A 56,746-nucleotide genomic window follows, 5' to 3' on the forward strand; every position below is an offset into this window, starting at 1 on the left:
CGCAGTGAGAGCGGCTTCGCGAGAAGCACGCAGGGTGGTACCGCGGTCCGTGAACGCACGGGTCGTCCCTGCAGCAGCATCCGCCCACGACCACTGCGAGCGCACATGACCTATCCTCAGCCATTCCGGTTCCTGAGCAGCGGCGAAGCCGACAGTCGAAGGGTCGGACCCGCCGCCGACTCCGTCGTCCCCAGCCCGCGGTTCCCCGAGATCGAGACCGAGGTGCTCGACTTCTGGGAGTCGGACGACACCTTCCGGGCATCGATCGCGCAGCGCGAGGGTGCCGACGAGTGGGTCTTCTACGACGGGCCCCCGTTCGCGAACGGCCTGCCGCACTACGGGCACCTGCTCACCGGCTACGCGAAGGACGTCTTCCCGCGCTTCCAGACGATGCTCGGCAAGAAGGTCGACCGCGTCTTCGGCTGGGACACGCACGGCCTGCCCGCCGAGCTCGAGGCGATGAAGCAGCTCGGCATCACGGAGAAGAGCGAGATCGAGCAGATGGGCATCGACGTCTTCAACGCGAAGGCGCGCGACTCGGTGCTCACCTACACGCGCGAGTGGCAGGACTACGTGACCCGCCAGGCCCGCTGGGTCGACTTCGAGCGCGGGTACAAGACGCTCGACCTCGGCTACATGGAGAGCGTGCTCTGGGCGTTCAAGACGCTGTACGACAAGGGCCTCGCGTATGAGGGCTACCGGGTGCTGCCCTACTGCTGGCGCGATGAGACTCCGCTGTCGGCGCACGAGCTGCGCATGGACGACGACGTGTACAAGGACCGTCAGGACCCGTCGGTCACCGTGACCTTCCCCCTGGTCGGCGCCAAGGCCGAGACGCTCGGCCTGACCGCCGTGCGCGCGCTGGCCTGGACGACCACGCCGTGGACGCTGCCCACCAACCTCGCCCTCGTCGTCGGCCCCGAGATCGAGTACGTGGTGCTGCCAGGCGGGCCGAACGGCGCCGCCGACATCGTGCCGGGGGACGACCCGGCCGAGAGCGACGCGCACCGCTACCTGCTCGCCCGCGATCTGCTGGGCGGCTACGCCAAGGACCTCGGCTACGAGTCCGCCGACGACGCGTTCGCCGCGGTGCAGCAGACCGTGCTCGGCGCCGAGCTCGAGGACGTCGCGTACGACCGGCTGTTCGACTACTACGCGGATGCCGAGACCTGGGGCACCGAGAACGCCTGGCGCATCCTCGTCGACGACTACGTCACCACCACCGATGGGACGGGCATCGTGCATCAGGCACCCGCCTACGGTGAGGACGACCAGCGCGTGACCAACGCCGCGGGCATCCCGACGATCATCTCGCTCGACGACGGCGGACGCTTCCTCCCATCGGTCACCGACGTGGCCGGTCAGCTGTGGATGGACGCCAACACGCCGCTGATCCGTCTGCTGCGCGCCGGCGGGCGGATGCTGCGCGAGCAGAGCTACGTGCACTCCTACCCGCACTGCTGGCGCTGCCGGAACCCCCTCATCTACAAGGCCGTCTCGAGCTGGTTCATCCGGGTCACCGACATCAAGGACGACCTGCTCGCGAACAACGAGCAGATCACCTGGGTGCCCGAGAACGTCAAGCACGGCCAGTTCGGCAAGTGGCTCGAGGGCGCGCGCGACTGGTCGATCAGCCGCAACCGCTACTGGGGCTCGCCGATCCCGATCTGGAAGAGCGACGACCCCGAGTACCCCCGGGTCGACGCGTACGGATCGCTCGAGGAGCTCGAGCGCGACTTCGGCACGCTGCCGCGCAACCCCGAGGGGGAGGTCGACCTGCACCGGCCGTACATCGACGACCTCACGCGCCCGAACCCGGACGACCCGACCGGCAAGAGCACGATGCGTCGCATCGAGGACGTGTTCGACGTGTGGTTCGACTCGGGATCCATGCCCTACGCGCAGGTGCACTACCCGTTCGAGAACCAGGAGTGGTTCGACTCGCACGCGCCGGCGGACTTCATCGTGGAGTACATCGGACAGACCCGCGGCTGGTTCTACGTGATGCACGTGCTCTCGACCGCCCTGTTCGACCGGCCGGCGTTCACGGGCGTCAGCTGCCACGGCATCGTCCTCGGCAGCGACGGCTACAAGATGTCGAAGTCGCTGCGCAACTATCCCGATGTCAGCGAGGTGCTCGACCGCGACGGGTCGGATGCCATGCGCTGGTTCCTCATGTCGAGCTCGGTGCTGCGCGGCGGCAACCTCGCCGTCACCGAGGAGGGCATCCGCTCGGGCGTCCGCGAGTTCCTGCTGCCGCTGTGGAACTCGTGGTACTTCTTCGCGACCTATGCGAACGCTTCCGGTGACGCGGGCTACGAGGCGACGTGGCGCACCGACAGCACCGACGTGCTCGACCGCTACATCCTGGCGCGCCTGGGCGACCTCGTGCGCGAGGTGCGCATCGACCTCGAGGGGCTCGACTCGACCACCGCATCCGCCCGGCTGCGCGACTTCGCCGAGGTGCTCACCAACTGGTACATCCGTCGCTCGCGCGACCGGTTCTGGGAGGGCGTCACCGACGACCCGAAGAGCCGCGAGGCCTTCGACACGCTGTACACGGTGCTCGAGACGCTGTCCCGTGTCGCGGCACCGCTCGTGCCGCTGATCAGCGAGCGGGTCTGGCAGGGACTCACCGGCGGGCGCAGCGTGCACCTGACCGACTGGCCCGACGCCGACGCGTTCCCCGCAGCCAACGACGTGCGCGACGCGATGGATGCCGTCCGCGAGCTCTCCAGCGTCGGCAACGCCCTGCGAAAGAAGGAGAAGCTGCGCGTGCGTCTGCCGCTCGCCCGCCTCACCGTCGTGTCACCGCTGGCCGGCGACCTCGCGCAGTTCGAGGGCATCCTCCGCGAAGAGCTCAACGTCAAGACGGTCGAGCTCGTGCAGCTGGCCCAGAACACGGCATCCGACTACGGCATCAGCCACCGTCTCAGCGTCAACGCCCGCGCCGCGGGACCGCGCCTGGGCAAGGAGGTGCAGAAGGTCATCCGCGCCGCGAAGGAGGGCCTCTGGAGCGAGAAGGGCGGCGTGGTGACCGCTGACGGCATCGCCCTCGAGCCGCACGAGTACGACCTGGTGCTCGAAACTTCAGGGCGCCCGGAAGGCGAGGCCCTCGCCCTTGTGCCCGGCGGCGGGTTCATGCTGCTCGACACCGTGACCACGCCGGAACTCGAGGCCGAGGGGATGGCGCGGGATGCGATCCGCGTCGTGCAGGAGGCTCGCAAGAACGCCGGTCTCGACGTGAGCGATCGCATCGTGCTGGCTCTGAACGTCTCCGCGGCGGACGCGGAGGCTCTTCGCCGGCACGCCGACCTGATCGCGGGCGAGACGCTCGCGGTGGGATTCGCGGTGCAGCCCACAGACGAGATCGAGCAGGTGGTCGAGAGCCTGGGCAGTCCCGGTGACGGCGTGTTCCGCACCAGCGCCAAGGCGCTGGGATCGCAGAAGGCGACGATCATCGTCACGATCGATTCGAACGTCCCCCAGGAGGCAGCGCGGTGAGCGACATCCAGCGGGCCGACATCGTCTACGAGAAGCTGCTCGAGCGGGCAGGGGAGCGGTGGGTGCAGCCGCGCAAGGAGCGGGTCGCCCGCATCCTGACCCTGCTCGACGACCCGCAGCGCACCTACCGCGTGGTGCACATCACCGGCACGAACGGCAAGACATCGACCGCACGCATGATCGAGAGCCTGCTGCGTTCGCACGGACTGCGCACGGGCCTGTTCACCAGCCCGCACCTGAAGCGCTTCACCGAGCGGATCATGATCGACGGCGAGCCGATCGCCGACGGGGCGATCGCGGATGCCTGGGATGAGATCGAGCCCTTCGTGGGCATCGTCGACGCCGAGCTGGAGTCCGCAGGCGACGCGCCGCTGACGTTCTTCGAGCTGCTGACCGTGCTCGCGTTCGTCGCCGCGTCGGACGCGCCCGTCGACGTGCTCGTGCTCGAAGTGGGCATGGGCGGGTCGTGGGACTCCACCAACACCGCCGACGGCGACGTCGCGGTCTTCGCGCCGATCGACATGGATCACGCCGACCGCCTCGGCGACACCATCGAGGCCATCGCCGAGGTGAAGGCCGGCATCATCAAGGACGGCGCCGCCGTCGTGTCGGCCGAGCAGCGACCCGAGGTCGCCGCGGTGCTTCGCCGCGTGGCCTCCGAGAAGGACGCGACGATCGCGTTCGAGGGCGAGGACTTCGGGCTCAGCGACCAGAAGCTCGCGGTGGGCGGCCAGCTGATCGGCATCCGCGGGCTCGCCGGCGAGTACGTCGACGAGTACCTGCCCCTGTACGGCGCGCACCAGGGTCACAACGCCGCTCTCGCCGTCGCCGCGGTCGAATCGCTGATCGGCGGTGCGTCGCAGCGCATCGTCGGCGACATCCTCGCCGACGGACTGCAGAACGCGACGTCGCCGGGACGTCTGCAGCTGGTGGGCATCGCACCGACCGTGGTCGTGGACGCCGCGCACAATCCGCACGGCGCCGCGGCCCTCGCGCGCTCGCTCGACGACAGCTTCGACTTCGACGAGTGGGGTCTCGTGCTCGGCGTCTTCGCCGACAAGGACGCGGCCGGCATCGTCGATCAGCTGCTCCCGCAGGTCGCCGAGGTGTTCGCGACGGCCCCCGATTCGGATCGGGCTGCGGACGCGGATGCCATCGCCGACCTCGTGGAGGAGCGCGGCCGCCGCGCGAGTGTGCATCCCACCCTCGCCGACGCCGTCGACGCAGCCCGGGAGTGGGCGGCCTCGGCCGACCGTCGCGCCGTCGTCATCGCCGGGTCGATCGTGCTGGCCGGCGAGGCCCTGCTGCTCTCAGAGGAGGAGGACTGGAAGTCGGGGTGGCGCGCATGAGCGCCCGTGTGGCAAGGCATCCCCGTGCTCCGCGCACGCTGGTTCAGAAGCTCGGGTCGATCGTGCTCGGCTTCGAGGCGATCGGCGCCCTGCTCGCCGGACTCGTGATCTTCGGGCTCAAGGCTCTGCCCGCGGGCATTCCGCCGTGGTGGGGGATCGTCGCCGGCGCGGCGGTCGCGATCGCGCTCGTCGCTGTCGCCGGCGCGATCGCGAAGCCGTGGGCGGTCCCCGCCGGATGGGCGCTGCAGGTCGTCATCGCCCTGGGCGCGCTGCTGGTGCCCGCGATCGCGTTCGTCGTGCTGATTTTCGGCGGCATGTGGGCGTATGCGACGATCGGTGGGGCCCGCATCGACCGACAGCGGCCGGCGGGCCCGCCGGCAGAACCTCACACAGAGAGCGAATGACATGGCCACTGAAGAAACCCTCGTCCTCGTCAAGCCCGACGGCGTCGCCCGCGGCCTGACCGGCAGCATCCTCGCCCGCATCGAGGCGAAGGGCTACGCGCTCGTCGACCTGCGCCTGGTCGAGCCCGACCGTGACCGGCTCGCGGCGCACTATGCCGAGCACGAGGGCAAGCCGTTCTACGAGCCCCTGCTCGAGTTCATGATGTCGGGCCCGTCGGTCGCGATCCGGCTCGCCGGCAACCGCGTCATCGAGGGGTTCCGCTCGCTCGCGGGAACCACCGATCCGACGACGGCGGCGCCCGGCACCATCCGCGGTGACTTCGGCCGCGACTGGGGCCTCAAGGTGCAGCAGAACCTCGTGCACGGCTCGGACAGCCCCGAGTCCGCCGCGCGTGAGCTCGGCATCTGGTTCGACTGAACACGGACCGAAGACGAGAAGAGGGACGCCCGATCAGGCGTCCCTCTTCTCGTGGGGTGGTCAGAAGATCATGCCGATGACCTCGCCGAGCAGATCGAGGCCGGCCAGCTGCGCCATCGCGATCACGGTGGCGTAGGCCAGGATCGTCGCCAGCGGCACCCACACCATGAGGCGTCCGGCACGCTCCCGAGCGGCCGTGGAGCGGCCGAGCGTGCCGTTGCGCACGAGGTGCAGTGTCGTCGCGAAGAAGGTCGGTATCGTCACCGCCCACGTGGCCATGCACCACGGGCACAGGGTGTGCAGGCTGTAGATGCTCTGGCCGATCAGCCAGCACACGAAGATGAATGCGCCGAGCACGCCGACACCGAACAGACCCCAGAACCAGCGCGGGAAGCGCACTCCCGAGAGCACGGCGACGCCCATCACGAGCACGGCCATCCACGCGGTCACGCCGATCAGGGGGTTGGGGAACCCGAACACGGCACCCTGCCAGGATCCGAGGTTCTTGTCGCACTGCAGCATGACGCTCACGTAGCAGCTCGTCGTCTCGCCCGGATTCTCGAGCACGTAGAACTTCTCGATCGTCAGCTGGAAGGCCGCCCACCAGCCGAGGACCGCGGCGATGATGAGCCAGATTCCGTAGCCGACATGGCGGGTGCGCGCGGTGGTCATGGCGCGATTATCCCAGTGGCGGCTATGCGGCTCGGGTGAATCGCGGCGCGCGAGTCGAACGCTGTTCGGCCGTCGGGCCGCGGTAGTGCGATAATGACTGAAGACGACGTCGCGCTCACGCGTGATGGAATCGACAAGACTTCGGGGTGATGTGCCCCAGGCGGTCGTGCCCGAGAGCCGACCTCCAGCCGATCGAGTTCGCGGCCGCTGTTTCGCCGCACGAGTTTTCGCGGCGCACGCAGTGCCCGCGCAGGGAGCTAGCCAGAGATGGCCGATGAGAACGATGACACCACCACCCCCAGCCTCGACGAGACGCCGGCGCAGCCGGTAGGCGAGGACACCGCGACCGCCGCGACGGATCAGCCCGCCGCCGCGCAGCCGGATGCCGTGGAGCCGGATACCGCAACGGATCAGTCCGCCGCAGCGCAGCCGGCCGCAGAGCCTGCGGCCGCTTCGCCCACGACGAGCGAGGAGCCCCAGCCCGTCACCGCGGTGAGCCTGGGGCTGCTGCCCGAGGTGTTCGTGTCGAAGGTGTCGACGCAGCTGCACTTCTACGCTCCCGAGATCGTCCCGCTGCCGGCACACGGTGGACGCGACGACGAGGGCGATGACCGCGACGACCGCGACAGCGCGTTCCGCCGAGGACGTGGCCGTCGACGCGGCGAGGGCGACGAGAGCCGGGACGAGCCGCGTCAGCGCCAGCGCCACGTCGAGTACATCACCGAGCCGAAGGCGATCAAAGGCTCGACGCGCCTCGAGGCCAAGAAGCAGCGTCGCCGCGACGGCCGTGACGCCGGCCGTCGTCGCCCTGTGGTGACCGAGGCCGAGTTCCTCGCCCGCCGCGAGTCCGTCGATCGCATGATGGTCGTGCGCTCGAAGAACGGTCGCACGCAGATCGGCGTGCTCGAAGACGAGGTGCTGGTCGAGCACTACGTGGCCCGCAACCAGGACGCGTCGCTGATCGGGAACGTCTACCTCGGCCGCGTGCAGAACGTGCTGCCCAGCATGGAGGCGGCCTTCGTCGACATCGGCCGCGGACGCAACGCGGTGCTGTACTCCGGTGAGGTCGACTGGGACGGCGTCGAGACCGGCAACCAGCCGCGTCGCATCGAGCTGGCGCTCAAGGCGGGCGACCGCGTGCTGGTGCAGGTCACCAAGGATCCGATCGGACACAAGGGCGCCCGACTCACCAGCCAGATCTCGCTTCCCGGCCGCTACCTCGTGTACGTTCCGGGCGGGTCGATGAACGGCATCTCGCGGAAGCTTCCCGACAACGAGCGCGCTCGTCTCAAGCGCATCCTCAAGGAGGTGCTGCCCGAATCGTCCGGCGTGATCGTGCGCACGGCGGCCGAGGGCGCCACCGAGGAGCAGCTGACCCGTGACGTGCAGCGGCTCACCGCGCAGTGGGAGCACATCCAGAAGCAGGTGCAGACGCAGCAGGCCCCGGCGCTGCTGCATGCCGAGCCCGACCTGCTGGTCAAGATCGTGCGCGATGTCTTCAACGAGGACTTCACCCGCATGACCATCCAGGGCGACGACGCCCGGCAGACGATCCGCGCGTACCTCGAGAGCGTCGCCCCCGACCTGCTCGAGCGCGTCGAGACCTACACCGACGAGGTCGACCCGTTCGACGCGTACCGCATCACCGAGCAGATCGAGAAGGCGCTCGACCGCAAGGTGTGGCTGCCCTCCGGCGGCTCGCTGGTGATCGACCGCACCGAGGCGATGACGGTCGTCGACGTGAACACCGGCAAGTTCGTCGGCTCCGGCGGAAACCTCGAGGAGACCGTCACCAAGAACAACCTCGAGGCCGCCGAGGAGATCGTGCGCCAGCTGCGCCTGCGCGACATCGGCGGCATCATCGTCGTCGACTTCATCGACATGGTGCTCGAGTCCAATCGCGACCTCGTGCTGCGCCGCCTGGTGGAGTGCCTGAGCCGCGACCGCACGAAGCACCAGGTCGCCGAGGTGACCTCGCTGGGTCTCGTGCAGATGACCCGCAAGAAGCTCGGCCTCGGCCTGCTGGAGACCTTCAGCGAGGCGTGCGATGTCTGTGCGGGGCGCGGCGTGATCGTGCACCACGATCCCGTCGTCAAGCACCGCAGCAGCAACGGCGGCGGGTCGAACGGCGGCGGGCAGAACCGTCGTTCGCGCGGCGGTTCCTCGCAGCAGTCCGCACCGGCAGCCGACAAGCAGCAGTCCGGCAGCGGCGGCACGCACAGCATCACCGAGGTCGCCAAGTCGGCACTCGCCGCGATCGCCGCCTCGACCATCGTCGTGAACGGCGAGGCCGCACCGGATCAGCCCGCAGCAGAGCAGCAGGCGTCGTCCGAGGCCGCTGCGCAGAGCGAGCGTCCGAAGAAGCGCAAGAAGCGCGGAGGCGAGCGCAAGGGCGCTCCGAAGACGCAGACCGAGCAGCTGCTCGACTCGGTGCTCGACGCCCTTCCCGAACCGAAGGCCCCCGGTCAGGGCCGCAACCGGCGTCGGGTCACGACCGCCATGCTGACTCCGAACTCGTCCTCGGACGCGTCAGCGCCGGTCTCGGGCTCGGACTCGCAGCCCTGACCGGATGAGCCGCCTGGTGAGCTCCTTACCGCCCACGTGCACCGCACCGGCGGCGAGGAGTCTCGGCAGCGCGTCCTCCGGGACGTCGTAGTGATCCAGATCGAAGGCGCGGGGCGGGATGCCGTGCTCCGCCGCGAACGCGTGCAGTTCGGCCAGATCCGCGTCGCTGACGAGGTGCGCCCACAGTCTGCCGTGCGCGGGCCAGATGGCGTCGTCGACGAGAACGGTCATGTCGAGATCCTAGAGGGGACACGCGATCGGGGCCGCTTTGCGGCATCGGCGCTGATCCGGTAAAGTTGTCCTTTGGTGCGAGACCCCTGGCGGCTTTGCCGATCGCAGGAGAAGTCTTGCGTCCGCATCCGTCGCCCCGGCGATGAACGCAAGCAACAGTCTTCCCGTGAGATTCCCGGAGCGATCCGCTCCCCAACGAAACAGGTATGAAGTGGTTTACGCAGTAGTGCGCGCCGGTGGCCGGCAGGAGAAGGTCGAGGTCGGCACGATCGTTCAGCTCGACCGTGTTCAGGCTGCCCAGGGCGAGAACATCGAGCTTCCCGCCGTGCTTCTCGTCGACGGTGCCTCTGTGACCACCGACGCCGACAAGCTGGCGAAGGTCAAGGTCACGGCTGAGGTCATCGGCAACCTCCGCGGCCCGAAGATCGTCATCCAGAAGTTCAAGAACAAGACCGGCTACAAGAAGCGCCAGGGCCACCGTCAGGAGCTCACGCGCGTCAAGATCACCGGCATCAAGTAAGCACGGAAGAGGCTCAGGACATGGCACACAAGAAGGGCGCGAGCTCGACCCGCAACGGTCGTGACTCCAACGCACAGCGACTCGGCGTGAAGCGCTTCGGCGGTCAGACCGTCAGCGCCGGCGAGATCCTCGTCCGTCAGCGCGGCACCCACTTCCACCCCGGCGCGGGCGTCGGCCGTGGCGGCGACGACACGCTGTTCGCTCTCGAGGCGGGCGCCGTCGAGTTCGGCACCAAGGGCGGCCGCAAGGTCGTCAACATCGTCGCAGCCGCTCAGTAAGAGCAGCAGACTTCCTGGACGGGGCGGGCTTCGGCTCGCCCCGTCCTCGTATCCCCGCCCGTCGCCGGGCTCGGGGCCCAGTTCAAGGAGCAGTCACACATGGTCACGTTCGTCGACACCGTCACGCTGCACCTCCGCGCCGGCAGGGGCGGCAACGGCTGCGTCTCGGTGCATCGTGAGAAGTTCAAGCCGCTCGGCGGTCCGGATGGCGGCAAGGGCGGCGACGGAGGAGACATCATCCTCGTCGCCGACCCGCAGGTGACGACACTGCTGTCGTACCACCATTCGCCGCACCGCACCGGTGGCAACGGCGGCTTCGGCATGGGCGATCACCGCTCCGGGTACGACGGCGAGTCGCTCGAGCTTCCGGTGCCCGTCGGCACCGTGGTGAAGAGCGTCGACGGCGACGTGCTGCACGACATGATCGTCCCCGGAGAGAAGTACGTGGTCGCCGAGGGCGGCCGCGGCGGGCTCGGCAACGCGGCACTCGCCTCGCCCAAGCGCAAGGCCCCCGGCTTCGCGCTGCTCGGCACGCCCGGGCAGGAGTGCTCGGTCGTGCTCGAGCTGAAGACCGTCGCCGATGTCGCCCTCGTGGGCTACCCGTCCGCGGGCAAGTCGAGCCTGATCGCCGCACTGTCTGCCGCGCGTCCGAAGATCGCCGACTACCCGTTCACGACACTGCACCCCAACCTCGGAGTGGTGCAGGCCGGTGACAGCAGGTACACCGTCGCCGACGTTCCCGGCCTGATCGAGGGCGCCAGCGAGGGCAGGGGGCTCGGCCTCGAGTTCCTCCGCCACGTCGAGCGCTGCAGCGCCCTGCTGCACGTGCTCGACTGCGCCACCCTCGAGCCGGGTCGCGATCCGCTGTCCGACCTCGACGTCATCCTCGCCGAGCTCGGCGCGTACGAGGTGCCCGAGGGGCAGATCCCTCTGCTGGACCGACCGCAGATCGTGGCCTTGAACAAGGTCGACGTGCCCGAAGCTCGCGAGCTCGCCGAGATGGTGCGCCCCGATATCGAGGCGCGTGGCTTCCGGGTCTTCGAGATCTCGACCGTCGCACGCGAGGGGCTGCGCGCGCTGAGCTTCGCGCTGGCCGAACTCGTCGACCAGCACCGCGCCGAGGTCGCGGTCGAGGTTCCCCGTGAACGCGTCGTCATCCGGCCGAAGGGCGCGAAGGAGGAGTTCTCCATCCGCGTCGAGGGCGGCACCTACGGCAACATCTACCGCGTGCTCGGTGAGAAGCCGGTGCGCTGGGTGCAGCAGACCGACTTCCAGAACGAAGAGGCCGTGGGCTACCTCGGCGACCGTCTCGAGCGTCTCGGCGTCGAGACCGCGCTGTTCAAGGCGGGCGCCGTGGCCGGCGCGACGGTCATGATCGGCACCGGAGAGAACAGCGTCGTCTTCGACTGGGAGCCCTCGATCGCCTCGACGGCGGAGCTGATGGGCTCGCCGCGCGGCACCGACATCCGCATCGGCGGCTCGAACCGCCGCACCACGGCCGAGCGTCGTGAGCAGTACCACGAGATGATGGATGCGCGCGCCGCAGCCCGAGCCGAGCTCGAGGAGAAGCGCCTCGCCTCACGCGAGGACGAGGAATGACCGCGAGCAGCCGCGCCGAGCTGGCGACAGCGAACCGGATCGTCGTCAAGGTCGGATCCTCATCGATCAGCGGCGAGTCGTCGTGGCGCATCCCGATGATCGTGCAGGCGCTGTCATCGGCGCACCGGCGCGGGGCGGAGATCATCCTCGTCTCATCGGGGGCGATCGCCACGGGCATCCCGTTCCTGGCCCTCGACTCGAGGCCCACCGATCTCGCGACCCAGCAGGCTGCCGCCGCAGTGGGGCAGAACGTCCTCGTCTTCCGGTACCAGGAGGCCCTGCGACCGTTCGGCATCGTGGCCGGTCAGGTGCTGCTGACGACCGGTGACCTCGAGAACCCGACGTCGCGCAGCAACGCGCGACGAGCGATGGACCGGCTGCTGTCGCTGCGCATCCTGCCGATCGTCAACGAGAACGACACGGTCGCCACGCAGGAGATCCGCTTCGGCGACAACGACCGGCTCGCGGCGCTCGTCGCGCAGCTCGTCGGCGCTGATGCGCTCGTGCTGCTCAGCGACGTCGAGTCGCTGTACACGAAGCCGCCGACGGACCCCACGGCGGTGCCGATCGAGGAGATCCCGGCCGACGCCGATCTCAGCGGTCTCGAGTTCGGCGCCTCGGTCGTCAACAGCGTGGGCACCGGGGGAGCGGCGACGAAGGTCTCGGCTGCGCGGATGGCCGCGGCATCCGGCATCGGCGTGCTGGTGACCAGCGCCGACCTGGTCGGCAAGGCCCTCGAGGGTGAGCCGATCGGCACGTGGTTCGCCCCCTCCTTCGGTCGCTGACCCGCCGGCGTCATGGCGGCCCTGGCCGCGCCGGCGCGTCGATACACTGACCGGATGAGCACAACTCCCGTCTTCGATGCCCAGGCGGACACCGCGCAGGCTCGCCTCGTGCGCGCCAAGGAGGCCTCACGGTCGATCGCACGGCTGACCAGCGCCGACAAGGCGCGTCTGCTCGAGACGATCGCCGAGGCGATCGAGTCGAGCACCGCTCGGATCGTCGAGGCCAACGCGCTCGACATCGAGCGGGGGCGGGCGGATGCCATCGGCGAGTCGCTCATCGACAGGCTGCGCCTGGATGAGCGGCGTGTGGCCGCACTGGCATCCGCCGTCCGCGACGTCGCCACCCTGCCCGACCCGATCGGGCAGGTGATCGGCGGGCACCGGATGCCGAACGGCGTCGCCCTCGAGCAGGTGCGGGTTCCGTTCGGGGTCGTCGGAGCGATCTACGAAGCGCGCCCCAACGTGACCGTCGACATCGCCGCCCTCGCCCTGCGCGCGGGCAATTCGGTGGTGCTGCGCGGCGGCAGCGCCGCCCGGGAATCGAACACGGTGCTGGTCGCCGTGATGCGGCAGGCGCTGGCGGATCTCGGGCACGACCCCGAAGCGATCCAGAGCGTCGACGACTTCGGTCGCGACGGCGCGAAGGCGATGATGCACGCGCGCGGTCTGATCGACGTGCTCGTGCCGCGAGGCAGCGCCGCGCTGATCGAGACCGTCGTCACCGAATCCACCGTGCCGGTCATCGAGACCGGGGCCGGGGTGGTGCACATCGTGATCGACGAGTCGGCGCCGATGGACTGGGCGCGCGACATCGTGCTGAACGCGAAGGTGCAGCGCCCGAGCGTGTGCAACGCGGTCGAGACCGTGCTGGTGCACCGCCAGGCCGCTCCCCAGCTCATCCCGGTGATCGCGAGCGCGCTGCTCAGCGAGGGCGTCGCCATCCACGGCGACGACATGGTCGCCGGTCTCGTCGCGGGCACGATCCCGGCCACCGAGGAGGACTGGGCGGCCGAGTACCTCGGTCTGGAGATCGCGATCAAGGTCGTCGACGATCTCGACGAGGCGCTGGCGCACATCCGCCGATACAGCACCGGACACACCGAGTCGATCATCACCACCGACACCCGCAACGCGGAACGGTTCCTCGCCGAAGTGGATTCCGCGGTCGTGATGGTCAACGCCTCCACCCGCTTCACCGACGGCGCCGAGTTCGGGTTCGGCGCCGAGGTCGGGATCTCGACGCAGAAGCTGCACGCGCGCGGCCCGATGGGCCTCGGCGAGCTGACGAGCACGAAGTGGCTCGCGCGCGGGTCCGGCCAGATCCGCGGCTGAGGACTAGAATGGACAGGCGTTTGCTTGCCATGTCAGGAACGGAGTCAGGATGAACCTCATCGCCCAGATCGCGATGGCCGCAGCCGAGACGGAGCACCACGGCAACGTGGCCGCCGAGACCTTCATCTTCGGTGTCATCGCCGCGATCGTCTTCGCCGCGATGGGCCTGGTGACGCTGTCGTTCCGCAACGTCGCGAACCGCCACGCGGCCAAGGCCGAGGCGTACGCCCTGAAGCACGGCAAGGACGGCCACGGCCACTAGGACCGCATGCACGATTCCAGCGCTCGGGCACCGCGCATCGGCGTGATGGGTGGCACGTTCGACCCCATTCACCACGGTCACCTGGTCGCGGCGAGTGAGGTGGCGCACTCCTTCGGCCTCGACGAGGTCGTGTTCGTGCCCACCGGCCAGCCCTGGCAGAAGCAGCACGTCTCGCCGAGCGAGCACCGCTATCTGATGACGGTCATCGCGACGGCCTCGAACCCCGGCTTCACGGTCAGCCGCGTCGACATCGATCGTGACGGGCCGACGTACACCATCGACACGCTGCGCGATCTGAAGGCGCAGCGTCCGAACGCCGAGCTGTTCTTCATCACCGGCGCGGACGCCGTGGCGCAGATTCTCAGCTGGAGAGACCATGATGAACTGTGGGACCTCGCCCACTTCGTCGCCGTCTCCCGTCCGGGGCACGTGCTGAGCACGGACGGACTGCCCACCGACGACGTGAGTCAGCTCGAAGTGCCGGCGCTGTCGATCTCGTCGACGAACTGCCGCGAGCGCATCGCCGACGGCCAGCCCGTCTGGTACCTGGTCCCGGACGGCGTGGTCCAGTACATCGCGAAGCATCATCTGTATCGGAGCAAGGCATGAGCACTGAAGAGGACGGGCACACCCTCACGCGCAAGCAGCTGCGTGAGCTCCGCCTGACCGGCTCGACACCGGTCGTCAGCAGCGAGGACGCAGCCGCCGCGCAGGCGGCGCAGGCTGAGACGCCGAGCGACCGGTCCGCCGAGACGGACTCGGTCGAGTCGCACGCCGCCGAGCGCGCCGCAGCTGAGCCGGGTGCAGCAGTGCAGGCATCTTCGGCCGCCTCGTCGGCGCCGCTGACCCGCCGCGCCGCGCGTGCCAAGGAGCGCGGCCGCACGGATTCCGGCCCCGTCGACTCCATCGCACCGCAGTCCGCTGCCGAAGAGCCGGTCGCCGCTCAGCCCGTCGCCGAGCCGGTCGTGGCCGAGCCGGTCGTCGAAGCAACCGTCGTCGAAGAACCGGTGGTCGACGAGACCGTGGTGCAGGAACCGGTCGTGGCCGAGCTGATCGTCGACGTACCCGTCGCCGAGGCGGCCGCTGCGGCGGGATCCGTCCGCGACGGAAGCGTCCCGGTCTTCGCGCCGCAGCCGGCGCAGTCGACCACCTCCGACGCCGGCCTGCCGAGCGCGTCACCCGCCCGCGATGTCGAAGAAGACCAGGCGGACGCGGATACGGATGGCGATGCGGATGTCGAGCCCGAGCGCCCGATGGTCGGAGCCGCGTTCGGCATCGGCGTCAAGCGGTCCCCGTCCGGGCCGGCCACGCCCACGGCATTCGACGATCTGATCGATACCGGATCGGGCGGTTCGCACAAGACCGCGAGCACGCTGATCTTCACGCCGTCGCCCGGCGCCGGGTCGCTCTCGGGGCCCGTAGCATCGACCGGCGAGCTGCTGATCACCGGCACCTACGCCCTGCCGGACGGCATGGGCTCGCAGGGTCACGCGCTCGGCACCACCGACGGCAAAGACATCGATGCCGTGCTCATCGACGGCGAGCTCGCGCCGGCGTCGTCGCCGACGCCCATCGCCGCGAGCTCGGCGATCAGCACCTCCAAGCCCGCCGGTGAAGTCATCCGTCCCCCCGTGCCCGACAAGGGCAGCAAGCTCACTCTCACCCTCGCGATCGTCGCCGGGGGTCTCGCGCTCGCGCTGGCCGCGTCGCTGATCATCGCTTTCACCACAGGAGTCCTCGGTTGATGCAATCCCCAGAAACCGCCGCAGAGATGCTGCAGATCGCCGCTCGTGCAGCTGACGCGAAGGGGGGCGAGGACCTCCTTGCCCTGAACGTCTCCGAGCCGCTGCCGCTCGTCGACATCTTCCTGCTCGTGACCGGAAACAGCGAGCGCAACGTCGCCGCCATCGCCGACGAGATCGAGGACCAGCTTCTCGAAGCCGGGCACCGTCGAGTGCGCCGCGAGGGCCGTGCCGAGTCGCGCTGGGTGCTGCTGGACTTCGGCGACCTGGTTGTGCACGTCTTCCACTCCGAGGAGCGGGTGTACTACGGTCTCGAGCGTCTCTGGAAGGACTGCCCGGTCGTTCCCATCGAGCTCCCCGCGCCCGCCGCGGGGGAGTGATCGCGGGCGTCGCCGCCCAGCGTCAGTCGACGCGCTCGTCGCCTGACCAGGCGTCGTCAGCGTCTGCGGCCCCGGATGCCAGGCGGTCGGCGTCGATGCTGTCGATCCCGTCGGGATCGGCGTCCGGATCCAGCTCGACCTCGCCGTCCACCTCGCGGGTCGGAACGGCTTCGTTCTCTTCGAGGTCGGGGTCTTCGGGAAGCATGTTCGGGGTGGGGTTCGACATGATCGCTCCTCTTCGTGACGACGTCGTGCGCGCCGTGTCCGGCGAATCTAGCGCGCCCCGGTCCGGTGTCGGATCCGGTTGACGGCGCACGTCTCAGGGGCTAGGCGAGGCGACACACCCGGCCCGGTGGGGCGATTTGGCACCCGCCCGCCGGTGCGTAGTATGCTGATCAGGTTGCCGAGTCAGGCAGCGAAGATGGGCCTGTGGCGCAGCTGGTAGCGCACCTGCATGGCATGCAGGGGGTCAGGGGTTCGAGTCCCCTCAGGTCCACCGATAAGAAGTCCCGCGAGTGATCGTGGGACTTTCTTCTTGTCCGCGGCGGATCAGCCTAAGCGGGCTGCGCAGGCGCTCGTGCCCTTCGCCGCAGCCTGCGTCCTCCGCCCCGTGCACGACAGGTCGCTGCGGAAAACGGCCATCAGGCTCAACGGATCATCTGGCCATTGACGCGGGACCTCAGGGGTGCCACTGTGTGACAAAGCATCGCCTGGGGGCGGGCTGCCGCCGCATTGGGACACTGGGGAGGGCGCAATGGAGACACCGGAACCGAGCAGTACACCATTCGACCCTGCATCTACCGCGGTGAATATCGCGCTCTCGAATTACTACATGGCCATCATCTTCGTGGTCGCGGCGATCCTCGTGATCGTCGTGGCGCTCGTGTTCGCGCACCTCTACCACCGCCGGGCCCTGAATGTGATCGCGGCCGCAGTGAGGAAAGGCCAGACCGTTGCAACGACGTCTGACGAGGCTGCCCGTGGGCTCGGTGATGACGCCCGCATCAAGGGGCCCACGTCGGGTGCCCCGAATGAGGAGCTGTTGTTCGGCCTTGTCGGAGTCGAAAGTGGAAAGACGATCGATTGGGGCGCCGTCGGGGCCACGCCGTCGTCGCAGGGCGGCGAAACGTTCACGACAACGTTCACGAAGGGGGGCGCTACACAGTCAAGGCCACGGTGGAGGGTCTGACGGAAGCACTGACGAAGGAAGTGATCATCGGCACCGCAACAGCCGACGGGGCCTCGACGCCGGTGACGATCCCGTTCGTGCTGAAGAACTGGGGCAGATTGGTCATCGTGCTGTTCGGCGTGGGTGTGATAGCTGCGCTCATGTCGACTCGGATCATCAGCGCAGAAGCCGGCATCGGAATTCTGGGAGCTCTGCTCGGTGTCGGCGCCACCGCCGTCGCAACCGCAGGAACGTCAGACGGAGGATCGACGGCCCCGCCACGCGCAGCGGGGGATGATGAGCCGACGGAGAAACCTGATGAACAGAGGTGACGCCGCCCTCCTCGGCACCGGGTTCGGCGCCGACGACGCGGTGGAGGCGCTCGGCACATCCTTGACGATGGACTTTCTGCGTTCAGCGGACGGGCGGTGGCGCAGCAGACCTGTCAGACCCGAATGGGTAGAGACGGCACCGTGGTCGGATTCCCGCATCACCATCGCCGTCGTCGACACCGGCGTCTGCGACGACTATCCTCCCCTCGTGGGCAAGGTTGTGGAACAGGTGGACCTGACCGGCGAGGGAGTTCGCGACGAGCACGGCCACGGAACCGCAGTGGCGGCCATACTCCTTGCGCACAGCTCACCGTTCACCGAAGTGCTCAGTGTCAAGGCCCTCGGCCGGGACAAGACCGCCACGGTCGGCAGGCTGTCTCTGGGCATGCGCAAAGCCGCAGAGATGCTCGGCGAGCGTGGACGGATCATAAACGTCTCGGCGGGGCGTCGCACCCCCGAATGCACCGGCGACTGTCCGCTGTGCACGACGGTCACACAGCTTCAGGACGATGGCTTCATCGTCGTCGCCGCTGCCGGAAATAGTGTCGGAGTCACGTACTGTCCCGCGCGGGTGTCGATCTCCGTCACCACAGCCGGGCCGGATGCCGCGGAGGGGACGGTCACCAGCAGCCTGCCTGACTGGGAGCTGATCACCACATAGCAGCCGGCGTCGTGCACTGAGACAGTAGCCCACCAACGCCCTCGACGGGGGTCAGACGAACACGCTGATCCCGTAGACCACGAACAGCAGCAGGTGCGCGGCGCCGTGCACGGGATTCACCCGCCGTGCGGAGAAGGTCGCCATGGTCAGCAGCAGAGTGAGACCCAGCAGCAGCAGGTTCATCGGGCTCTCGGCGAGCACCACCCTCTCGCCGGTGACGAGGCCGATCGTCAGCACGGCGGGGATGGTGAGACCGGCGGTCGAGACGAGAGCACCGTGACACAGGTTGCTCACCCGCTGCATCTCGCCGACCAGGGCCGCGCGCACGGTGGTGATCGTCTCGGGCAGGAAGACGATCATCGCGATCAGGATGCCCGAGAGCGCCACCGGAGCACCGAGGTGGTCGAGGCCGACATCGAGCAGCCTGGCCATGTCGTGCGAGAGCAGCACGATCGGCAGCACGAGCGCGAGCAGCAGCAGCGTGCGGGCGACGAGCTCGCGCCGGTGGCCGGTCAGCACGGTTCGCACCGAGGCGTGAGAGGGCCCTGCACCCGCATTCAAGCGAGCCCCCGGCTCCTGAAAGTCCGTCTTCTGCGGCCCCATCTGCCTCTGCAGGAAGAACGCGTAGAGCAGCACGACGAGCACGACCATGGCGATCGCCGCGGCTGGGGCGTACGATCCGCTCTCGCCGAGGAACGCGGGGAACGCGAACGCGACCGCCAGCAGCACGATCAGCATCGCGAGGTAAGCGGACACTCCGTCGCGGTTCGCGCGCAGACCGCGATGCCGCAGTCCGCCGACGATCAGGGCGACGCCGACGACGAGATTCATGATGATCATCGACACCGCCATCACCGAGTCGCGTGCAATGGTCTGATGCTCGCCGGGCCCGAGCATGACGGCTGCGATGAGGATCACCTCGATCGCCGCGATCGACAGGGTCAGCACGAGTGTTCCGTAGGGGTCGCCGAGCCGGTGCGCGAGGTGTTCGGCTTCGGTGACGACGCCGAAGGCGCACACGGCGATGATGGTGACGATCGCCGCCAGAACGAGCCACAGCACCGGCGTCGGCAGGTCGCTCTTCAGGAGAGCGGAGAATGCGGTCAGTGCGCCGACGGAGCCCCAGCCGAGCAGCAGCCGCACGACCGCGGTGCGCGTGAGAACGGTGCGACTGAGAGCGGAGCGGGTCACGGTGCGATCCGAATCTGCGGGGCCGTCCCCACCTGCGATCACTCCGTCGGGTCGTCCCGCCGGTCACGTCAGCACCAGAGTAGCAATCCGCCGACGCCGACGCCGACGCCGACGCCGACGTCACGACCTCGCACAGCCGACGGTCGGAGTGGCCGAGTACCGTCGACACCATGCGTGCTCGAGCGATCCGTGGTGCCCTCGCCGCTGCCCTGGCCGTGTGCCTGCTGGCCGCGTGCACTCCCGCCGCGCCCGCAGCATCGAGCCCCGCGAGCCCCGATGCTCCCACCGTCGTGCCGTCGCCCGAACCCCGCCCGTCGAGGGATCCGGCCGTCGACGCGGTCGCGGCGATGAGCATCACCGAGCAGGCCGCCAGCGTCGTGATGGGGCACATCTCCGGCACCGACCCCGCCGCCCTGCGCGCATACATGCAGTCGGCACCGCAGGGCGCGCCTCTGGGCGGATTCATCCTGATGGGCGGGAACATCGGCGCTGACGCATCTCAGGTCAGAGCGCTGAGCGATGCGCTCACCCTCGACCCCGGGCTGCCTCCGCTCATCGCGATCGACGAGGAGGGCGGTGTCGTGCGGCGCCTGCCGTGGGACACGCTGCCGGGCGGGCGGGGCCTGCACGGACTCGATGCGACACAGACCGAGCAGGTGTTCGCCCAGCGTGCCGCCGTCATCGCCGAGACGGGTGCCAACGTGAACTTCGGGATCGTCGCCGACGTGCCGGCCGACGCCTCGTCGTTCATCGCCTCTCGGGCGCTGGGCCCCGACCCCGACTCCGCGTCGACCCGGGTGACGGCCGCCGTCGACGGCGAGGAGGGCGTGGTGCTCTCGACGCTGAAGCACTTCCCGGGTCACGGTGCAGCGCCCGGCGACTCCCACCACAGCATCCCCACGACCGCGATGACCCTGCAGCAGTGGCAGTCGGGCGAGTCGCGCCCGTTCGTCGCGGGCATCGACGCCGGCGCGGAGCTGCTCATGTTCGGGCACCTGGCGTACACGGCCGTCGATCCGGCCCCCGCGTCGCTGTCGGCCCGCTGGCATGATCTCGCGAGGGATGAGCTGGGCTTCGACGGGGTGATGATCACCGACGACCTGGGCATGCTCAGCGGATCGGGCATCGCCGAGTACCAGGATCCCGTGGCGAACGCCGTGACGGCACTGCAGGCGGGCAACGACATGGTGCTCATGGTCGCCGGGTCGACGGCGCAGACCGCGCCCCAGATGGTCTCCGGGATCGTGGGCGCCGTCGACGACGGGAGACTCAGCCCCGACCGCCTGCGTGACGCCGCCGCGCACGTCATGCGACTGCGGATGCAGCTGGCAGACGACCGCTAGTCGCGACGGGCAGACGACCGCTGAGCGCGACCGGCAGACGACGGCTCGTCGCGGCCGTCTGAGGGCCGCTGATCGCGACCGAGCCACGCCGTCAGCAGAGCCTCGCGCAGCAGGTTGCCGCGCTCGGCGAACACACGCTGCCGACGCACGTACTCGGCCTTGCCCTCCGTCGTCTCGATCCGCACGGGCACGATGCCCCATGCCGACAGATCGTAGGGCGCGGCCTCCATGTCGAGGCGGCGGATGTCGGAGGCGAGCTCGAAGGCATCCAGCAGCAGCTCGCCGGGAACGAGCGGGCCCAGCTTGACCGCCCACTTGTACACGTCCATCCCCGCGTGCAGACAGCCGGGCTGCTCGAGATCGGGCTGACTCTCCCGGGTCAACGGCACACGGTTGCGCGGCACGGCATCGTCGGTGAAGAAGCGGAACGCGTCGAAGTGCGTGCAGCGCAGCTCGGCGGCCTCGACGACGGCGTCCGTCCCGGCGCCGCCGAGGCGCAGCGGCACGGCGTGCCGGTGCTCGTCCGTGCGGTAGACCATCGCCCACTCGTGCAGCCCGAAGCATCCGAACTGGCCGGGGCGGGCGGCGGTGAGCCGCAGCATCCGCTCCACGAGAGACGCCAGCTGAGGCTTCTCGCCGCGGAACGCCTCCGCATCCGGAGCGTATCCGCCTGGCTCGACGCCGGGGGAGTACCAGCGCCATTCGGCGCGCTCCCCGGCATCCTGGAGCGTCACACCGGCACCCGGATGCCACCGCCGCAGCTGCGCGGGCTTGTACGAGTAGTAGGTGAACAGGAAGTCCTCGACGGGATGCTTCTCGCCGCGCTGCTGCCGCGCGCGATGCGCCGCGGTCAGGGCGTCGGCCCGGTCGGCGTGCGTCTGCGCACGGGCCGCCCACTCGGTGCGCGTGAGCGAGCTGCTCATTCCGCCAGGATGCCGACCTCGGTGAGCCGCTCGCGCAGCCCCGCGCCGTCCTCAGCGCTCACCCACGGCACGCTGCCTTCGGCGTGCTCGCCCGAGGCACGCCCGCCGGCGAGCACAGCCTCGGCCGGCAGCAGGCGACGGATCGCGACAGCCGCGACGGAGGAGGGGTGCTCTTCGAGGAACTGCGAGTAGATGGCCTCGTCGTGCTGGCCGTCGTCGCCGATCAGCAGCCAGCGCACGTTCGGGAACTCCTCCGCCAGCCGGCGCAGGTTGCCCGTCTTGTGCGCCTGGCCGCTGCGGAACCAGCGGTCGTGCGTGGGCCCCCAGTCGGTGAGCAGCATCGCTCCGGCGGGGAAGAGGTGACGGCTGAGGAAGCGGGTGAGCGTGGGAGCGACGTTCCACGCGCCCGTGGACAGGTAGATCATCGGCGAGCCGGGGTTGTCCCGTCGCAGCTGCTCGAGCAGCACCGCCATCCCGGGCACGGGAGTGCGGGCGTGCTCGTCGACGACGAACGAGTTCCACGCGGCGATGAACGGCCGTGGCAGCGCGGTGACCATCACGGTGTCGTCGACATCGGAGACCACGCCGAAGTCGACGCTCTCATCGACGATGAACGCGGTGGCGTCGACCGGTTCCTCTCCCTCGACCGACATCGAGAAGGTCTGCCAGCCCGGCGGCAGCTCCGCTTCGATGACGGAGTCGATAACCCCGCCGCGGTCGGCGACGACCGTGTGCGTGCGCCCGCCGATCTCGACGACGACGGAGGCGAAGCTGACGGGGATGCTGACGAACGAACGCCACCCGCGCACGCCGCCCTCCCCGCGAGCGTTCTTCCGCGGCGTCGGGACGATCAGCGCCCGACCGACGACGCGCACCCAGCCGGTGCTGCCGTAGCCGGGGAACGGGACGACGGTCGCCGAACGTCCTCGTCGGCGAGCGCGGCGCTCGCGCCAGACGTGGAGGCGGTGTTCGAGGCGGGCGAACCAGTGGATCTTGGCCGGTGACGCAGGAGTCATCGGCTCCAGTCTTTCACGCTTCGCACGCGACGGTCACTGTCCGCTCTGCTGCCCGCCCTCATCGGTGTCGCTGATCCGGAGCATGTGGCGCTCCTCGCGGCGGGCGAGCAGCTTCTTGCCGACGAGCAGCACCAGGAGCAGCACGACGATCACGCCGACGAACACGTACCCGGCGTAGTGCACCCTCTCCGACAGCTCGGGGTAGCTGCCCGCCGCGGTCGCTGCGACACCCACGTACAGCGCGGCCCACAGCACACAGGCGGGCAGCGTCCAGGCGATGAACCGGCGATATGCGTATCCGCTCATGCCGACCGTCAGCGGAACGAGGGAGTGCAGCACGGGCAGGAACCGGGAGAGGAAGATCGCCACCCCACCACGTCGACGCAGGTACCGCTCCGATCGCCGCCACTGCTCCTCGCCGATCCGGCGCCCCAGCCACGACGCGCGGATGTACGGACCCGCCCACGTGCCGAGCCAGAATCCGATCGACTCGCCGATCAGCGCGCCGATCACCACGGTCACGCCCAGGGCGATGCCCTCCACCCAGCCGTCGACGCCGATCGCCGCGACGAGTACGACCGTGTCGCCCGGCACGACCAGGCCGATCAGGATGCTCGTCTCGAGCATGATCGCCAGACCGGCCAGCACCGTGCGCAGCACAGGATCGACGGCCTGAACGGCCTCGATGACCCAGAGCACGATGTCGTTCACCCCACGAGCGTAAAGCCTGCGGCGGAGCCATACGCTGTGAAGGTGCCCGCACCGCTTCCCCTCACCGCACACGTCGTGGCGCGTCCGGTGGACGCGCACCGTTCCGACGTCGGCTCTCTCTTCGCGCACCTGTTCGACGATGCCGGGGCGGCGTTCTGGCTGGATGCCGGAACCGACCCGCGCGAGGGGTGGAGCATCATCGGCACCGGCCCCGTGGAGGACGACCCCGAGACGGTGCGCCGCGTCGACCTGAGCGGTGCGGCTGAGGCATCCGGGATCCCGTTCCTCGGCGGCTGGGTGGGGTGGCTGCCCTACGAGCACGGCGCGGCGGCGAACGGCGCCCCGATCGCCGACAGCCCCGCGGCGCCCACGTGGATCGCCGTCACACGTGCCGTCGCCCTCGACCACACCACCGGAACGGTGCACGCTCTCGCGCCGGAGACCGACCTCGAGGCGTGGTCGGCCGAGGTGCACGACGCGCTCGCCGCGATGCCGATCGAGCCGCCCCCGCCGGCGGCACCGACGCGCGACGCCGCGGCGCGGCACGGGGTCGCCGAGTACAGCGCCCTCGTCGAGGAGTGCCGCGCGGCGATCCGGCGCGGCGATGCGTACCAGCTGTGCCTCACCACCCGGTTCACCGCCGCCCGTCCCGACGATCCCTTCGCCGTGTACCTGCGGCTGCGCGCGGCGACGCCCGCGCATCACGGCGGCTACCTGCGGGTGGGGGGGCAGCACGTGCTCAGCGCCAGTCCCGAGCAGTTCCTCACTACGGGGGCCGGGCGCGTGTCGACGAGTCCGATCAAGGGCACCCGACCGCGAGGAGTCACGCCGGCCGACGACGTGCGGCTCGCCGAAGAGCTGCAGACGGATGCCAAGGAGCGCGCCGAGAACGTCATGATCGTCGACCTCATGCGCAACGACCTCTCGCATGTGGGTGCTCCTGGCACGGTCCAGGTCGAGCGGCTGTGGCACGTCGAGAGCTACCCGGCGGTGCATCAGCTGGTGAGCACCGTCAGCGCACGGCTGCGCGACGGCGTGACGTTCGGTGACCTGTGCGACGCCGCTTTCCCGGCGGGCAGCATGACCGGTGCGCCGAAGCTGTCGGCGATGACGATCCTGCACCGCCTCGAGAAGGGGCCCCGCGGCATCTACTCGGGGTGCTTCGGTCACGTCGGCCTCGACGGCAGAGTCGACCTCGCCATGGTCATCCGCACGATCGTGATCGACGCGGATTCGGCATCCGTCGGCGCCGGTGGGGGGATCACCTGGCTCTCCCGACCGGACGCCGAGGTTGCGGAGGTCGCAACGAAGGCACGCGCTCCACTCGCCGCGCTCGGCGCCGCGCTGCCGCAGCCCTGGCGCGACCTGCTGCCGGTTTCCTGACCGCATGCCGCTCGCGATACCCTGGAAGGGCCCGATTTCCGGGCCGTTCCGCATCGTCAGATTGGCCGTTCCTTGACCGAGCACGCGTCCCACGCCGAGTCCCCTGAAGTGATGTCCGCGCACGACATCCAGCTCAAGTGGCAGGAGTACTGGGCCGAGAACGAGACGTTCGAGGCCGGCGGCGACGGCGACGAGCGGCCCCGCAAGTACATCCTCGGCATGTTCCCGTACCCGTCGGGCGACCTGCACATGGGTCACGCCATCAACTACCTGTACCCCGACATCGTCGCGCGGTACTGGCGGCACCGCGGGCACAACGTGCTCAACCCGATCGGCTGGGACTCTTTCGGGCTGCCCGCCGAGAACGCGGCGATCAAGCGCGGCGCCGACCCGCGGGAGTGGACCTACAAGAACATCGACCAGCACAAGGCCGGGTTCCGCGGCTACGGCATGTCGTACGACTGGTCGCGCGTGCTGCACACCTCCGACCCCGAGTACTACCGCTGGAACCAGTGGCTGTTCCTGAAGCTGTACGAGCGCGGACTGGCGTATCGCAAGAAGAGCGCCGTGAACTGGTGCCCGAACGACCAGACCGTGCTCGCCAACGAGCAGGTCGTCGACGGCCGCTGCGAGCGCTGCGGCACCGAAGTCGTGAAGAAGAAGCTCACGCAGTGGTACTTCAAGATCACCGAGTACGCCGACCGTCTGCTCGACGACCTCGACACTCTCGAGGGGCACTGGCCGCACAAGGTGCTGCAGATGCAGCGCAACTGGATCGGCCGATCCACCGGTGCCGACGTCGACTTCGTGATCGAGGGTCGCGACGAGCCGGTGACCGTGTTCACGACGCGGCCCGACACGCTGCACGGGGCGACGTTCTTCGTGGTCGCCCCCGACTCCGACCTGGCTGCGGAACTGGCATCCGGGTCGTCGTCGGAGGTGCGGATGCGCTTCCAGGACTACCTCGAGACGGTGCAGAAGCAGACCGAGATCGAGCGGCAGTCGACCGACCGTCCGAAGACCGGCGTGTTCCTCGAGCGCTATGCGATCAACCCGGTGAACGGCGAGCGGATGCCGGTGTGGGCCGCCGACTACGTGCTGGCCGACTACGGCCACGGCGCGGTGATGGCCGTGCCCGCGCACGATCAGCGTGACCTGGACTTCGCTCGCGCGTTCGACCTGCCGGTCAGGGTCGTCGTCGACACGACCGTCACCGGCGGTGCGAACGAGGGAGACGACCTCGCCGAGCTCGATCCCGCCGTGACCGGCACCGCGCTGATCGGCAACGGCCGGATGACCGGGTCGGGCGATCTCGACGGTCTGGCCAAGGCCGAGGCCATCGCCCGCACCATCGCCACGCTCGGCGAGGCGGGCACCGGCCGCGCGGCGAAGAACTACCGCCTGCGCGACTGGTTGATCTCGCGCCAGCGCTTCTGGGGCACGCCAATCCCGATGCTGCACCTCGACGACGGCAGCGTCGTGCCCGTGCCCGAAGACCGTCTGCCCGTGCAGCTGCCGAGCGTCGACGGCCTCGACCTGCGCCCGAAGGGCTCGTCGCCGCTGGGCGCGGCCGAGTCGTGGGTGCGCACCGTCGATCCCGCATCGGGTGAGCCCGCGCTGCGCGACGCCGACACCATGGACACCTTTGTCGACAGCTCGTGGTACTTCCTGCGCTTCCTGTCGCCGAACAGCTCCGAATTCGCGTTCGACCCCGCCGAGGCCAAGCGCTGGGCGCCGGTCGACGGGTACTTCGGCGGTGTCGAGCACGCGATCCTGCACCTGCTGTACGCCCGGTTCATCACGAAGGTGCTCTTCGATCTCGGCCTGATCGACTTCGAGGAGCCGTTCTCGAACCTGGTGAACCAGGGCATGGTCATCATGGACGGCGCGAAGATGTCGAAGAGCAAGGGCAACCTCGTCGAGCTGTCCGACCTGCTCGGGCAGTACGGTGCCGACGCTCTGCGCCTGGGCCTCGCCTTCGCCGGTCCGGTGGAGGACGACAAGGAGTGGAACGGCGTGTCGCTGTCGGGCGCGCAGAAGTTCCTCTCTCGCGCGCTGCGCGTCGCCGACGAGGTGGCGAGCGAGCCGGGAACGGCACCGGATGCCGGTGACGCGGCCCTGCGCCGCATCACGCACCGTCTGCTTGCCGATGCGCCGGCGCTCGTCGAGCAGACGAAGTTCAACGTCGTCGTCGCGCGTCTGATGGAGCTGGTGAACGGCATCCGCAAGACGATCGACACCGGCGCCGGAGCCGCCGACCCCGCCGTGCGCGAGGCCGCCGAGACCGTCGCGATGATCCTCGAGCTCATCTCGCCGCACACGGGTGAGGAGATGTGGGCTCGCCTCGGTCACGAGCCGTCGGTCAGCGCCGTGCAGTGGCCGGATGCCGACCCCGCCCTGCTCGTGGAGGACACCGTCACCACCGCCGTGCAGGTGAACGGCAAGGTGCGCGCGACCCTCGAGGTCGCCGCCGACATCTCCGACGCCGATCTGGAAGCCGCCGCCCGCGCCGACGAGAAGGTGCAGCGCGCCCTGGAGGGCAAGGAGATCGTGCGCGTCATCGTGCGTGCGCCGAAGATCGTCAACTTCGCCGTCAAGGGCTGATCGACTCTTCACGGCGGCTGTGCACAGCTCGCCGTCTCGTGCGAGTTGTGCACAGTCGCCGGGATCTGTCTGCAGTCGTCCGTGCCGCGCGCCCTAGCGTGACAGGGTGTCAGCCGACGAGTCCGCAGAGCCGGATGCCCGTGCGCGCCCGCGTCTGAGGCTCGGCGTCGGCGCCGCGGTGACGCTGGGGCTCGTGGTGCTGTCGGCCGCGGTCGGCTGGGGGATCCTGCGCGGCCAGGCGGCCCCGACCGAGAGCATCGCGCTGGACGGCGCAGCGTCGGCGTCGGCGGCCACCGGTGACGACACGCGTGGCGGCTCTGCCGTCGCGCCGCCCGAGGGGCTGTACGTGCATGTGCTCGGCGAGGTCGCCGCCCCCGGCCTGTACATCGTCGATCCGGACGCGCGGCTGGTCGACGCTCTGGCGGCTGCCGGCGGCACGCTCGAATCCGCCGACCTGCAGGCCGTGAACCTCGCGCGTCCGCTGAGCGACGGCGAGCAGATCGTCGTGCCGAAGATGGGCGCTGAGCCGTCGGCCGGAGCCCCAGAGGGAGGAGTCGGGGGCGCGGGGACCGGCGTCGGTGCCGGGGCGGCGGACGGGATCGTGAACCTCAACACCGCCGACCAGACGGCGCTCGAGACGCTGCCGCGCATCGGTCCGGCGCTGGCGCAGCGGATCATCGACTGGCGCGATGAGAACGGTCGATTCCGTGCTGTCGACGACCTGCTGGCCGTGCCGGGGATCGGCGAGAAGCTGCTCGCCGGCATGCGCGAGAAGGTGCGGGTGTGACCGACCTGCGCACGAGCGTGGTGGCCGTCGTGCTCTGGGGCGCGGCACTGCTGCTCATCCACGTACCTCGGCTCGCCGGGCCCACCATCCCGATCGCGCTGATCGGAGCGGTGCTGCTGGTGATCCTCCGTCGTCGTCGAGCGGGTCTCGTCGTGCTCGTGCTGCTGTGCGGTGCGGGTCTCGCCGCGACCGTCGCGGCCGCACAGCCGGCCCGCGACGCCCTCACGGCGCAGGACGGGCACGTCGTCGAGGCGCTCGTCGAGGTGAGCTCATCCGCATCCCTCGGCGGCGATGGGCGTCTGTGGTTCGACGCGCAGACCATCGCGATCGGTCCGCCCGGGCACCCGCAGCGCGTCGCCGGCCCGATCCGGGTCGGCGTCGCACCGATCGACGGAGCGGATCTCGGTGCGGTGCTGCGCGTCACGGGTCAGGGCAAGCGCACGGATGCCGGTGAGCGCGCCGCTCTGGTTCTCTTCGGCGTCCGCGCCGAGGTGACGGCGCCGGCCTCGGGGGTCTTCGCGGTCGCCGCGACCACGCGCGCCGAGTTCATCCAGCGTGCGAGCGGACTTCCCGAACCGGGCGCAGGGCTGCTCCCTGGCCTCGCGGTGGGCGACACGAGGGCGGTGTCGGAAGAGGTGAGCGCGGCGATGCTGGCATCCGGACTCAGCCACCTCACGGCCGTCAGCGGGGCGAACTGCGCGATCGTGGTCGCGGCGGTGTTCTGGCTCGTCTCGCTGCTCGGCGGCGGTCGCGCGCTGCGGGTGGCGCTCTCGCTTCTCGCGCTGGGTGCCTTCGTCGTGCTGGTCACCCCCGAGCCCAGCGTGATCCGCGCCTCGGTGATGGCCGCGCTCGCGATGCTCACCCTGCTGATCGGGCGGCCGAGCGCGGGGCTGGCCATGCTGTCGCTGGCGGTCTGCGGACTGCTGATCGCCGACCCGTGGCTGGCCGCGACACCGGGGTTCGCGCTGTCGGCTGCGGCGACCGCCGCGCTGCTGGTGCTGTCCCGTCCGCTGCTGCGCGGGCTCGGGCGCTGGATGCCCGTGCCGCTCGCCCTCGCCCTGTCGGTGCCCCTCGCGGCCCAGCTGGTGTGCGGACCGATCGTCGCCCTGTTCTCGGAGACGCAGTCGGTGGTGGGTGTCGTCGCGAACCTCCTCGCCGCCCCCGCAGCCCCCATCGCGACGGTGATCGGGCTGCTCGCCTGTCTCACCTCCCCGGTGCCGCCGCTGGCCGATCTGCTCGCGGCGGCTGCCTGGCTGCCCGCCGCCTGGATCCAGACCACCGCGACGGTGTCGGTGTCGCTGCCCGGCGCGACAGCTGCGGTGCCGGCCGGTCCGCTCGCGGCCACCGTGGTCGCCGTGATCAGCGCGGCTGCGACGCTCGTGCTCGTGCGCCCGCGCTCACGGCGGCTGCGTCTTGTCGCGGCCGCCGTGGTGGTCATCGCGTCGGCCGCCTCGGTCGCAGGGATGCTGCTGCGCGGGCCGCTCGCATCGATGACCACTCCGCGTGCATGGACGATCGCCGCGTGCGATATCGGGCAGGGCGATGCGGTGCTCATCCGCTCGGGCTCGCAGACCGCGCTCGTGGACACGGGTGCGGATCCGGATGCCCTCACCGGATGCCTGGCACAGACCGGCACCGACCGCATCGATCTGCTCGTGCTCACGCACTTCGACCTCGACCACGTGGGAGCGGCGACTTCGCTGGCCGGCCGCGTCGACACGGTGCTGCACGGGCCCGTCGCCGAGCCTGCGGACCAGCGGATCCTGGATGAGCTCGCCGCAGGCGGCGCCGCTCTGCGGGGCGGAGCGGTGGGCACGCACGGGTCGCTCGGATCGGCCGAGTGGCGCGTCGTCTGGCCGCCGCCTGACTCGGCGGCGTTCCCCAGCGGCAACGACGCGAGCATCGTCGTCGACATCGCCGGCGGGGGAGTGCCCCGGATGCTGATGCTCGGCGACCTCTCCGCCGCTCCTCAGCGTCAGCTGCTGGCGAGCGGTCGGGTCGGCGGCGAGTACGCGGTGGTCAAGGTCGCGCATCACGGCAGCCGCGACCAGGAGCCCGCACTGTACGCGCAGATCGCGGCACCCGCAGCGCTGATCAGCGTGGGGGAGGACAACGACTACGGGCATCCGCGCAAGGAGACGCTGATCATGCTCGAGGCGGCCGGCTCGCGTGCCCTGCGCACCGATCGGCGCGGCCTCGTGCTGCTCGGCGAGCAGGGTGGGCGACTCGTGGTGTGGACGGAGCGCCAGGAGTGACAGCACCAGGAAGCAGGGTCGGCACCCGCCGGTAGGCTGAGAGCATGGCAGCTCCTCGTTCTTCGGCACGCAGCACGGCCGCGAAGGGCACCAAGATCCCGCAGGTGTCGTGGCGCGAGCCGCGCCCGGCGCCGATCGTTCTCGTCTCCGGGCCCGAGGAGGTGCTCGCCGAGCGCGCGATCGCCGGGGTGCGCGACTACCTGCGCGCCGAGGACCCGGCGCTCGAGGTCAGCGACATCCGCGCCGACGACTACGCCGAGGGCACGCTGCTCACCCTCACCTCGCCGTCGCTGTTCGGCGAGCCGCGACTGGTGCGCGTCGCCGGCGTCGAGAAGTGCACCGGCGCCTTCCTGCAGGAGGCCGTGCGCTACCTCGAGGCCCCTCAAGAGGGGGCTACCGTCATCCTGCGGCACACCGGCGCGACGGTGCGCGGCAAGAAGCTTCTCGACGCTGTCCGCGCAGGCACCGGCGGCGGCATCGAGATCCCGTGCGCAGCGGTCAAGCGCGACTCCGATCGTGTCGACTTCGCCGCCGGCGAGTTCAGGGCCGTGAAGAAGCGGATCCAGCCCACCGCGCTGCGCGCTCTCGTCTCGGCCTTCGCCGACGACCTCACCGAGCTCGCTGCCGCCTGTCAGCAGCTGATCGGCGACGTGGAGGGCGACATCACCGATGACGTCATCACGAAGTACTACGGCGGTCGCGTCGAGGTGTCGGCGTTCGTCGTCGCCGACACGGCCATCGCCGGTCGCTACGGCGAGGCCCTCGTCGCGCTGCGTCACGCCCTGGCATCCGGAGCCGACCCCGTGCCGATGGTCGCGGCGTTCGCCATGAAGCTGCGCACCATGGCGCGCGTCGCCGGCCGTCGAGAGCCCAGCCGTCAGCTCGCGCAGCAGCTCGGCATGAAGGACTGGCAGGTCGACCGCGCCAGGAAAGACCTCGCGGGGTGGAACGAGCGCTCGCTCGGCATGGCGATCCAGGCGACCGCGCGCGCGGACGCGGAGGTCAAGGGCGCCGCGCGCGACCCGATCTTCGCGCTCGAGCGCATGGTGACGGTGGTCGCCACCCGCGACGCGTTCGCGTCGACCCGCTGACGCGGCTCCCGAGCGAGCGAAGCGAATCGAAGGGCGCTCAGGACAGCCTTCCCGACACAGCAGAAGGCCCGCCCCGCGAACGGGACGGGCCTTCGAAGCAGAATGCGGAGGCTCAGAGAGCGGCGACCTTCTTGGCGATGGCCGACTTGCGGTTCTTCGCCTGGTTCTTGTGCACGACGCCCTTGCTGACGGCCTTGTCGAGCTTCACGGACGCGATCTTGAGGGCGCCCTCTGCGGCCTCCTTGTCGCCGGAGGCGATGGCCTCGCGGGTCTTGCGAACCAGCGTCTTCAGCTCGCTCTTGACGGCGCGGTTGCGCTCCTGAGCCTTCAGGTTGGTCTTGTTGCGCTTGATCTGCGACTTGATGTTTGCCACGTGTGGACACTTTCTGTCTGGATGGATTCGGTGTGCTGCCGACGGTAGAGGGACGTCGCACAGCGGTCGTGAGGGACGAACCCACACGCAAGCCAAGAGTCAATGCTACCAGTAGTCAGGCGCTGGTGCAGCACGCCCCCGCGGGTGCGCCCGATCCGCCCGACCTCGGCTCCTGGCATCCACGACCGCCAGCGCCAGGCGCAGCACCGCGTTGAACACCGTCGGGCGCATCGCCGTCACCAGATGCGTGGCGTGGGGCACGACGATCAGCTCGGCATGCGGTGCGAGACGCTGGAACAGCGCCTCGTTCACCCGCAGCTGGTCGAACTGCCCGTTCACGAACCACAGCGGCACGCGGATGCGCGGGAGAGCCGCCTCCAGATCCAGAGCGGCGAGGCTGCTCAGCGCGGCATCCTGCGCGTCGAACGCGTAGCCGCCGGCGGCGAAGTCGCCGCGGGTGTCGACCGGGAGGGTCGCGGCCAGCACCCGATCGGTGAGCCACTGCCCTCGCTGCGGCAGCGAGTTCATCGCCCGGGCCAGAACACGGTACGCGCGCAGCGCCGCGCCGCGGGGGATCGCCGTGCACGACACGGCCACGACGCCCGCGATCGGCGGCGTGTCCTCGCCGCCGGCGTAGGCCAGCGAGAGCAGCCCGCCCATCGAGTGGCCCACCAGCAGCACGGGTCCGTGCCGGGCCGCATCCCGCACCGCGGCATCGATGGTGTGCAGCGCCTCGTGCAGGGTGAAGTCCTCGTCCATCCGCATGCCGTGCGCGGGAAGATCGATCGCCGTCGCCGGGATGCCGTTCTCGGCCAGCCAGTCGAGCTGCGAGCGCCACATGGTCGATGACGTGCGGATGCCGTGCACGAAGACGACCTGGACGCTCACCCCATCAGCATATGAAGAAAGCGGGGCCGGTGGATCACCCACCGGCCCCGCTCACATGATGCGGTGCTTACTTCTCCCAGCCGACGTTCTCAACCGGCTGCACGCCGAAGAGGTCCAGGCCCACGTAGGGCTCGGGCGTCAGGTTGGCGAGTCCCGTCTTGGCCGCCGAGATGGACGGTCCGTTGTACAGCGGGATGAGGCCCCAGTCCTGGAAGATCTCGGCCTCGAGCTTCATGGCCGCGGCCGTCTGCTTCTCGGGGTCGTTGATCGACTCGACCTCTTCGTGGATGCGCTCATCCATCTCCGGCGTCTGCACGCCCGAGAGGTTCAGGCCCATGTCCTGGCAGTACAGCTGGCAGAACCAGGCCGCACCGAACGGGTCGGACGAGGTGAAGCGCAGGCTGAAGATGTCCCAGTTCTTGGAGTTGTAGTCCTCGGCGAACTTGTTCGCCGGGCGGACGTCCACCTTGACATCGATGCCGATGGCCTTCTCCTGAGCCTGGATCGACTGCGCGAGGGCCTTCTGGGTCGGGTCGTCGTTGTGGATCGGGTAGGTGACCGAGAGCTTGACGCCGTCCTTCTCGCGGATGCCGTCGGAGCCCTCCTTCCAGCCCGCCTCGTCGAGCAGCTTCTTGGCGCCCTCGACGTCGAACTTGTAGCCGGCCTCCTCGAGCGCGTTGCTGTAGCCGGGCTGGAACGAGAAGAGGGTCAGCGAGCCGGCCGGCTCCTCTTCGTAATCCAGGCCGTTCCACGCGATCTTCTTCTGCTGGTCGATGTCGATCGCCTTGAAGAACGCCTCGCGCACCTTGACGTCCGCGAACTGCGGCTTCTCGGCGTCGACCTCGAGCAGCGTGTTGGCGGTCTGCTGCGCGCGGTAGATCTCGATGTCCTTCATGTCCTTGACCTGCGCGAGGCGGTCCTTGGTGCCCACGCCGACCATGTCGATCTCGCCGTTCTTGAACGCGTTGATCGAGGCCTGCGAGTCCATGCCCTTGAAGGTGACCGTGTCGAGCAGCGGCTTGTCGCCCCACCACTTGTCGTTCGGCTTGAACGAGATGAAGTCCTTGTTCGCGTCGAACTCGTCGACCGTGTACGGGCCTGCGCCCCACTCGGCGTGCGGGTCGTCGATCATCGCGGAGTTGAAGGTGTCCGGGTCGGCCAGCGCCGGGTGGATGATGCCCGTCAGGAACGGCATCTGCGGCCAGGCGAACTCGCCCTTGAAGGTGACGATCGCGGTCTTGGGGGTGTCGCCCTGCTCGACCTTCTCGATCTCCTTGTAGCCGTCGGTGGCGTTGGGGACGAAGCCCTCCTCGGTGGAGCGGCTGGCCTTCCACGTCGCGTCGATCGCCGTCCAGTCCATCGGCGTGCCGTCGTTCCAGGTGGCCTCGTCGGTGAACGTGAAGGTGATCTGCGTCTTGCCGTCGACCGTGTCGATCTTCCACTCGTCGAGGTACGCGTCGTGCTTGTAGGGCGTGCCGTCCGGCTTCTGCAGCAGGATCTGCGGCATGTACCACGCGGCGACGCGGGCGGTGTCGGCGCTGCCGTCACCGTGGAAGGAGTTCAGCTGCTCCGGGATCTCGTTGATCGGGAAGTTGACCGTGCCGCCCTCCTTGAGGTTCTCGCGCGGCTGCGGGTTGTAGTCCGCGGCCGAGGTCTCGGCTGCGCTGCCGTCATCGCCGCTGCCACCGTTGTCTCCGGTGTCAGAGGCGCACCCGGTGAGGACGAGTGCGAAAGCGCCGGTGAGTGCCAGCGCTCCCATCAGCTTCTGCTGCTTCATGGTGCTCCTTTCGCCTTGCGGCGTGTCATATGGGGAGAATAGTTGCGCTCGTGCGCATGCGGCGGGCGCGACAGTGAATCGGGACTAACTGTTATCGGACGGTGATCAGACAGTCGCCGGACGCGTCGACATCGTCTCCGGGTCGAACACGACCCGCTGGCGGGTGCGCTCGACATCGGGATCGGGCACGGGAATGGCCGACAGCAGCGCCTGCGTGTACGGGTGCTGGGGGTTGTCGAAGACCTCGTCGACGTCGCCGTGCTCGACGAACTCGCCGAGGTACATCACCGCGACACGGTCGGCGATGTGACGGATCACCGACAGGTCGTGGGCGACGAAGAGGTACGACAGCCCGAGCTTCACCTTCAGCTCGTCGAGCAGGTTGATCACGCCGGCCTGGATCGACACGTCGAGCGCCGACACCGGCTCGTCGAGCACGATGATCTTCGGGTTGGTCGACAGCGCACGGGCGATTCCGATGCGCTGACGCTGACCACCCGAGAACGCCCCGGGGAAGCGGTCGCGGTGCGCAGGGTTCAGCCCCACCAGGTCCATCAGCTCCTGCACCCGGGCATTGACGTCATCCTTCGCCATCCCGATGGCGCGCATCGGCTCGGCGATGATGTCGGTGACGGTCATGCGCGGATCGAGTGCACCCATCGGGTCCTGGAACACGATCTGGATGTCGCGGCGCAGCCGGCGCTCCAGCTTGCGGTCGTGCAGCTCGTTCACGCTCGTGCCCGCGATGATGATGTCGCCGTCGGCCTGCTTCTCGAAGTCCATGATCTGCAGCAGCGTCGTGGTCTTGCCCGATCCGGACTCGCCCACGATGGCCATGGTCTCGCCCTCGCGCACGTCGAAGCTGACGCCCTTGACCGCGTGCACCTCGCCGACCTTGCGCTTGAGGAAGGCGCCCTTGGTGAGCGGGAAGGTCTTGACCATGTTGCGCACTTCGAGCGTCACCGGACGCTGCTCGCGCGGCGTGCGGGTCAGGTCGCTCTCCGGGATCGGCTCGACCGGGTACACCGGCAGGCCGCCGATGCGTCCGTCGTCGTCGATCTCGTCGGCTCGGATGCAGGCAGCCAGATGCGCCTGTCCACCGCCGGTGGCCACGGGCAGCAGCTCGGGCTCCCGCTCGACGCAGGCGGCCACGGCGATCGGGCAGCGCGCGGCGAACGGGCACGCGTCAGGCAGATCGATCAGCAGCGGCGGATTGCCCTTGATGGGGATCAGCGGCTCCTTCTCGACCTTGTCGACGCGCGGGATGGCTCCCAGAAGGCCGATCGAGTACGGCATCCGTGTGCGGTGGAACAGCTCGTGCGCCGGGGCGTGCTCGACGGGCTTGCCGGCGTACATGACCATGACGTCGTCGGCGGTGCGCGCGACCACTCCCATGTCGTGGGTGATCATGATCACCGCGGCGCCCGTCTCGTTCTGCGCCTTCTCGATGAGATCGAGGATCTGCGCCTGGATGGTCACATCGAGGGCGGTCGTCGGCTCATCGCAGATGATGAGGCGCGGGTTGTTGGCCATGGCGATGGCGATCACCACGCGCTGACGCATACCGCCGGAGAACTCGTGCGGGAACGACTTCATCCGCTTCTCGGGCTCGGGGATGCCGACCAGGCGCAGCAGCTCGAGCGACCGCTCCCATGCATCGCTGCGCGAGAGGCTGCGGTGCACGGTGAGCGCCTCGATGAGCTGGTCGCCGATGGTGAACACGGGAGTGAGCGAGGTGAGGGGATCCTGGAAGACCATCGCCATGCCGTTGCCGCGGATGACCGACATCTGCTTGTCGGTCTTGCCCAGCAGCTCCTCGCCCTCGAACTGGATCGATCCGGTCACGCGGGCGTTCTCGTCGAGCAGCCCCATGATGGCCAGCGAGGTGACCGACTTGCCCGAGCCGGACTCGCCGACGATGCCGAGCGTCTTGCCCGCCTCGAGATCGAAGGAGACGCCGCGCACGGCGTCGACGCGGCCGGCTTCGGACGCGAAGCTGACCCTGAGGTCACGGACGGAGAGTACGTTGCTCATGCACGGCCTCCTGCCGCAGAGGTGGGATCGAGGGCATCCCGCAGACCGTCGGCGACGAGCGCCATCGACACGGTCAGCAGGGTGAGGGCCAGCGCGGGGAAGTAGAACAGCCACGGCGCGCTGGTGACGCTGGCCGCTCCCTCGCCGATCAGCGAGCCGAGCGACACGTCGGGGATCTTCACGCCGAAGCCGATGAACGACAGACCGGTCTCCGTCATCACCGCGGCGACCACCCCCAGGGTGAAGTTGATCACGAGCAGCGAGCCGACGTTCGGCAGCAGGTGACGCAGCACCACGCGCATTCCGGGCACGCCCATGTAGCGCGCGGCGTGCACGTACTCGCGCTCGCGCAGCGACAGTGCCATCGTCCAGATCACGCGAGCGGGGAAGAACCAGCCGATGAAGATCAGCGCCAGCGAGATCACCCGCCAGTCACCGCCGGCGTTGTTCGAGACCAGGGCGAGGATGAGGAAGGTGGGCACCACCATGAAGAAGTGGATGACGATGAGGGTCGTCCGCTCGACGAATCCGCCGAAGTAGGCCGCCGCGGTGCCGACGATCGCGGAGATCACCGTCACACCGATGGAGACGACGAGGGCGATCATCAGCGATCGCTGCAGGCCGACGAAGGTCTGCGTGAACGTGTCGTTGCCCGAGGCGTTCGTGCCGAAGAAGTGGTCGGACGAGGGGCCGGTGGAGAGGTTGAGGAAGTCCATCTCGTTGACATCCCAGCCGGACAGCGGCGGGACGACGACGGATGCCAGCGCGAGCAGGACGAAGACGACGATGCCGAACACGGCCGGCTTGTTGCGCATGAACCGGCGCGTGTAGAGCGTCCACTTCGACATCTGCTTGGCCGGCACCCGCTCGGCGGTCGTGTCGGGCCCGACGGGCGGCTGGATCTGGGAGTCGATCATCTGGTTGGTCATGTCAGCTCACCCTCACTCGCGGGTCGAGGACCACGACGGCGATGTCGGCGAGCACGGCGCCGATCGCGGTCAGGACGGCGCCGAAGGCGGCGACGGCGACCACGCCGTGCACGTCGTTGCCGTTGATCGTGGTCAGGAAGTAGCGGCCCATGCCCTGCCAGGCGAAGATCGTCTCGGTCAGGATGGCGCCGGTGAAGATCGCCGGGATCGAGAACGCCACCTGCGTGGCGACGGGGATCAGCGACGTGCGCAGCGCGTGCCGCCGGATCGCCTGGGACTTGGTCAGGCCCTTCGCGCGAGCGGTGCGCACGTAGTCGGCACTGATGTTGTCGAGCAGCAGGGAGCGCTGCAGGAAGTGCGTTCCGGCGTATCCGGTCACGACGAGCGCGATGGTCGGCAGGATCAGATGCTGCAGCGCATCGACGAGCACCGGGAAGAACCCGGTCACCCCCTGGCTCGAGGAGCCGGTGACGTAGAAGACGCGGGTGCCGATCCAGTTGTTGAAGTTGATGGCCAGGATGACGACGGCGAGTGCCGCGACGATGATGTTGATGTTCATCGTGATGATCGACACGGCCTGCCAGATGCGGTCACCCAGCTTGTACTGGTGGGATGCCGTGTACACGCCGATCCAGATGCCGAGGACGGTCATGATGATGGTCGCCCCGAGCACCAGCTCGGCGCTGACCCACATGCGGTAGCCGATCTCGTTGTTCACCGAGCCGCCGGTGGGGCTCAGGCCCCAGTCCCACCGGAGCAGGATGCCGGTGAGCCAGGTCCACCACCTCTCGAGCAGCGGCGTGCTCTCGCTGAGGTTTCGCGGCCCGAGCAGACCTTCGATCTGCTCAGGGCTCAAGGGGGGCTTGCGGCCGACGTAGTTGCTTCGCGGATCGAGGAATGACCAGGCAAGGAAGTAGGTGACATTCGTCGCGACCACGATCATGAGCAGCCAGCCGAGTGTCCGGCGCACGAGATACTTGATCAAGGTGAAGGGTCTTTCTCTTCTACAGCCGTGCCCGGGATCTCCGACGCGACGCTGAGTCGGGATGACTTTCTGGGTCATTCCGCCTCCAGCCTACGCCGACACCCGCAGGGAGGCTGTGACGGAGTCGTATAGCCGATGAGACCCAGTGTCACCAGGTCGCCTCGGACAACTTCGCGAGACTATCACCGGCTCACCCGAATGGGGGATTGAGCCGGGCTGAACGTAGACTTGCCTGAACCCTCTCGGACGCCTCAAGGACCACATGTCACCCCGCGCTCACACCCCGCTGTCGCCTGCCGCGACGCCCGCCACGCAGATCCGCAACTTCTGCATCATCGCCCACATCGACCACGGCAAGTCGACCCTGGCCGATCGGATGCTGCAGGTCACCGGCTCGGTGGCGGATCGTGACATGCGCGCCCAGTACCTCGACCGGATGGACATCGAGCGCGAGCGCGGCATCACGATCAAGAGCCAGGCCGTGCGGATGCCGTGGTCGGCCGACGGCGAGACCTTCGCGCTCAACATGATCGACACCCCGGGCCACGTGGACTTCACCTACGAGGTGTCCCGATCCCTCGCCGCCTGCGAGGGCGCGATCCTGCTCGTCGATGCAGCGCAGGGCATCGAGGCGCAGACCCTCGCCAACCTGTACCTGGCACTCGAGAACGACCTGCACATCATCCCGGTGCTGAACAAGATCGATCTCCCGGCCGCCGACCCCGAGAAGTTCGCGAAGGAGCTCGCCGATCTGATCGGCGGCAGCCCCGACGACGTGCTCCGCGTCTCGGGCAAGACGGGTGTCGGGGTCGAGGAGCTGCTCGACCGGATCGTGCAGGACATCCCGGCGCCGGTCGGCGATCCGGATGCTCCGGCGCGGGCCATGATCTTCGACTCGGTGTACGACTCGTACCGCGGCGTGGTCACCTACGTGCGCATGGTCGACGGCAAGCTGAACCCGCGCGAGCGCATCCAGATGATGTCGACCAGGGCGATGCACGATCTTCTCGAGATCGGGGTGTCCAGCCCCGAGCCGATCCCGTCGAACGGGCTCGGCGTCGGCGAGGTGGGATACCTGATCACGGGTGTGAAGGATGTGCGCCAGTCGAAGGTCGGTGACACCGTCACCACCGCCAGGGGCGCCGCCACCGAGGCCCTCGCCGGCTACACCGACCCGAAGCCGATGGTGTTCTCGGGCATCTACCCGATCGACGGCAGCGACTACGCCGACCTGCGCGAGGCACTGGACAAGCTCAAGCTGTCCGACGCGTCGCTGCAGTACGAGCCCGAGACGTCCGTCGCACTCGGCTTCGGCTTCCGCTGCGGATTCCTCGGGCTGCTGCACCTCGAGATCATCACCGAACGGCTCTCGCGCGAATTCGGGCTCGACCTGATCACCACCGCGCCCAGCGTGATCTACGAGGTCCTCACCGACACCGGCGAGACGGTGATCGTGACCAACCCGAGCGAGTACCCCGACGGCCGCGTCGCCTCCGTCTCGGAGCCGATGGTGAAGACCGCGATCCTGCTGCCGAAGGACTATGTCGGCACGGTCATGGAGCTCTGCCAGTCGCGCCGCGGTGCGCTGCTGGGCATGGAGTACTTCTCCGAGGAGCGCGTCGAGCTGCGCTATCGCATGCCGCTCGGTGAGATCGTGTTCGACTTCTTCGACCAGCTGAAGTCGAAGACGCAGGGCTACGCGAGCCTGGACTACGAGCCGGACGGCCAGCAGGAGGGCGACCTGGTCAAGGTCGACGTGCTGCTCCAGGGCGACAAGGTCGACGCGTTCAGCGCGATCGTGCACCGCGAGAAGGCGTACGCCTACGGCACGATGATGGCCGAGCGCCTGCGCAAGCTCATCCCGCGGCAGAACTTCGAGGTGCCCATCCAGGCCGCCATCGGCGCGCGCATCATCGCCCGCGAGACCATCCGCGCCCTCCGCAAGGACGTGCTGGCCAAGTGCTACGGCGGTGACATCAGCCGCAAGCGCAAGCTGCTCGAGAAGCAGAAGGAGGGCAAGAAGCGCATGAAGATGGTCGGTCGCGTCGAAGTGCCCCAGGAGGCGTTCATAGCCGCGCTGTCGGGTGACGTCGAGGGCAAGGACAAGAAGTAGGTCGCTCGGGACGCGGTGTCGTTCGGAGACTGTTCAGACAGGTCGCTTAGGCTGGAGATCATGCGTCGGGGGACTTTCCGAGAAGGCACGGTTGACTATGCCGCGGTGGGCGCGACCCACGCGCCCGACCTGATGCAGTACCCGCCGGAGCGCAGCATTCCCGCGGAGGCATCCTGGCGTCTCGGCAGCGGCGAAGAGCGTTTCCGCACCGCAGGAGAGTCGCTGCTGTCGTGGACCGCGCAGCGCGCCGCCGGACTCGAGCTGCGCGACGTGCGCCCGGCCGCAGGCTCCGCCTACACCGGCGTCAGCTTCGACGCCGAGGGCGCGCCCATCGCCCCGAACCGCACCCAGGTCGAGCAGCGCTTCGCCGCCGACGGGATGCCGTTCGTCGCGCCCGGCATGACGCTCAAGCTGCACGGCAGGGTCAAGGGCATGAGAGCGGACGCCGAGCTGCGCGTGATCTCGGTGACCGAGGAGCGCCGCCGCGTCGGGTTCGTCCTCGGCACCGTCGGCGGCTCCGTGGTCAGCGGCGAGGAGTCGTTCGACATCGAGTGGCGTGAGGACACCGACGAGGTGTGGTTCACCGTGCGGGCGTTCGACGCTCCCGTGGCGCTGCTGTACCGGCTGCCCGGAATGGTGCGTCGTCGACGGCGCGAGCTGTTCTCCCTCTACCTGCGTGCCATCTCACCCCTGTACGCGACCCCGATCTGATGGCGCTCGCACTCCGATGACACTCGCACTCTGATGGCCGGGCCCCTCCCGATCGGGGATCCGGCACCGGCCGACGGCCGTCTCCCCGATGATCTCGCCCTCGACCGCTCCACGCCGTTCTCGGCGTACCTGCACGTGCCGTTCTGCCGCGTGCGCTGCGGCTACTGCGATTTCAACACCTACACCGCGACCGAGCTGCGCGGAGCGAAGCAGGACGAGTACGCCGACACGCTGATCCGCGAGATCGCGCTCGCGGGGAAGGTGCTCGCCGAAGCCGACGGCATCCGCCCGCTCGACACCGTCTTCTTCGGCGGCGGCACGCCCACCCTGCTCCCCGCCGGCGACCTCGCGCGGATGCTCACCGCGGCGACGGCGGCGTTCGGCATCCGCGACGGCGCGGAGGTGAGCGTCGAGGCCAACCCCGACACCGTGACCCCCGAGGTGGTGCGGACGCTGGTGGATGCGGGGGTCACTCGGCTGTCCATCGGGATGCAGTCCGCGGTGCCTCACGTGCTGGCGGCGCTGGACCGCACCCACCGGCCCGAGAACGTCCGCACGGCCGTCGACGCCGCACGCGATGCGGGCCTCGACGTGAGCGTCGACCTCATCTACGGCGCTCCGGGGGAGTCGCTGGCCGACTGGGAGCGCTCGCTCGACGCGGCTCTCGCCCTCGAGCCCGATCACATCTCGGCGTACGCGCTGATCATCGAGGACGGCACCAAGCTCGCCAGGCAGATCCGGCGGGGTGAGGTGCCGGCGCCCGACGACGACCTGCAGGCCGACATGTACGAGAGCGCGGATCAGCGGCTGGGCGCCGCGGGCTTCGAGTGGTACGAGGTGAGCAACTGGGCCCGCGCCGACGGCGACGACCACCGCTCGCGGCACAACATGGCCTACTGGCGGGGCGCGGACTGGTGGGGCTTCGGGCCAGGGGCGCACAGCCATGTCGCGGGCCTGCGCTGGTGGAACGTGAAGCACCCGGCCGCGTACGCGCAGCGGCTCGCGCTCGGCGAGTCTCCGGCGGCCGGCCGCGAGCGGCCGGACCTCGAGGCGCGCACGCTGGAGCGCGTGCTGCTGCAGAGTCGTCTTGCGGAGGGCCTGCCGATCGACGACATCCCCGAAGGGCGTCGCGACCGGGTCGCGGAGCTGATCTCCGACGGACTCGTCGATGCGGCAGCGGCTCTGCGCCAGCGTCGCGTGCGCCTCACCCTGCGGGGTCGGCTGCTGGCGGATGCCGTCGTGCGCGCGCTCACCGACTAGCGGGCGAGGCCGGAACAGGGCGCGCGGACGGGTGCCGGGCGCGAACGGGTAGGATTGGCACTCGGAACGTTCGAGTGCCAGCGGGAGGGATGATGGTCACACAACGAGGCCTTGAGGTCCTCCGTGCGATCGTGCAGGACTATGTCGCGACCCACGAGCCCGTCGGGAGCAGGTCGATCGTCGAGCGGCACGCATTCGGCGTGTCCGCCGCGACCATCCGCAACGACATGGCCCAGCTCGAGGACGAGGAGCTCATCACCGCGCCGCACACCTCGTCGGGGCGGGTGCCGACCGACAAGGGCTACCGGGTCTTCGTCAACCACCTCGCTCAGCTGCGACCCCTCTCGGCGCCGCAGCGCACGGCCATCGAATCCTTCCTCGCCGCGCCGAGCGACCTGGACGACCTCATGGCACGCACGGTGCGCGTGCTGACCCAGCTCACCGGTCAGGTCGCGCTCGCCCAGTACCCGTCGTTCGCGCGGGCGAGCATCACCCACGTCGAGCTCGTCGCGCTGGCACCGAATCGCGTGCTGGTCGTGCTGGTCACCGACGCCGGCGGCGTGTCGCAGCGCATCTGCCCGCTGCCCATGGACATCGACGACACCGACCTGGCTGTGCTGCGCGCCCAGCTCGCCGCGCTCATCACCGGCCGTGCCGTCGGCGAGGCCGCCGAGCGGATCGCATCCGCCGTCGAGCTGCAGACCGGTTCCCGGCTGCAGCCGGCCCTGTCGGCACTGGCCGGGGTGATCGCCGAGGAGCTGGCCGAGTTCCGGCAGGAGCGGCTGGTGATGGCGGGGGCGGCCACGCTCGCGCGACGCGAACAGGACTTCCGCGGCAGCATCCACCCCCTGCTCGAGGCGATCGAGGAGCAGGTGACCCTGCTGCGGCTGATGAGCGAGATGGTGACCGACGAGCACGGTCTCGCCACCAGCATCGGCACCGAGAACGCCCCGTTCGGGCTCGGTGAGGCATCGATCGTCGCGAGCAACTACGCCGCCCCCGGGGGCACGGCCCGCGTCGGCGTGATGGGGCCGACCCGCATGGACTACCCGAGCAACCTCGCCGCAGCACGGGCCGTGGCCCGCTACCTGTCGCGCATGCTCGACGAAGACGAGGCGGCCCGCTGATGTGGGCGGCCGCACACACGAACGCACACGAAGAAAGGTGACCGTGGCGGATCACTACGAGGTCCTCGGGGTGTCGAAGGACGCCTCCCAGGACGAGATCAAGAAGGCCTACCGCAAGCTCGCCAGGCAGCTGCACCCCGATGTGAACCCGGGGGAGGACGCGGCGGAGCGGTTCAAGCTCGTCACGCACGCCTACGACGTGCTCAGCGACGAGGACTCCCGGCGTCGCTACGACATGGGTGGCGACCAGAACGGCGGCTTCGGCGGAGGGTTCGGCGGCTTCGGCGACATCTTCGAGACGTTCTTCGGCGCGGCGGGCGGCGCCCGATCTGCGCGTCCGCGGTCGCGTCGGGAGCGGGGCCAGGATGCCCTGGTGCGCATCGACCTCGAGCTCGGTGACGTCGTCTTCGGCGTGCACAGGGACATCGAGGTCGACACCGCGGTGCTCTGCGAGACCTGCCAGGGCAGCTGCTGCCAGCCAGGGACGTCTCCGGTCACCTGCGATGTCTGCGGCGGCAGCGGCCACGTGCAGCGCCAGGTGCGCAGCCTGCTCGGCAACGTCGTCACCACCCAGCCGTGCGGCTCCTGCGAGGGCTACGGCACCGTCATCCCGAACCCGTGCGGATCGTGCGCCGGGCAGGGCCGGGTGCGCTCGCGTCGCACGGTCGCCCTCGACATCCCGGCGGGCGTCGAGACCGGCCTGCGCCTGCAGCTGCCCGGCTCGGGCGAGGTCGGCCGCGCGGGCGGCCCGCACGGCGACCTGTACGTCGAGGTGGCCGTCGCACCGCATCCGGTCTTCAGCCGGGACGGCGACGACCTGCTGGCGACTCTCGAGGTGTCGATGACGGATGCCATCCTGGGCACCACCACGACGATCGAGGGCCTCGACGGCTCGGTCGACCTCGAGCTGCGCTCCGGCGTGCAGTCCGGCGACGTGCTCACCATCGGCGGGCGGGGCATCACCCCGTTGCGCGGATCGCAGCGCGGTGACCTGCGCGTCGGCGTGCAGGTGATCACGCCGACCAAGCTCGACGGCGCGCAGCGCAAGCTCATCGAGGACTTCGCGAAGAAGGCGAAGGCCCCGGCCCCCAGACTCGCCCAGTTCCAGCAGGGGCTGTTCTCGAAGCTGCGCGACCGCTTCCGCAGCCACTGACCGACTCCCGCACCACAGCCGATCGGAGCCCCATGGCCCTGCACTTCGTCGTACCCGACTGCACCGACGCCGCGATCGGAGAACTCGTCCGGTTCACCGGCGCCGAGGCGAAGCACGCGTCGCTGGTGCGTCGTGTGCGCGTCGGCGAGACCGTGACGATCGGCGACGGCCGCGGTGTGTGGCTCGAGGGCGCGGCGGAGGACGTCACCGCATCGCAGGTGAGCGTGCGGATCACCGAGCGCCGCGTGCACGACGGCCCCGAGACGCGCATCGTGCTCGCGCAGGCTCTCGCGAAGGGAGACCGCGACGAGCTGGCCGTGCAGGCCGCGTGCGAGCTCGGGGTCGACGAGGTGATCCCGTGGCAGGCCGCGCGCAGCGTGTCGCGCTGGGAGGGACCGAAGGCGGCGAAGGGCCGCGAGCGCTGGGCGGCGATCGTGCGCGAGGCGGCCAAGCAGTCGCACCGGGCCTGGGTTCCCGATGTCTCGGCGGTGCAGTCCACCGCCCAGCTCGCCGAGCGAGCGGCGCACGCGCGACTGCTCGTGCTCGATCCGTGGACCGAGACGCCGCTCACCGGCATCCGTCCCGACGGGCGCGATCTCGTGCTGGTGGTCGGCCCCGAAGGCGGCATCGCCCCCGACGAGCTGGAGCGTCTCGAGGCGGCGGGCGCCGAACGCGTCCGCCTGGGCGACACGGTGCTGCGCACCTCGACCGCCGGCCCCGCCGCGATCGCGGTGCTCTCGGCCAACCTGGGCCGCTGGTGAATAGACTTGCAGGCATGAGCGAACCCTCGATCTTCACCCGCATCCTGAACGGGGAGATCCCCGGCGACATCCTCGCCGAGAACGACCGCGTGTTCGCGATCCGCGACATCGATCCGCAGGCTCCGCTGCACGCACTCGTGATCCCCAAGACCGAGCAGTACCGCGACGTCACCGAGCTCGCCGCCGGCGACCCCGGCCTGATGGCCGACATGGTCGCCGTCGCCAAGCAGATCGCCACCGAGCACGCCAACGGCGAGTACCGCCTGATCTTCAACAACGGCGCCAGCGCCGCGCAGTCGGTGTTCCACGTGCACGCGCACGTGCTCGGGAACATCGAGGAGGGCAAGCTCGTTGGCTTCTGACGACAGCGCACCCGCCGAGAGCGGCCCCCCGCGATTCCCCGCGCAGCCCGAGCGCGTCGAGCGCATCTTCGCCGACGGCGTCGCCATGGTGCAGCTGCTCGGCCCGCAGGACCGCCTGCTGCGGATGCTCGAGAAGCAGCATCCGAGCGTGCAGGTGATGGTGCGCGGCAACGAGATCACGCTGGGCGGATCGAGCGCCGACGTCGCGGCGGCGAAGCGGCTCGTCGACGAGCTGATCGAGATGACCCGCTCCGGCCACGACCTCGCGCCCAGCGACGTCGAGCACTCCGCGCGCATCCTTCGTCGCGACGACGGGCCCCGACCCAGCGAGGTGCTCGGTGAGGCGATCCTGTCGACCCGCGGCAGGGTGATCCGCCCGAAGACCCTCGGTCAGAAGAAGTACGTCGACGCGATCGAGCAGAACACCATCGTGTTCGGCATCGGTCCGGCCGGCACGGGCAAGACCTATCTGGCGATGGCGAAGGCCGTGCAGGCGCTGCAGCGCAAGGAGGTGCAGCGCATCATCCTCACCAGGCCGGCTGTGGAGGCGGGGGAGAGGCTCGGGTTCCTGCCGGGCTCGCTGACCGACAAGATCGACCCGTATCTGCGCCCGCTGTACGACGCGCTCAACGAGATGATGGACCCCGAGGTCGTGCCGCGCCTGATGGCGACCGGCACCATCGAGGTCGCCCCTCTCGCGTACATGCGCGGCCGGACGCTGAACGACTCCTTCGTCGTGCTCGACGAGGCGCAGAACACCACCCCCGAGCAGATGAAGATGTTCCTCACCCGCCTGGGCTTCGGCACGAAGATGGTGGTCACCGGTGACATCACCCAGATCGACCTGCCCCAGGGTGCGTCCGGACTCCGCCTGGTCACCCGGGTGCTCGGCGACATCGACGACATCCACTTCTCACGACTGACGAGCGACGACGTCGTGCGGCATTCGCTGGTCGGCCGCATCGTCGACGCGTACAGCGAGTACGACGAGCAGCGCACCGCAGCGCGGGTCGAGCGCGAGCAGGCGCACCAGTTCGCGAACCGCGCCGAGCGCCGCAACGGGCAGCCGCAGAAACCCCGAGACCGCATGCCGAAGCGAGGCCTGAAGTGATCGAGATCAACAACGAATCGGCGATCGCCGTCGACGAGACCGTGCTGCAGCGACTCACCGACTTCAACCTCGCGCAGCTGCACGTCAGCCCCGACGCGGAGGTCGCGATCGTGCTCGTCGACGAGGGCGCCATGGAGTCGCTGCACGTGCAGTGGATGGATGAGCCGGGCCCCACCGACGTGCTGAGCTTCCCGATGGACGAGCTGCGTCCGGGCAGTCCGGAGAACCCGACGCCTTCCGGCCTGCTCGGAGACATCGTGCTGTGCCCGCAGGTCGCGGAGGCTCAGGCGCAGACCGCCGGTCACTCGCTGATGGACGAGCTCATCCTGCTGACCACGCACGGTCTGCTGCACCTGCTCGGCTTCGACCACGCCGAACCCGACGAGGAGCGTGAGATGTTCGGGCTGCAGAAGTCGCTGATCGAGGGCTTCGCGCGCGTCGAACGCGGTCGATGACCCCCGCGATACTCCTCGCGGCCGCCGTGCTGCTGGTCGCCTTCGGCGGCCTGATGGCCGCGGTCGACGCGGCCTTCTCGGTCAGCTCGAACAGCGACCTCGAGAACATGTCGGCCGATGGCCGCAACGCCGAGGCCCTCGCGCGCATCGCCGCCGATCCCGCGCCGCACGTGAACGCCGTGGCGTTCATGCGCGTGCTCTCCGAGACCACGGCCGCGGTGCTCGTCACCGTCGCGCTCGACGCCCTGCTGCCGAGCATCTGGTGGGCGATGCTGGCGGCCGCGGTGCTGATGACGGCCATCACGTTCGTGCTCGTCGGATCGAGCCCCCGCTCGTTCGGCCGGCTGCACGCGACGTCGATGCTGCGCACCTGGGCGCCCGTCGTGCGCGGCATGCGCATCCTGCTCGGGCCGCTCGCCCAGGCTCTCGTCTCGGCCGGTCAGCGCGTGACACCGGGCACCGGTCGCAGCAGCTTCGCCTCTGAGGAGCAGCTGCTGAGCATGGTCGACGAGGCGGCGTCGAACCTGCTCATCGAGGAGGACGACCGCGACCTGATCCACTCCGTGTTCGACTTCACCGACCAGTTCGTGCGCGCGGTGATGGTGCCGCGCACCGAGATGATGACGGTGGATGCCGAGGCGACCACCACCGAGGCGATGGAGCTCTTTCTGCGCACCGGCGTCTCGCGCATGCCGGTCGTCGACGACGACGCGGATGACGTCGTCGGTGTGCTGTACCTGAAGGACCTCGTGCAGTTCGCGTACCGCGACGAGAGCGCGTGGCGTGGGCGGCCCGTGCGGCCGATCGCGCGACCGGCGGTCTACGTGCCCGAGTCGATGCGCGCCGAGACGCTGCTTCAGCAGATGAAGCGCGACGCGGTGCACGTGTGCATGGTCATCGACGAGCACGGCGGTATCTCGGGCCTGGTCACGCTCGAGGATCTCATCGAGGAGCTCGTCGGCGAGATCGCGGACGAGTACGACCGGGGACCGGCCGAGGTGGTGGAGCTGCCCGACGGCCGCTACCGCGTCAACTCCCGCCTCGGTCTGGAAGACGTGGGCGACCTGTTCGGGCTCGAGCTCGAAGACGACGACGTCGATTCGATCGGCGGCCTGCTGGCGAAGGAGCTCGGTCGGATCCCGCAGCCGGGTGCCACGGTGACCGTGCAGGGCCTCGTGCTCACCGGCGGGGCGTCGCGCGGCCGCGGGCGCGGGATCGCGACGGTGTTCGTCGAGCGGGCGGCTGCGGGTTGGGATGATGAACGCGATGGAGGACAGGGCGATGACTGATCGAGAGAAGACGCGCAGCGGATTCGTGACCTTCGTCGGGCGACCGAACGTCGGCAAGTCGACGCTGACGAACGCCCTGGTGGGTGAGAAGATCGCGATCACGAGCGAGAAGCCGCAGACCACGCGACGGGCGATCCGGGGCATCCTGAACCGCCCCGACGGTCAGCTCGTGATCGTCGACACACCCGGCATCCACAAGCCCCGCACGCTCCTCGGCGAGCGGCTGAACGACCTGGTCGAGCAGGTGCTCGGCGACGTCGACGTGATCGGATTCTGCGTGCCGGCCACCGAGAAGGTCGGCCCAGGAGACCGGCGCATCGCCGCGTCGTTGGACGGCTACTCTCGTGCGAAGAAGGTCGCGATCGTGACCAAGACCGATGCCGCGCACCGCGACGACATCGTCGAGCGGCTCATGGAGGTCGACTCGCTGCGCGAGGACTGGGCCGCCGTGATCCCGCTGTCGGCACTGACCCGCGAGCAGCTCGACGTGCTGGCCGACGAGATGCTGCAGCTGATGCCCATCGGTCCGCGCCTCTACGACGAGGGGATCGTCACCGACGAGTCGGATGAGGACCGCATCGCCGAGATCATCCGCGAGGCGGCGCTGGAGGGCGTGCGCGACGAGCTGCCGCACTCGATCGCGGTCGTCGTCGATGACGTGGCAGCCCGGGAGGACAGCGACCTCACCGACATCCACGCATCGATCGTCGTCGAACGCGACAGCCAGAAGGCGATCATCATCGGGCGCAAGGGCGCTCGCCTGCGCGACGTCGGCGCGGCTGCACGCGCGGGGATCGAGGAGCTCCTCGGCACGCGCGTGTTCTTGAAGCTGCATGTGAAGGTCGCGAAGGAGTGGCAGCGCGATCCGAAGCAGCTGGGGCGGCTCGGGTTCTGAGGGGCATCCGGGCGGGCAGCTCGCGTCGATCGCCTGAATCGCCTCCCGGGTGAGCATCCTGCCAAGCGGGGTGTTAGCATCGATGCATGCCTCTGGGCGGTCTGCTTCTTCTTAGCTGCCGCGACGAGTCCTGACAATCGGGCCTCTCTCGTCGCGGCGCTTGTGTTGGCCCGAGCACGTTTTCCGACGAAGAGAAGCAGCCCCATCATGAAGAACAACCAGAAGCCCTCCTCGATGCCGGTGCACAAGTACCGTCCCTTCCACGAGCAGATCCGCATCGATCTCGAAGACCGCACCTGGCCGTCGAAGCGGATCACCGAAGCGCCGCGCTGGTGCGCGGTGGATCTGCGCGACGGCAATCAGGCGCTCATCGACCCCATGTCGCCCGAGCGCAAGCGCGTGATGTTCGAGCTGCTCGTGAGCATGGGGTACAAGGAGATCGAGGTCGGCTTCCCGTCGGCCAGCCAGACCGACTTCGACTTCGTGCGGCAGCTGATCGAAGAGGACCTCATCCCCGACGACGTCACGATCCAGGTGCTGACGCAGTGCCGTGAGCACCTGATCGAGCGCACCTACGAGGCCATCACCGGGGCCAAGCAGGCCATCGTGCACTTCTACAACTCCACGAGCGTGCTGCAGCGCGAGGTCGTCTTCCGCTCCGATCGTGAAGGCGTCAAGCAGATCGCCCTGGAAGGCGCGCGTCTGTGCCGGCAGTTCGAGAAGCGCATCCCCGACACGCAGGTCTACTACGAGTACTCGCCGGAGAGCTACACGGGCACCGAGCTGGAGTACGCCGTGGAGGTCTGCAACGCCGTGCTCGACGTGCTCGAGCCGACGCCAGCCCGCAAGGTCATCATCAACCTGCCGGCGACCGTCGAGATGGCCTCGCCCAACGTGTACGCCGACTCGATCGAGTGGATGAACCGCCACCTGGCCCACCGCGAGAACGTGATCCTGTCGCTGCACCCGCACAACGACCGCGGCACCGCGATCGCCGCGGCCGAGCTCGGGTATCTCGCCGGCGCCGACCGCATCGAGGGATGCCTGTTCGGCAACGGCGAGCGCACCGGGAACGTCGACCTGGTGGCGCTGGGCATCAACCTGTTCACGCAGGGCATCGACCCGCAGATCGACTTCAGCGACATCGACCAGGTCAAGCGCACGGTCGAGTACTGCAACCAGCTGCCCGTGCCCGAGCGCAGCCCGTGGGCGGGCGACCTCGTCTTCACCGCGTTCAGCGGATCGCACCAGGACGCGATCAAGAAGGGGTTCGAGGCCATGGCCGCGAAGGCCGCGGACCAGGGCGTATCGGTCGACGAGATCGAGTGGGGCGTGCCCTACCTGCCGGTCGACCCGAAGGACCTCGGCCGTTCGTACGAGGCCGTCATCCGCGTCAACTCGCAGTCGGGCAAGGGCGGCGTCGCCTACCTGCTGAAGACCGACCACGCGCTCGATCTGCCGCGCAAGCTGCAGATCGAGTTCTCGGGTGTGGTGCAGGCGAAGACGGATGCCGAGGGCGGCGAGGTCACCAGCGAGCAGATCTGGTCGATCTTCCACGACGAGTACCTGCCGTCCGACGACGAGAGCGCGAAGTGGGGTCGTTTCGAGCTGCTCGGCACGCAGACCCGCAGCGACATGTCGGGGGAGGTCGCGCTCGACGTCGTGCTGCGCGACGGGGAGACCAGCGAGCAGGCGTCCGGTCGGGGCAACGGCCCGATCGCGGCGTTCATCGAGGTGCTGCGCGAACGCGGCTTCGAGATCTCGCTGTACGACTACGTCGAGCACACGCTCTCCACCGGCGGCGACGCGCAGGCGGCCGCCTACGTCGAGCTGCAGGTCGACGACCAGCGGCTCTGGGGCGTCGGCATCGACGGCGACATCTCGACGGCGTCGCTCAAGGCGATCGTCTCGTGCGTGAACCGCTCGATCCGCACCCGCGAGGCCGAGCTCGCCGGAGTCTGAGCGCGCATGATCCCGATCACGGCTTGATGATCGGGATCATGCCCGTCTCGGTGGCCACCTTGCGGCGGTACAGGCGGCGCTGCTCGGGCAGCGACACGTCGAACACGACGGCGAGCACCCGGATCACGGCGGTAACGACGATCCCGATCACCGCGGCGAGCGTGATCGAGACGTCGAAGGCGTTCAGGATGATGATGGCCGTGCATCCGGCGCCCGCTGCCACGGCGTAGAGCGAGCCGACGTGCATGATCGCGACGGGCAGACCCATCAGCACATCGCGCAGCACCCCGCCGCCGACGGCCGCGCACACGCCGATGAAGACCGCGGGAACGGGAGGGATCCCGAATGCGATCGCCTTGCTGACGCCGAACGCGCCGAACATGCCGATCACGGCGGCATCGAGGACGACGATCAGGGTGTTGATGCGGTTCAGCACGCCGGCGAGCAGCATCCCGAACAGCGCCGCACCGGTCGCGGTGATGAGGTACCAGTCGTTCTGCAGGGTCGCGGGGGGCTGACCGATCAGCAGGTCGCGGATGAGACCGCCGCCCATGCCGATCATGATGCCGATGATCGCGACGCCGAGCCAGTCGAGGCGGCGCTGACCCTGGAAGCCGGAGGCGAACATCGCCCCCTGGATGCCGCCGAGCCCGACGCCGAGCAGATCAGCCCAGAGCGGGATGGTGAAGAGCGGTTCCGTCACCCGTCCATTCTCTCGTGCCCGGGAGATAATCGAGGGGTGCCCACCTATCGAGACGAAGCGGTGATCCTGCGCACCCACAAGCTGGGTGAGGCCGATCGCATCGTCACGATGCTGTCACGGCGCAACGGAAAGATCCGCGCGGTCGCGAAGGGCGTGCGGCGCACCTCGTCGAAGTTCGGCTCCCGGCTCGAGCCGTTCATGGTCGCCGATGTGCAGATGTACAAGGGGCGATCGCTCGACATCGTGCAGCAGGCCGAGTCGCTGGGCGCCTACGGGGCCGACATCGCGGTCGACTACGAGCGCTTCACCGCGGCCAGTGCGATGGTCGAGACCGCCGACCGGCTCAACGAGGCCGAGGCGACCGCTGAGCAGTATCTGCTGCTCGTCGGGGGGCTGCGGTCGCTCTCGCGCGGCGAGCATGCCGCCCGCAGCATCCTGGACTCCTACCTGCTTCGCGTCATGGCCCTGTCGGGCTGGGCTCCGGCTCTCGATGACTGCGCCCGATGCGGCGCGCCGGGCCCGCACCGGCATTTCGGGGCGCAGCTGGGCGGGTCGGTCTGCGACGCGTGCGCCCCCGCCGGCAGCCCGCGGATCTCGTCTTCGTCGCTGGCGCTGCTGCGGGCGCTGATCGGCGGCGACTGGACGATGGTGGATGCCGCAGCTCCGGCCGACATGGCAGCCGCGTCCGGCACGGTCGCCGCATACGCCCAGTGGCATCTCGAGCGCGGCATCCGCTCCCTCGAGCACGTCACCCACCCGTCGAGCATTGGAGCACGGTGACCCCGAAGCCCTACACGCACAAGGACGCGGTGCCGTTCCGCCCGCTCGACTGGACAGGCAGGACTCCGCCGGCGTTCCCGGCCGTGCCGGAGCATGTCGCGATCGTGATGGACGGGAACGGACGCTGGGCCAACCGCCGCGGCCTCAGCCGTGTCGAGGGTCACAAGGCCGGCGAGGAGGTGCTGCTCGATGTCGTGGCCGGCGCCATCCAGGCGGGGGTGAAGCACCTGTCGGTCTACGCGTTCTCCACAGAGAACTGGGCCCGCTCGCCGGAGGAGGTGCGCTTCCTGATGGGCTACAACCGCGACGTGCTGCATCGGCGGCGCGATCAGCTCAACGAGTGGGGCGTGCGGGTGCGCTGGGCCGGGCGCACGCCGCGCCTGTGGGGATCGGTCATCAAGGAGCTGCAGTTCGCCGAGCAGCTCACCAAGGACAACGACGTGCTCACCCTCACCATGTGCGTGAACTACGGCGGCCGCGTCGAGCTCGTCGACGCGATGCGGGCCATGGCGGAAGAGGTGAAGGCGGGGCGGATGCGCCCGAGCGCCATCACCGAGAAGCAGATCCGCAGGCACCTGTACGTGCCGGACATGCCCGACGTCGATCTGTTCCTGCGCAGCTCGGGGGAGCAGCGCACGTCGAACTTCCTGCTCTGGCAGGCCGCGTACGCCGAGATGGTCTTCCTCGACACGCTCTGGCCGGACTTCTCCCGCGAGGAGCTGTGGCGGGCGATCGAGATCTACCTGGCGCGGGATCGCCGCTTCGGGGGAGCCGTGGACGCGCCCGACGCGCCCGCCTGACGCGGCTGCCTGAGGCGGCTGGTAGCAGCCTGCTGCCTGAGGCGGCTGCCTGACGCGGCTGGTAGCAGCCTGCGCCTGACCTGCGCGGCTCAGGTGTCAGTCGCCTCCCAGGGTGGCGTCTCGTCGTGGGCGGCCCAGTCGCCACGCGCCGGCCAGTCGACGTGCGTGGGCCGGTCGCCGTGCGCGGCCCCGCGGGTGGGCGTGTCGGGTGGCTCGGACCGTGCCGGATCACACGTGTCGGGTGGCCAGGGCCCGGTGGGCACGAACATGACGCGGCGAGGCGGCGGGTCGAGGTGGGTGCGCCCGGAGGGGCTGGTCCACTCGAGCGACCAGTCGGGCAGCTGACGGGCAGTCCAGCGGAACTGCGCCGGTATGTCCGGATGCTTCAGAGCATGGTGGGTGAGGCAGAGGTAGGCGAGGTTGTCGGTGCGGGTGGGGCCGCCGCGGGCCCAGTCGATGGTGTGGTCGGATTCGCAGCGGTGGACGGGCATGCGGCAGCCGGGGAAACGGCAGTGCTGATCGCGGGCGCGCAGGTATCGGCGCATCGGCTCGGTCGGGGTGTAGGTGTCGGTTTCGGTGACGAATCCGGTCGGGTCGAGGAACAGACGGGTCCATCCGGTGGACTGCCCGGCGAGTCGACGGGCAGTGTCGGGGTGCAGGGTGCCATGGCCGTCGAGCTGGGCGGGGGTCTCGTCGACACCGGCGAGGGTGGTCGCGGCGACCGTGACCTGGATGCGGGCGTGGATGTTCTCGAGACCGGTGCCCATGATCGCGCTCGGCGCTGCTCTGAGCAGGAGGTCGCTGAGCAGTTCGGTGCGGATCTCGTCCAGCGCGCGGCTGTCGGTCGGGATCTGGATGACGGTGGGACCCGCCGCGATGATGCGCTCCATCGCGTCGTCGTACGCCTCCCACGCCCCCGGGACATCGAACGGGTCGGACGGGTCGAACGGGTCGGTGGCGCAGGAGTCGCCGGTTCCGGAGATCGCCCCGGTGGCAACCGCGGTGGCCTCGGCGGCCGCCGCTGCGGCCGCGGCGCGAGCGGCCTCGAACTCGAGATCGGCCTCGACGTCGGCGGGGAGGGTGGGAGTGCGGTTCTCGGGATGCTGTCGCTGCGTGCGGGCCATCGTGGTGAGACGGTCGAGGATGGCGACGGCCTTGTACGTGGGCATGACCGCCTGCAGCAGAGACATCTCATCGTCGAGCTCCCGCACGCTCACCACCTGCTGAGCGGTCGCCGCGCGGTGCCGCTCGGCCACTGTCTGCGGCGCGAGCGCCGCGACGAGCTGCCGCACGTGAGCCCGAGTTCGGGCCGGGGCTTCGGTCTCGGCGAACTCCAGTGCTGCCGCCTCGTACAGCGCCCACTGCGCCTCGGTCGCCGTACCGCCGCTGCGCGCCTGGATCAGTGGGCCCGCCGCACGGAGGATCTCGCGCACATGCGCCGCGCCGATCCGCCCGGCGGCGTACGACGCGCGCAGGTTCGGGAAGTCATCGCGCAGTGCGCAGGCGTCCGAGAATGCCTGCTCGACGGCGCCCTTCGCCATCCTCCCGGCTGCGGAGTACTCCGCCACCATCGACCGGCGGATCGCCTCACGATGCATCGGGGCGGTGGCGACATCGGCATCCATCACCTCCACGCGCTGAGCCAGCAGCGTCGCCGCCCGCGCCTGGAGGCGGTTGATCTCGGCGCGCACATCGAGCCACTCGTCCAACAGCTCGCGCTGCCGGGCGAACGGATCAATCGATGTGGTGGCCATACGAGAACGGTAGAACATACCTCCGACATTCAGCTGCCGCAGGCAGAGCGGGCGCTCAGGAATCGGCGACGGCGAGCCGCGCGAGCCAGCGCTCCGTCTCGCGCGGATGGCGGAAGCGCACGATCGTCAGATGCGGATGCCGCCGTTCGACATCCGGCATCCGCTCCGTCCACTTGTGCAGAGTTCTTGTCTGCCACAGCAGGAGGTTCTCCTCGGGGTCGCGCCGGAACATGTTCGAGATCCCGCGCTCCCGGTTGCCGTTCCACAGCTCGGTCCTCAGCACCTGCCGAGCGACCGTGCGGCGCACGAGCCGCGTGCGCACCACGCGGTACGGATAATCGAGCCACAGCACGAGCTCTGCGCGAGGAGCGAGCACCGCCTCTGTGCCCCTGCTCGTGTACTGCCACTCGGTGATCCAGCGCTCATCGGCGGCGAACGCCCGCACGTCGTCGAGGAACTCGGGCCGAGGTGTCCACTCCGGCCCGTGGAACAGGGCGTCGAGCTCGACGTGACGCAGGTTCCAGATCACGGCGAGGCGCCGCGCGAGCGTGGTCTTGCCTGATCCCGTCACTCCGGCGATCAGCACCCGCGACGGTCGCAGAGGGAGGGCGTCTTCGGCAGTCAGCACCCGAGAAGGCTAGTCGATCGGGAATATGCGCACCGGGGCATGCGGTTGTCACCCATGTGAGCGAACCCATCTCCATCGACATCTGGTCCGACATCGCCTGCCCCTGGTGCTACATCGGCAAGCGCAACCTCGAGAAGGGGCTCGCCGCGACCGCCGGCGATGACGACGCGCCGCAGGTGCGGATCACCTTCCACTCGTTCGAGCTCTCGCCCGACACCCCCGTCGACTTCGACGGCGACGAGATCGACTTCCTCGCCGGGCACAAGGGCATGCCGCGCGAGCAGGTCGAGCAGATGCTCGGGCAGGTGACGAGCGTCGCCGCGGCGGCGGGGCTGGAGTACCGTTTCGATCTGCTGCAGCACACGAACACCGTCAAGGCGCACGAGCTGC

General features: G+C 69.3%; 54 protein-coding genes and 1 tRNA gene (1 of these 55 only partly in view). 39 read left to right on the top strand and 16 right to left on the bottom strand.

The window, feature by feature from the left end; all coding sequences use genetic code 11:
- The first annotated feature begins 105 nt into the window (after window positions 1–105).
- Genes ileS through ndk form a run of 4 tightly spaced genes read left to right on the top strand, consistent with a single transcriptional unit; the run spans window position 106 to window position 5,675 of the window.
- Window positions 106–3,504 carry an isoleucine--tRNA ligase gene (gene ileS, locus AB0O65_RS05845; protein ID WP_363383620.1) on the top strand — a complete coding sequence of 1,133 codons (3,399 nt, stop codon included), beginning with the start codon at window positions 106–108 and terminating at the stop codon, window positions 3,502–3,504.
- Window positions 3,501–4,853: a folylpolyglutamate synthase/dihydrofolate synthase family protein gene (locus AB0O65_RS05850; protein ID WP_363383622.1), complete on the top strand. Its 1,353-nt coding sequence runs from the start codon at window positions 3,501–3,503 to the stop codon at window positions 4,851–4,853. The genes ileS and AB0O65_RS05850 overlap by 4 nt, the downstream gene beginning before the upstream one ends.
- Entirely contained in the window at window positions 4,850–5,257 is a 408-nt protein-coding gene (locus AB0O65_RS05855; protein ID WP_256221070.1) for a DUF4233 domain-containing protein, read from the top strand. Before AB0O65_RS05850 ends, AB0O65_RS05855 begins: the two co-directional genes overlap by 4 nt.
- A 1-nt stretch (window position 5,258) precedes the next feature.
- On the top strand, window positions 5,259–5,675 hold the full coding sequence (ndk, locus tag AB0O65_RS05860; protein ID WP_071643142.1) for a nucleoside-diphosphate kinase: 417 nt from the start codon (window positions 5,259–5,261) through the stop codon (window positions 5,673–5,675).
- 60 nt (window positions 5,676–5,735) lie between these two features.
- On the opposite strand, the gene AB0O65_RS05865 is transcribed toward ndk, so the two are convergent.
- On the bottom strand, window positions 5,736–6,347 hold the full coding sequence (locus tag AB0O65_RS05865; RefSeq protein WP_363383625.1) for a vitamin K epoxide reductase family protein: 612 nt from the start codon (window positions 6,345–6,347) through the stop codon (window positions 5,736–5,738).
- Between the two features lie 267 nt (window positions 6,348–6,614).
- On the opposite strand from AB0O65_RS05865, the gene AB0O65_RS05870 reads away from it, so the two are divergent.
- Window positions 6,615–8,912 carry an Rne/Rng family ribonuclease gene (locus tag AB0O65_RS05870; protein WP_363383627.1) on the top strand — a complete coding sequence of 766 codons (2,298 nt, stop codon included), beginning with the start codon at window positions 6,615–6,617 and terminating at the stop codon, window positions 8,910–8,912.
- Here the strand turns inward: AB0O65_RS05870 and AB0O65_RS05875 are convergent.
- On the bottom strand, window positions 8,877–9,143 hold the full coding sequence (locus tag AB0O65_RS05875; RefSeq protein WP_071643163.1) for a DUF4031 domain-containing protein: 267 nt from the start codon (window positions 9,141–9,143) through the stop codon (window positions 8,877–8,879). The two genes, AB0O65_RS05870 and AB0O65_RS05875, sit on opposite strands and share 36 nt — an antisense overlap.
- Before the next feature lie 211 nt (window positions 9,144–9,354).
- On the opposite strand from AB0O65_RS05875, the gene rplU reads away from it, so the two are divergent.
- The 9 genes from rplU to rsfS all read left to right on the top strand — a co-directional run bounded on the left by rplU (window position 9,355) and on the right by rsfS (window position 16,041).
- The gene (gene rplU, locus AB0O65_RS05880; protein ID WP_071643172.1) at window positions 9,355–9,663 is read left to right on the top strand and encodes a 50S ribosomal protein L21; all 309 of its coding nucleotides are present in this window, start codon (window positions 9,355–9,357) and stop codon (window positions 9,661–9,663) included.
- Between the two features lie 20 nt (window positions 9,664–9,683).
- Complete coding sequence (gene rpmA / locus AB0O65_RS05885) at window positions 9,684–9,941, top strand: 50S ribosomal protein L27 (RefSeq protein ID WP_071643174.1); 258 nt, start codon at window positions 9,684–9,686, stop codon at window positions 9,939–9,941.
- Between the two features lie 99 nt (window positions 9,942–10,040).
- On the top strand, window positions 10,041–11,540 hold the full coding sequence (obgE, locus tag AB0O65_RS05890; protein WP_363383630.1) for a GTPase ObgE: 1,500 nt from the start codon (window positions 10,041–10,043) through the stop codon (window positions 11,538–11,540).
- Window positions 11,537–12,325 (top strand): glutamate 5-kinase, encoded by a 789-nt coding sequence (gene proB, locus AB0O65_RS05895; RefSeq protein ID WP_363383632.1) that lies wholly within the window; start codon window positions 11,537–11,539, stop codon window positions 12,323–12,325. The genes obgE and proB overlap by 4 nt, the downstream gene beginning before the upstream one ends.
- Before the next feature lie 54 nt (window positions 12,326–12,379).
- A complete protein-coding gene (locus AB0O65_RS05900; protein WP_363383634.1) occupies window positions 12,380–13,657 on the top strand; it encodes a glutamate-5-semialdehyde dehydrogenase in 1,278 nt (425 codons plus the stop codon).
- A gap of 49 nt (window positions 13,658–13,706) precedes the next feature.
- The gene (locus AB0O65_RS05905) at window positions 13,707–13,919 is read left to right on the top strand and encodes a hypothetical protein (RefSeq protein WP_191713308.1); all 213 of its coding nucleotides are present in this window, start codon (window positions 13,707–13,709) and stop codon (window positions 13,917–13,919) included.
- Window positions 13,920–13,925: 6 nt separating this feature from the next.
- Window positions 13,926–14,528 (top strand): nicotinate-nucleotide adenylyltransferase, encoded by a 603-nt coding sequence (nadD, locus tag AB0O65_RS05910; RefSeq protein WP_071644947.1) that lies wholly within the window; start codon window positions 13,926–13,928, stop codon window positions 14,526–14,528.
- Window positions 14,525–15,664 (top strand): hypothetical protein, encoded by a 1,140-nt coding sequence (locus AB0O65_RS05915; RefSeq protein WP_363383637.1) that lies wholly within the window; start codon window positions 14,525–14,527, stop codon window positions 15,662–15,664. The genes nadD and AB0O65_RS05915 overlap by 4 nt, the downstream gene beginning before the upstream one ends.
- Window positions 15,664–16,041, top strand: coding sequence for a ribosome silencing factor (gene rsfS / locus AB0O65_RS05920; protein ID WP_071644945.1), 378 nt, complete (start codon window positions 15,664–15,666; stop codon window positions 16,039–16,041). Before AB0O65_RS05915 ends, rsfS begins: the two co-directional genes overlap by 1 nt.
- Before the next feature lie 22 nt (window positions 16,042–16,063).
- Here rsfS and AB0O65_RS05925 read toward each other — a convergent pair whose 3' ends face one another.
- Window positions 16,064–16,267, bottom strand: coding sequence for a hypothetical protein (locus AB0O65_RS05925; protein ID WP_071644944.1), 204 nt, complete (start codon window positions 16,265–16,267; stop codon window positions 16,064–16,066).
- Between the two features lie 197 nt (window positions 16,268–16,464).
- Here AB0O65_RS05925 and AB0O65_RS05930 point away from each other — a divergent pair.
- The 4 genes from AB0O65_RS05930 to AB0O65_RS05945 all read left to right on the top strand — a co-directional run bounded on the left by AB0O65_RS05930 (window position 16,465) and on the right by AB0O65_RS05945 (window position 18,202).
- Window positions 16,465–16,537, top strand: a tRNA-Ala gene (locus tag AB0O65_RS05930).
- 336 nt (window positions 16,538–16,873) lie between these two features.
- On the top strand, window positions 16,874–17,230 hold the full coding sequence (locus AB0O65_RS05935) for a hypothetical protein (RefSeq protein ID WP_363383640.1): 357 nt from the start codon (window positions 16,874–16,876) through the stop codon (window positions 17,228–17,230).
- Window positions 17,218–17,541 carry a hypothetical protein gene (locus AB0O65_RS05940; protein ID WP_363383642.1) on the top strand — a complete coding sequence of 108 codons (324 nt, stop codon included), beginning with the start codon at window positions 17,218–17,220 and terminating at the stop codon, window positions 17,539–17,541. Before AB0O65_RS05935 ends, AB0O65_RS05940 begins: the two co-directional genes overlap by 13 nt.
- The gene (locus AB0O65_RS05945; protein ID WP_363383644.1) at window positions 17,528–18,202 is read left to right on the top strand and encodes a S8 family serine peptidase; all 675 of its coding nucleotides are present in this window, start codon (window positions 17,528–17,530) and stop codon (window positions 18,200–18,202) included. Before AB0O65_RS05940 ends, AB0O65_RS05945 begins: the two co-directional genes overlap by 14 nt.
- A 51-nt stretch (window positions 18,203–18,253) precedes the next feature.
- Here the strand turns inward: AB0O65_RS05945 and AB0O65_RS05950 are convergent, their stop codons facing one another.
- Window positions 18,254–19,393 carry a calcium:proton antiporter gene (locus AB0O65_RS05950; protein WP_363383646.1) on the bottom strand — a complete coding sequence of 380 codons (1,140 nt, stop codon included), beginning with the start codon at window positions 19,391–19,393 and terminating at the stop codon, window positions 18,254–18,256.
- A 170-nt stretch (window positions 19,394–19,563) separates the two neighbouring features.
- Between AB0O65_RS05950 and AB0O65_RS05955 the strand changes: the two genes are divergently transcribed.
- Window positions 19,564–20,736, top strand: coding sequence for a glycoside hydrolase family 3 N-terminal domain-containing protein (locus AB0O65_RS05955; protein ID WP_363383648.1), 1,173 nt, complete (start codon window positions 19,564–19,566; stop codon window positions 20,734–20,736).
- On the opposite strand, the gene AB0O65_RS05960 is transcribed toward AB0O65_RS05955, so the two are convergent.
- The 3 genes from AB0O65_RS05960 to AB0O65_RS05970 are packed head-to-tail and all read right to left on the bottom strand — an operon-like array spanning window position 20,733 to window position 23,386.
- Complete coding sequence (locus AB0O65_RS05960; protein WP_363383650.1) at window positions 20,733–21,659, bottom strand: 3-methyladenine DNA glycosylase; 927 nt, start codon at window positions 21,657–21,659, stop codon at window positions 20,733–20,735. The genes AB0O65_RS05955 and AB0O65_RS05960 overlap by 4 nt on opposite strands.
- Window positions 21,656–22,675: a phosphatase domain-containing protein gene (locus AB0O65_RS05965; protein WP_071643003.1), complete on the bottom strand. Its 1,020-nt coding sequence runs from the start codon at window positions 22,673–22,675 to the stop codon at window positions 21,656–21,658. Before AB0O65_RS05965 ends, AB0O65_RS05960 begins: the two co-directional genes overlap by 4 nt.
- A 33-nt stretch (window positions 22,676–22,708) precedes the next feature.
- Window positions 22,709–23,386, bottom strand: a complete 678-nt coding sequence (locus AB0O65_RS05970) for a VTT domain-containing protein (RefSeq protein WP_071642999.1) — start codon at window positions 23,384–23,386, stop codon at window positions 22,709–22,711.
- 42 nt (window positions 23,387–23,428) lie between these two features.
- Between AB0O65_RS05970 and pabB the strand changes: the two genes are divergently transcribed.
- The 5 genes from pabB (at window position 23,429) to holA (ending at window position 31,506) form a co-directional block, all read left to right on the top strand.
- On the top strand, window positions 23,429–24,769 hold the full coding sequence (pabB, locus tag AB0O65_RS05975) for an aminodeoxychorismate synthase component I (RefSeq protein ID WP_363383652.1): 1,341 nt from the start codon (window positions 23,429–23,431) through the stop codon (window positions 24,767–24,769).
- 111 nt (window positions 24,770–24,880) lie between these two features.
- Window positions 24,881–27,373, top strand: a complete 2,493-nt coding sequence (gene leuS, locus AB0O65_RS05980) for a leucine--tRNA ligase (RefSeq protein WP_363383654.1) — start codon at window positions 24,881–24,883, stop codon at window positions 27,371–27,373.
- Between the two features lie 106 nt (window positions 27,374–27,479).
- Entirely contained in the window at window positions 27,480–28,160 is a 681-nt protein-coding gene (locus AB0O65_RS05985) for a ComEA family DNA-binding protein (RefSeq protein ID WP_363383656.1), read from the top strand.
- Window positions 28,157–30,415: a ComEC/Rec2 family competence protein gene (locus AB0O65_RS05990; protein ID WP_363383658.1), complete on the top strand. Its 2,259-nt coding sequence runs from the start codon at window positions 28,157–28,159 to the stop codon at window positions 30,413–30,415. Before AB0O65_RS05985 ends, AB0O65_RS05990 begins: the two co-directional genes overlap by 4 nt.
- A gap of 44 nt (window positions 30,416–30,459) precedes the next feature.
- Window positions 30,460–31,506 (top strand): DNA polymerase III subunit delta, encoded by a 1,047-nt coding sequence (gene holA, locus AB0O65_RS05995; protein ID WP_363383660.1) that lies wholly within the window; start codon window positions 30,460–30,462, stop codon window positions 31,504–31,506.
- Window positions 31,507–31,618: 112 nt separating this feature from the next.
- On the opposite strand, the gene rpsT is transcribed toward holA, so the two are convergent.
- The 6 genes from rpsT to AB0O65_RS06025 all read right to left on the bottom strand — a co-directional run bounded on the left by rpsT (window position 31,619) and on the right by AB0O65_RS06025 (window position 38,492).
- Entirely contained in the window at window positions 31,619–31,879 is a 261-nt protein-coding gene (rpsT, locus tag AB0O65_RS06000) for a 30S ribosomal protein S20 (protein WP_071642921.1), read from the bottom strand.
- A 105-nt stretch (window positions 31,880–31,984) separates the two neighbouring features.
- Window positions 31,985–32,767: an alpha/beta hydrolase gene (locus AB0O65_RS06005; protein ID WP_363383662.1), complete on the bottom strand. Its 783-nt coding sequence runs from the start codon at window positions 32,765–32,767 to the stop codon at window positions 31,985–31,987.
- A gap of 67 nt (window positions 32,768–32,834) precedes the next feature.
- Entirely contained in the window at window positions 32,835–34,544 is a 1,710-nt protein-coding gene (locus tag AB0O65_RS06010; protein WP_071642923.1) for an ABC transporter family substrate-binding protein, read from the bottom strand.
- Between the two features lie 105 nt (window positions 34,545–34,649).
- The gene (locus AB0O65_RS06015) at window positions 34,650–36,578 is read right to left on the bottom strand and encodes an ABC transporter ATP-binding protein (RefSeq protein WP_191713314.1); all 1,929 of its coding nucleotides are present in this window, start codon (window positions 36,576–36,578) and stop codon (window positions 34,650–34,652) included.
- Complete coding sequence (locus tag AB0O65_RS06020) at window positions 36,575–37,507, bottom strand: ABC transporter permease (protein WP_071642927.1); 933 nt, start codon at window positions 37,505–37,507, stop codon at window positions 36,575–36,577. The genes AB0O65_RS06015 and AB0O65_RS06020 overlap by 4 nt, the downstream gene beginning before the upstream one ends.
- A gap of 1 nt (window position 37,508) precedes the next feature.
- Window positions 37,509–38,492, bottom strand: coding sequence for an ABC transporter permease (locus tag AB0O65_RS06025; RefSeq protein WP_071642930.1), 984 nt, complete (start codon window positions 38,490–38,492; stop codon window positions 37,509–37,511).
- 262 nt (window positions 38,493–38,754) lie between these two features.
- Between AB0O65_RS06025 and lepA the strand changes: the two genes are divergently transcribed.
- The 12 genes from lepA (at window position 38,755) to leuA (ending at window position 51,691) form a co-directional block, all read left to right on the top strand.
- The gene (lepA, locus tag AB0O65_RS06030) at window positions 38,755–40,605 is read left to right on the top strand and encodes a translation elongation factor 4 (RefSeq protein WP_071642932.1); all 1,851 of its coding nucleotides are present in this window, start codon (window positions 38,755–38,757) and stop codon (window positions 40,603–40,605) included.
- Between the two features lie 60 nt (window positions 40,606–40,665).
- Entirely contained in the window at window positions 40,666–41,316 is a 651-nt protein-coding gene (locus tag AB0O65_RS06035) for a DUF1990 family protein (RefSeq protein ID WP_191713315.1), read from the top strand.
- A 33-nt stretch (window positions 41,317–41,349) separates the two neighbouring features.
- Window positions 41,350–42,576: a radical SAM family heme chaperone HemW gene (hemW, locus tag AB0O65_RS06040; RefSeq protein WP_313478367.1), complete on the top strand. Its 1,227-nt coding sequence runs from the start codon at window positions 41,350–41,352 to the stop codon at window positions 42,574–42,576.
- Between the two features lie 92 nt (window positions 42,577–42,668).
- Entirely contained in the window at window positions 42,669–43,703 is a 1,035-nt protein-coding gene (gene hrcA, locus AB0O65_RS06045; protein WP_313478369.1) for a heat-inducible transcriptional repressor HrcA, read from the top strand.
- A gap of 43 nt (window positions 43,704–43,746) precedes the next feature.
- On the top strand, window positions 43,747–44,856 hold the full coding sequence (gene dnaJ, locus AB0O65_RS06050; RefSeq protein ID WP_191713318.1) for a molecular chaperone DnaJ: 1,110 nt from the start codon (window positions 43,747–43,749) through the stop codon (window positions 44,854–44,856).
- A 32-nt stretch (window positions 44,857–44,888) separates the two neighbouring features.
- On the top strand, window positions 44,889–45,617 hold the full coding sequence (locus AB0O65_RS06055; protein WP_363383667.1) for a 16S rRNA (uracil(1498)-N(3))-methyltransferase: 729 nt from the start codon (window positions 44,889–44,891) through the stop codon (window positions 45,615–45,617).
- Between the two features lie 14 nt (window positions 45,618–45,631).
- Window positions 45,632–45,979: an HIT domain-containing protein gene (locus AB0O65_RS06060; RefSeq protein WP_071644744.1), complete on the top strand. Its 348-nt coding sequence runs from the start codon at window positions 45,632–45,634 to the stop codon at window positions 45,977–45,979.
- 85 nt (window positions 45,980–46,064) lie between these two features.
- Window positions 46,065–47,090, top strand: coding sequence for a PhoH family protein (locus AB0O65_RS06065; protein WP_363384037.1), 1,026 nt, complete (start codon window positions 46,065–46,067; stop codon window positions 47,088–47,090).
- Window positions 47,087–47,545 carry an rRNA maturation RNase YbeY gene (gene ybeY, locus AB0O65_RS06070; RefSeq protein WP_363383669.1) on the top strand — a complete coding sequence of 153 codons (459 nt, stop codon included), beginning with the start codon at window positions 47,087–47,089 and terminating at the stop codon, window positions 47,543–47,545. Before AB0O65_RS06065 ends, ybeY begins: the two co-directional genes overlap by 4 nt.
- Window positions 47,542–48,834, top strand: coding sequence for a hemolysin family protein (locus AB0O65_RS06075; protein WP_071644746.1), 1,293 nt, complete (start codon window positions 47,542–47,544; stop codon window positions 48,832–48,834). Before ybeY ends, AB0O65_RS06075 begins: the two co-directional genes overlap by 4 nt.
- Window positions 48,827–49,729 carry a GTPase Era gene (era, locus tag AB0O65_RS06080; protein WP_083428810.1) on the top strand — a complete coding sequence of 301 codons (903 nt, stop codon included), beginning with the start codon at window positions 48,827–48,829 and terminating at the stop codon, window positions 49,727–49,729. Before AB0O65_RS06075 ends, era begins: the two co-directional genes overlap by 8 nt.
- 207 nt (window positions 49,730–49,936) lie before the next feature.
- Window positions 49,937–51,691: a 2-isopropylmalate synthase gene (leuA, locus tag AB0O65_RS06085; RefSeq protein WP_071644748.1), complete on the top strand. Its 1,755-nt coding sequence runs from the start codon at window positions 49,937–49,939 to the stop codon at window positions 51,689–51,691.
- A gap of 16 nt (window positions 51,692–51,707) precedes the next feature.
- Here leuA and AB0O65_RS06090 read toward each other — a convergent pair whose 3' ends face one another.
- Window positions 51,708–52,394 carry a TRIC cation channel family protein gene (locus AB0O65_RS06090; RefSeq protein ID WP_071644749.1) on the bottom strand — a complete coding sequence of 229 codons (687 nt, stop codon included), beginning with the start codon at window positions 52,392–52,394 and terminating at the stop codon, window positions 51,708–51,710.
- A 36-nt stretch (window positions 52,395–52,430) separates the two neighbouring features.
- On the opposite strand from AB0O65_RS06090, the gene recO reads away from it, so the two are divergent.
- Window positions 52,431–53,174, top strand: a complete 744-nt coding sequence (recO, locus tag AB0O65_RS06095; RefSeq protein ID WP_191713322.1) for a DNA repair protein RecO — start codon at window positions 52,431–52,433, stop codon at window positions 53,172–53,174.
- Entirely contained in the window at window positions 53,171–53,974 is an 804-nt protein-coding gene (locus tag AB0O65_RS06100; protein ID WP_363383673.1) for an isoprenyl transferase, read from the top strand. Before recO ends, AB0O65_RS06100 begins: the two co-directional genes overlap by 4 nt.
- A gap of 89 nt (window positions 53,975–54,063) precedes the next feature.
- Here AB0O65_RS06100 and AB0O65_RS06105 read toward each other — a convergent pair whose 3' ends face one another.
- Together AB0O65_RS06105 and AB0O65_RS06110 are read right to left on the bottom strand one after the other, a co-directional pair.
- Complete coding sequence (locus AB0O65_RS06105) at window positions 54,064–55,728, bottom strand: HNH endonuclease (protein WP_363383675.1); 1,665 nt, start codon at window positions 55,726–55,728, stop codon at window positions 54,064–54,066.
- Between the two features lie 55 nt (window positions 55,729–55,783).
- Window positions 55,784–56,356, bottom strand: coding sequence for an AAA family ATPase (locus AB0O65_RS06110; protein WP_071644753.1), 573 nt, complete (start codon window positions 56,354–56,356; stop codon window positions 55,784–55,786).
- A 56-nt stretch (window positions 56,357–56,412) separates the two neighbouring features.
- Between AB0O65_RS06110 and AB0O65_RS06115 the strand changes: the two genes are divergently transcribed.
- Window positions 56,413–56,746 carry the start of a DsbA family oxidoreductase gene (locus AB0O65_RS06115; RefSeq protein WP_071644754.1) on the top strand. It continues 335 nt past the right edge of the window, so 334 of the gene's 669 nt are visible here — the first part of the coding sequence; the start codon lies at window positions 56,413–56,415; the stop codon falls past the right edge of the window.

The organism is Microbacterium sp. NPDC077391 (assembly GCF_040686955.1).
GTDB lineage: Bacteria > Actinomycetota > Actinomycetes > Actinomycetales > Microbacteriaceae > Microbacterium > Microbacterium commune.

What these genes read in the sequence shown, in the direction of transcription:
- AB0O65_RS06020 (WP_071642927.1), bottom strand. Translation starts at nt 37,507, where the DNA reads ATGACCAACCAGATGATCGACTCCCAGATCCAGCCGCCCGTCGGGCCC.
- AB0O65_RS05855 (WP_256221070.1), top strand. Translation starts at nt 4,850, where the DNA reads ATGAGCGCCCGTGTGGCAAGGCATCCCCGTGCTCCGCGCACGCTGGTT.
- ileS (WP_363383620.1), top strand. Translation starts at nt 106, where the DNA reads ATGACCTATCCTCAGCCATTCCGGTTCCTGAGCAGCGGCGAAGCCGAC.
- AB0O65_RS05935 (WP_363383640.1), top strand. Translation starts at nt 16,874, where the DNA reads ATGGCCATCATCTTCGTGGTCGCGGCGATCCTCGTGATCGTCGTGGCG.
- AB0O65_RS06065 (WP_363384037.1), top strand. Translation starts at nt 46,065, where the DNA reads ATGGTGCAGCTGCTCGGCCCGCAGGACCGCCTGCTGCGGATGCTCGAG.
- AB0O65_RS05915 (WP_363383637.1), top strand. Translation starts at nt 14,525, where the DNA reads ATGAGCACTGAAGAGGACGGGCACACCCTCACGCGCAAGCAGCTGCGT.
- AB0O65_RS05900 (WP_363383634.1), top strand. Translation starts at nt 12,380, where the DNA reads ATGAGCACAACTCCCGTCTTCGATGCCCAGGCGGACACCGCGCAGGCT.
- AB0O65_RS05905 (WP_191713308.1), top strand. Translation starts at nt 13,707, where the DNA reads ATGAACCTCATCGCCCAGATCGCGATGGCCGCAGCCGAGACGGAGCAC.
- AB0O65_RS06055 (WP_363383667.1), top strand. Translation starts at nt 44,889, where the DNA reads ATGGCCCTGCACTTCGTCGTACCCGACTGCACCGACGCCGCGATCGGA.
- AB0O65_RS05875 (WP_071643163.1), bottom strand. Translation starts at nt 9,143, where the DNA reads ATGACCGTTCTCGTCGACGACGCCATCTGGCCCGCGCACGGCAGACTG.
- lepA (WP_071642932.1), top strand. Translation starts at nt 38,755, where the DNA reads ATGTCACCCCGCGCTCACACCCCGCTGTCGCCTGCCGCGACGCCCGCC.
- AB0O65_RS05945 (WP_363383644.1), top strand. Translation starts at nt 17,528, where the DNA reads ATGAACAGAGGTGACGCCGCCCTCCTCGGCACCGGGTTCGGCGCCGAC.
- AB0O65_RS05965 (WP_071643003.1), bottom strand. Translation starts at nt 22,675, where the DNA reads ATGACTCCTGCGTCACCGGCCAAGATCCACTGGTTCGCCCGCCTCGAA.
- AB0O65_RS06035 (WP_191713315.1), top strand. Translation starts at nt 40,666, where the DNA reads ATGCGTCGGGGGACTTTCCGAGAAGGCACGGTTGACTATGCCGCGGTG.
- AB0O65_RS06010 (WP_071642923.1), bottom strand. Translation starts at nt 34,544, where the DNA reads ATGAAGCAGCAGAAGCTGATGGGAGCGCTGGCACTCACCGGCGCTTTC.
- AB0O65_RS05960 (WP_363383650.1), bottom strand. Translation starts at nt 21,659, where the DNA reads ATGAGCAGCTCGCTCACGCGCACCGAGTGGGCGGCCCGTGCGCAGACG.
- AB0O65_RS05925 (WP_071644944.1), bottom strand. Translation starts at nt 16,267, where the DNA reads ATGTCGAACCCCACCCCGAACATGCTTCCCGAAGACCCCGACCTCGAA.
- AB0O65_RS06075 (WP_071644746.1), top strand. Translation starts at nt 47,542, where the DNA reads ATGACCCCCGCGATACTCCTCGCGGCCGCCGTGCTGCTGGTCGCCTTC.
- holA (WP_363383660.1), top strand. Translation starts at nt 30,460, where the DNA reads ATGGCAGCTCCTCGTTCTTCGGCACGCAGCACGGCCGCGAAGGGCACC.
- era (WP_083428810.1), top strand. Translation starts at nt 48,827, where the DNA reads ATGACTGATCGAGAGAAGACGCGCAGCGGATTCGTGACCTTCGTCGGG.
- leuS (WP_363383654.1), top strand. Translation starts at nt 24,881, where the DNA reads ATGTCCGCGCACGACATCCAGCTCAAGTGGCAGGAGTACTGGGCCGAG.
- AB0O65_RS06105 (WP_363383675.1), bottom strand. Translation starts at nt 55,728, where the DNA reads ATGGCCACCACATCGATTGATCCGTTCGCCCGGCAGCGCGAGCTGTTG.
- hrcA (WP_313478369.1), top strand. Translation starts at nt 42,669, where the DNA reads ATGGTCACACAACGAGGCCTTGAGGTCCTCCGTGCGATCGTGCAGGAC.
- obgE (WP_363383630.1), top strand. Translation starts at nt 10,041, where the DNA reads ATGGTCACGTTCGTCGACACCGTCACGCTGCACCTCCGCGCCGGCAGG.
- leuA (WP_071644748.1), top strand. Translation starts at nt 49,937, where the DNA reads ATGAAGAACAACCAGAAGCCCTCCTCGATGCCGGTGCACAAGTACCGT.
- rsfS (WP_071644945.1), top strand. Translation starts at nt 15,664, where the DNA reads ATGCAATCCCCAGAAACCGCCGCAGAGATGCTGCAGATCGCCGCTCGT.
- rpmA (WP_071643174.1), top strand. Translation starts at nt 9,684, where the DNA reads ATGGCACACAAGAAGGGCGCGAGCTCGACCCGCAACGGTCGTGACTCC.
- nadD (WP_071644947.1), top strand. Translation starts at nt 13,926, where the DNA reads ATGCACGATTCCAGCGCTCGGGCACCGCGCATCGGCGTGATGGGTGGC.
- AB0O65_RS06060 (WP_071644744.1), top strand. Translation starts at nt 45,632, where the DNA reads ATGAGCGAACCCTCGATCTTCACCCGCATCCTGAACGGGGAGATCCCC.
- AB0O65_RS05955 (WP_363383648.1), top strand. Translation starts at nt 19,564, where the DNA reads ATGCGTGCTCGAGCGATCCGTGGTGCCCTCGCCGCTGCCCTGGCCGTG.
- AB0O65_RS05865 (WP_363383625.1), bottom strand. Translation starts at nt 6,347, where the DNA reads ATGACCACCGCGCGCACCCGCCATGTCGGCTACGGAATCTGGCTCATC.
- hemW (WP_313478367.1), top strand. Translation starts at nt 41,350, where the DNA reads ATGGCCGGGCCCCTCCCGATCGGGGATCCGGCACCGGCCGACGGCCGT.
- AB0O65_RS05870 (WP_363383627.1), top strand. Translation starts at nt 6,615, where the DNA reads ATGGCCGATGAGAACGATGACACCACCACCCCCAGCCTCGACGAGACG.
- AB0O65_RS06015 (WP_191713314.1), bottom strand. Translation starts at nt 36,578, where the DNA reads ATGAGCAACGTACTCTCCGTCCGTGACCTCAGGGTCAGCTTCGCGTCC.
- proB (WP_363383632.1), top strand. Translation starts at nt 11,537, where the DNA reads ATGACCGCGAGCAGCCGCGCCGAGCTGGCGACAGCGAACCGGATCGTC.
- ndk (WP_071643142.1), top strand. Translation starts at nt 5,259, where the DNA reads ATGGCCACTGAAGAAACCCTCGTCCTCGTCAAGCCCGACGGCGTCGCC.